Source organism: Pseudomonas sp. T1.Ur (genome assembly GCF_023516725.1).
GTDB classification, from domain to species: domain Bacteria; phylum Pseudomonadota; class Gammaproteobacteria; order Pseudomonadales; family Pseudomonadaceae; genus Aquipseudomonas; species Aquipseudomonas alvandae.
This window is the reverse complement of record NZ_JAMGSN010000001.1, coordinates 5,936,526-5,991,942: the sequence shown is the minus strand read 5'-3', so window position 1 is coordinate 5,991,942 and position 55,417 is coordinate 5,936,526. Positions and strand designations below refer to the sequence as shown.

Here is a 55,417-nt window from a genome sequence, read left to right as displayed (position 1 = left end):
GCGCAAATGCACGAGAAGCCCCCAGTCCCTGACAGCGAAAACAATGTCGCGGCGAGGATCATCGATTCGCTGTCCAGCCGCTCCGGCGAGTTGCAGCGCCTGGATGATCGCGCCAACCGCGACATGCTCAAGGCCATCCGCACCGCCGATCCGCAGGACATGTTGCAGTCGAACCGGTCGCTGTCGTCCTTCCACCTGGAGAGCCTGATGACCGCGAAGATCGTCAGCAAGGGCTCCCAGGCCATCGAGAAGCTCACCAATCTCCAGTAAAGGGAAGCCGGTCATGTTCATGCGCGCATTCTCATCTTTAGTGCTGTGCCTGTTGCTCGCCGGTTGCGACGAAAGGACCGCGCTGCACAGTCATCTCTCCGAGCAGGATGCCAATGAAGTGATCGCCGAACTGGCGAACAAGAATGTCGAGGCCAGCAAGCAGGTCGACAAGGACGGGCTGACCGTACTGGTCGAGCCGGCCGACATGAACAGCGCCGTGCAGGTGCTGGAAGCGGCCGGCCTGCCACGCCGGTCGCGCTCCAGCCTGGGGGAGATCTTCCGCAAGGAAGGGGTGATTTCAACGCCGATGGAAGAGCGCGCCCGCTACATCTACGCACTGTCCCAGGAGCTCGAATCAACGCTGTCGCAAATCGATGGCGTGGTGCTCGCCCGGGTCCACGTGGTCCTGCCGGAACGGGTCGCGCCTGGCGAGCCGGTCCAACCGGCATCGGCCTCGGTGTTCATCAAGCACACCAGCGCCCTGGACCCCGACAGCATCACGCCGCGCGTGCGCAACCTGGTCGCCAGCGGGATCCCCGGCATGGCCGACGCGGCCCAGAACCCGGCCAAGCTGTCGGTGGTCTTCGTCCCCGCCGCGGCTTATCAGGAACGGCGCAAGATGGCTTATTTCGGACCGTTCCTGATGCAGGCCGAAGACGTCGGTTATTGGCGAGCGGTGACCGTTGCGGCCAGCGTTACGTTGCTCGCGCTCCTGGCCGGCGTCTTGTACGGCGTCTATCGGTTGTGGCGCAACGGCGTGCTGGTGTTGCCGCGTTTTCTCGATCGCAAGGCGGGAGCGCAAGCGCCGCAACCGAGCGGCGCGACACCGCCCCTGTTTGCAGTGAAGACCCCGGGGGCCAAGCCTGACAGCAACGGGACGGCGGCATGAACGCGACGCTCGACTGGGTTCGCTGGTGGAGTCTTGCGTGGCGCGAGGCCGATCGGGACTGGTATCCGCCGGCGCTTCGCCTGTTGTCCGCAGCCCACATGGACGCCTTGGCGCGAGGGCATCATGCCGCACTGGCGCGCCGCTTCGGCATCACGCCTTGCACACCGCCATCGCCCAATCCTTCGGTGCTTTCGCTGTGTTGCGGCACGCCCCGGACCCTGCACCTTGCTTGCCAATTGGTGGCCAACACTTGTTCGCCGTTAACGGTGTCCGATGAGCTTTCCCCACAGGATCAGGCCTGGTGCGAGCGCACCGCCAAGGCATTGCGTCCCGGCCATTGGCTCGAACAGGGCCAGGATTCCCTCGCACTGCTGCGCGCCTGGCTGGGAGAGCGGACCTGGGAACGGGTGCGCCTGGCCTTCCCGCGCAACAGGATTATCGCCCTCGAATCGCAGCCCTTCCCACAGCCGCCCGCCGCCAAGCTCAACACGCTCTGGCAGTCCGCCTGCTGGAAAGCCGAGCAAAGCCTGGCGCCAGCGACCACCCAAACGGAGATGCACGATGCTCGCCCGGCGCTCGCTTGAACTACGCCCCGAAGGTCAAGGCTTGCAACAGCCTTACATCCCTTACGAAACCCTGGTCGATTGTGGCCGTGCCCAGGCGGTACTCGAAAAAGCCCAGGCACAGGCCGCGCAGTTGATCGCACACGCCGCCGAACAGGCCGACGCGGCAGTGATGGAGGCTCAAGCCCGATTCTGGGAGAACGCCGAAACCGTGCTCGCCGCCTGGGAAAGCCAGCGCCAGGCCATGTGGGAACGGATCGAGACCAGCGCCGCACAATTAGTCAATGAGGCCTTGGGGACGCTGCTGGACGATGTCCCAGGGCAGGCACGGATCGATGCGCTCGTGCGTCAGTTGGCGGCCCGCCAGGACGATCCCATCGAGGCCACCCTTCGCTGTCATCCCGATGACCTGGCGTGCCTGGCGCAAAGCCTGGGCGCGGCCGGCGAACGTCCTTGGACACCCGTCGCGGACGCCAACTTGGAGGTTCATCAGCTGAAGCTGGAAACACCGGGAGGGACGTTCCTGCTCGATTGGGAAACGGCCGTCGAAGCGTTGCGCCTGCCTGAACCGCAGCGGTAGCACCACGATCCCGTGGCGAGGGAGCTTGCTCCCGCTCGGCTTTGTAGGAGCTGGCGAAGCCTGCGATCTTTTGATCTTTTGATCTTTTGATCTTTTGATCTTTTGATCTTTTGATCTTTTGATCTTTTGATCTTTTGATCTTTTGATCTTTTGATCTTTTGATCTTTTGATCTTTTGATCTTTTGATCTTTTGCTCAAGCTTCAATGAGCCGTGAAAAGATCGCAGCCTCGCTTCGCTCGGCAGCTCCTACAAAACCAGCGGGAGCATGATCATTCTCGCCAGCCGATCTTTTTCCTCACTTTTCGCGGAACCGCCACTGGCGTAACCACCACTCATCCGGTGAACACGCCTATCTCGGAGGAACCGTCCATGTCTTCTATCGATGCCTTGCAGCGCCGCCTCGACACCTACTTCCAGCGCGCGACCGATAACGTCAACAACGCGGCGATCAATGCCGCTGAGAGCCAATCACTGGACGACATGCATTCGTTCTTCACCAGCATGAACGGCATGTCGGTCGCGGTGAACGCCGCCACCCAACAAACCACCGCCCACCACAACCTCGCCAAGGCGATCATCGATGCAATGCCATGAGCTGCGCACACAGCTCGCCCGCTGGCGCGCCAGCGTCGATGGCCCCGAGCATTTCGCCCTGGTCGTCGACGATGGCGAAGCGGTTTTCAACACGCTCGAAGCCGGCTTGCTGGTGTCGGTCGAGTTGAATGTCGCGCTGGGCAACGAAGCATCCCTGGAAGACGTCCTGCGGCTGGCGCACCCAAGCCTCTCGCGATTCCCCGGTGCGCTGGCCCGTTCGCCGCGGGACGATCGGTTATGGCTACTGGCGCACCTGGCCCAGGACGCACACCTCGACGATTTGCTCGAAACCCTCGAAGCCTTGCTCAACCAGCGGGACACCTGGCTGTCGGCCCTTCATAAAAGCCCACGTGCCGTCGCGCAACGTCCCTCGCATTTTCACTTGCTCGGAACAGGAATCCGCCATGCCTAACAGGTGGCTAGCACCGTACCCTTCGTTGTCCGCCGGCAAGGCAGTTCTTCGCCGGTCGATCGCGCGTCGTTGGACGAAAGCCTCGTTGCTCGCCCTGGCCTTGGCCGGCGCGCTAGGCGCGGGCATGCCGACAGAGGCGGCAGTACCGACCGACTGGAAGAACACGCCGTACGCCTACGATGCCCAGAACACGCCACTGCCCAAGGTACTCGGCGACTTTGCCAACACCTTTGGCGTGCAACTGGTGCTCGACGGCACCGTGAAAGGCACCGTCGACGGTCGAATGCGCGCTGAAAGTCCCCAGGCGTTCCTCGATCGGCTCGGCCTGGAAAATCGCTTCCAGTGGTTCATGTACGGCAACACCCTGTACGTCAGCCCGTTGCAGAACCAGGACTCCAAGCGCCTGGAAGTGTCCGCCGACGCGGCACCGGACATGAAGCAAGCCTTGATCGACATCGGCCTGCTGGACCCGCGCTTCGGTTGGGGCGAGTTGCCCGACGAAGGCGTGGTCCTGGTCTCCGGCCCGGAACGCTACGTGCGCCTGGTGGCGCAGTTTGCCGAAGCACGCAAGACACCTGAAGAGAAACAGGAAGTGATCAGCTTCCCGCTGCGCTACGCCACCGCCGCCGACCGCAGCGTCAAATACCGGGGCGATACGCTGGTGATTCCCGGGGTCGCGACCATCCTCAAAGGCCTGCTGGAAAGCCGCAGCGCCGTTTCGGGCGGGATGCAGGCGGCCTCGCCCCAAGCGGCGTTCCAGAACATGCAGGCCCAGCAGTCCATGAGCATGGGCAACATCGAGCAGTTGGCGTTGAACGGGATGGGGCGGCCGAACACCCATCGCGTGCAACCCGGCGGCAACACAAGTTCCGGCGGCCGGGGCCGGATCCGCGTCGAAGCCGACGTGCGCAACAACGCGGTGCTCATCTACGACTCACCCAAACGGCGGGAGATCTACACACCGCTGATCCGAGATGTAGACGTGCCGCGCAAGCTCGTGGAGATTGACGCGATCATCCTCGACATCGACCGCACCCAACTGGCCGAGCTGGCGTCGAACTGGAACGTTGAAAGTGGCGACCTGATTGGCGGTGCCTCGATGATTCGTCCCGGCGCCAGCTCGACGGTGTTCATCCAGGACTACGGCGATTTCTCTGCGCAACTGCGCGCCCTGGAAGGTCGCGGCCTGGCCTCGGTGGTGGCCAATCCGTCGGTGTTGACCCTGGAAAACCAACCGGCGGTCATCGACTTCAGCAAGACCGAATACATCTCCGCCATCGGCGAACGCGTGGCCACCGTCGAGCCCATCACGGCCGGCACCAGCCTGCAAGTGGTGCCCCACGCCATCGAGACCGGTGGCCGCAACCAGATCCAGATGTCCCTGGACATCGAGGACGGTCGCATCGAACCCTCGGAAGTCGGCCAACAGACCCCCAGCGTGCGCCGGGGCGTGGTCAGCACCCAGGCAGTGATGGGGGAAAGCCGCTCGTTGGTGGTGGGCGGCTTTCATACCGAAGAAACCGGGGACAACCTTGAGCGGGTGCCGTGGCTGGGGCGTATCCCCCTGATCGGACCGCTGCTGTTCTCCTCGACCACGCGCGAGACCAGTCGCCGCGAACGGGTGTTCATCCTCACGCCCCGCCTGATCGGTGACCAGGTCGACCCGGCTCGCTACATCTCCGCACTCGACCGTGAACAAGTGGACAGCGCCATGGCGCGCCTGGAAGAGCGACGCAACGGCACCCGCCCCGTCGGTCGCGTCGAGGTCAGCGATGTCCTCGCGCAACTGGCCGATGGCAATATCCCGGCGACGTTCAAGCAGGCCGCCTCGATCCCCTACTCGCCCGAGACGCTGTGTGCCTTGCAACCCGGCTTGTCCCTGGATGCCACAAGAGCCCAATGGTTCGCCGGCCCGGACTACGGCATCGCCGTGGGCGTGGTGCGCAACGAGGGCAGTCATCGGCTGCGCTTCGACGAGGCAAGCTGCAGCACCCGTTGGACCCTGGCGGCTTCCGCCTGGCCGAAGGTGTGGCTGGAGCCGGGCGAAGAAACGGAAGTGTTCGTCGTCATGAAACAACCCAAGCGCACGCCAGGCGGCGGACGCGCTTCTCTCCTGCAAACCAGTGCGAGGACCACGCCATGAGTCGCACGCTGAAGCTACTCGTCTTATTGCTGAGCCTGCCGGTGTTCGCCGGCTGTGCAAGCCGCTGGGGCTGCCAGGGCGATGCCTGCGACCGAGCCGAACCCGACACCGGCCGGCTGGTGATCTGGTGGTCGCCCGGCATGCGCGGCGGCCTGGGTTCACCCGAACACCCGCTCGACCACACGGTCGTTCCACTGGAGAACTGAAACGGTATGTCTTTTTCGGTACACAGCGTAAGCACGCGCCAGGCTTTTCAGAAAAACATCATCGCCGGCATCGCGACGTATTGGGAAATTGCCCCGGGCATCGAATTCTGCCTGCGACGTGAACCCCACAGCGTGGGGCTCGCCTTGCAGGTGCACAGCCAGGCGCTGCGGGCGAACCAGATGCAGCACGCACTCGAACGACGTTTCGCCCACCCGGGAGACTACGCGCAGCTGTTCCTGTTTCTTGATCCGCAGCGCGCATTGGTGGTTTGGCAAGCCCTGCCGCAATCACCGATATCGTCGCAAATGCTCGACGAGATCCAGTCCCGGCAGTTGGCGCTGCTGGGCCTGGAAGACCTCGATGACTATTCGGTGGCTTATTAAGTATTCGCCGTGAGCCGTGGCGAGGGAGCTCGCTCCCGTGTAGGAGCTGCCGAGCGAAGCGAGGCTGCGATCTTTTCCAAGACACTTGAATCCCGAACGAAGGATCAGGATCAGGATCAGGATCAGGATCAGGATCAGAAGATCGCAGGCTTCGCCAGCTCCTACAGGGCCTGGCGGGAGCAGGCTCCCTCGCTACATTCGATCATCATTTGCATAGGAAGATTTTCCATGACCGCTCCACCCATCGCCCAGCGCCTGATCGCGGCCCTCGCGGAACATCTGCATGCGGATCTTCAGCTGGAGGGCGGCGTCTGTGCGTTGTATGACGCGAGCAATCGCGAAGCCGTGGTCATCGAGCTGCCCGAACACGGCGATCTCGCCATCCTCCACTGCGCGGTCGACGTGCCAGCCCATATGCCCGGCCTGCACAAGCGCTTGCTGGAGCTCAACTTTCGATTGGACTTGCTCGCCGGCAGTTGGCTGGCCCTGGACGACAAGGGCAGCGTTCGCTTGTGTGCCCACTGCCCGTTGTCGATGCTCGATGAAGCGCAGTTCTGCCATTGGGTCGTAGGTTTCATCGGCCAGGTCGGCGAGGTGCGTACACGCTGGATGCCGGCCGCAGCACCCACGGCTTCACGTCCAGCCTCGCTCAACGCGAGCCGTGCCCGGCTGGTCTAGACAACGAACGTGGCGAGGGGATTTATCCCCTCGCCACGGTTTCTCCTGAGTGATTGCGGTCCTTACCGAAGCTTCATCGCCTCGCCACCCTCCTGCATGACTTTCCTGGCGCTGTCCATGAAGCCCTTGGTCACCTCCGTCACCGTATCGCTCATCAGCTTGGCCATGTCGGCGGAGCTTTTGACCAGCACCATGGCGCTCTGGCGCTCCTCCATCCCCATCTGCAGCTGGAACTGCTTTTCCATCAACTGCTTCTGGCGGGTCTCCATCTCGCTCATGAACGAGTCGGGCGTGCGGGGTGCTGTCGTGGAACTGGAACTTTGCGGGTCATCCAGCGGCCGATCGTCCGGCGCCGCCGTACGGTTCGCGCCCCGTGTGCGGGTCCGGCCACGTTGGTGCACCGTTGGCGGCGTCGAAGACGAACGCCCACGCGCGTGCAGGCTTTGAGTGCCGGTGCGCTGCTGGGCGTCGCGAGGTTGCTGGCTCAACGAGGGTGAGCGCGACGAGTGCAAACCTTCGGCGCCATGCAGGGCACCGGTGCCCCTTATGGCATTGGACAGCGAATTGGGTTCAGGCATGGAAAACCTCCACGAGTCGATGGGCGTGCAATGCGCACGTTTGGCAAGCCGGCATCGCCCGGGCGAGTCCGACTCACTCCCTGAGTGGCGCCCGCGTATGCATCGGTTCCATCGGCCTCAGCGCAGGTTCAATTCCGGTATTTCGATCACGTCGCCCTTGGCTTCGTCGTCCAGCTCGCGCAGCACCCGATAGATGTGCGCGACGGCCTGGAGCGTTTCCCTCGGGATATAACCGCCAACGTCTTCGCGGTAGATCGTTCGCGCCAGCCAGATGCACTGGATCACCGGGACGCGCGCAGCCTTGGCCCGCTCGATCAGCGCGCGGGCATCGGCATCGACACCTTTGGTGATCAACTGCGGCAACGGCGTCTGCTCGGGACGATAGAACAACGCGACGGCATAGTGAGTCGGGTTGACCACCAGCATGTCGGCCTCCTCCACCGGCTTGGTTTCCTGGCTGGCGGGCTGGTCGATCAACTGCCGCGCGAGGCTGCGGCGGTGCATCTTGACGTGGGGGTCGCCTTCCATTTCCTTGAACTCTTTGCGCACCTCTTCTTCGCTCATGCGCAGGCGCTTGGCGAAGAAGTATTTCTGCAGGCCGAAATCAAGGATCGCCAGCACCAGCAGCACGCCCAGGCAGATGTGCATGATGTGCCGGAACAGGCCGGCCAGCCCGCGCCAATACCCGTCCAGGTCGCCATTGACCAGGCTGATCAACGCGCCGAGGGCCGGCATCGTCACCAGGTAAAGCACGCTGGCGATGAACACGGCCTTGACCAGGCCCATGAACAATTGAATCAGCGCCTGGCCGGAAAACATCTGCTGGGCCTGGTTCAGCGGGTTCAGACGATTCGGATCAGGTTGAAGGGCCTCGGGCGCGAACAGGAAGCCGAACTGCACCCAGCCAGCGACCAGGCGGGTGGCAATGGCCAACCCCACGGTCATCAAGGTGAAGTTGAGCAACACGCCGCCGGCGTGGGCCAGGGTTTCCTCGAAGGCGCGCACAAAGTCGACGTCCAACCGGTGCAGCGGGAACGCGACCATGTCGCCCAGCGCCTGCATGCTGCTGTCGGCCTGGGTCAAGGCCACCTCGGTGATTGCCGTGAGCACCAGCAGGCTGCTCAAATCCTGGCTCTGGCCGACCTGGCCTCTCTTGCGCGCGTCGCGGATTTTCTTCGGTGTCGCCTGCTTGGTCTTTTCGCCGCTGTCTTCGCTCATGAACGAAACCCTCCTTCAGGGCGCCGGCACCAACAGATGCAGCAGATGACGGATTTCCCCGTACCGGCTGAGACGGCCGGTCATCGCGTCCCACAACGTGGGCAGGTAGAACAGCAGGAAGCCCAGGCCGACCAGGCTCTTGGCCGGCATGGCGAGGACGAATACCTGCAACTGCGGGCTGTACAGGCTGAGCAAGGCCAAGGCGAACTCCACCAGCAACAGCAGGCCGATGAAGGGCGCCGCGTAGAGCATCATGTGCATGAACATCTCGCCGAGCAGCCCGAGAAAGACCCCAAAGCCATCCGCGCCGGGCAACGGGAACCAGACCGTGGGCGACCACACCAGGTAGCTGTCCCAGATCACCTGGGTCAGCGTGCCGATGCCCAAGGTGGCGACCAGCAACAGGATGGTCATTTCCTTGAACAGATGGCCCAAGGGCGTCGTATCCGTGCCGAGGGCCGGGTTCAATTGCCCGCCGATGAGCGCGCCGCGCTGGTTGTCGAGCAAGGCCCCCACCGACTCGTAGAGCCAGAACGGCATCGCCAGCAGCACACCGAGCAGCAGGCCCAGCAGCACCTCCTTGAACATCAGCCCGCCGAGGGTCAGCCAGTCGGCCTGTGCGTCAATCAACGCCTGGCGAATTCCCGGCGCGGGCAACATGCCCAGGGCGAACACCACGGCATGGCGCGGCAAGCCTCGCAGATGCTGGAAGCAGAACACCGGGACCAGGTACGCCACCGGATAAATGCGCGCCATGCCGAGGGCGATCGACAGCAGCAAGTCGAAATACGGAACGAACGCCTGGGCCGTCATCAGGTGCTCGCCATCATTTCAAATGCCCGGCGCAACAGCCCCAGCAGCTCGCCGCCAATCCAGCGCCCGGTGACCAGCAAGGTCAGCCCCACCGCCACCAGCTTGATGCCGAAGGGCAAGGTCTGGTCCTGGATCTGCATCAACGCCTGCACCAGGGAGGTCAGCACGCCAACGATCACCGCGACGATCAAGGGCGGCGCGGACAACAGCACCACCAGCAGCATGCCTTCCTTGAACAACGTCAGCGCGTCCATCGCAGGCCCTCAAAGATAGGAATAGAAAAGGCTGTCGAGCAATTGCGTCCAACCTTGCACGAGCACGAAGATCAGCAGCTTGAGCGGCAACGAAATGGTCATCGGCGCGACCATCTGCATGCCGAGCGCCAGCAGCAGGTTGGACACGATCAGGTCAATGACGATGAACGGGATGTAGATCAGGAACCCCATCTGGAAACCGGCTTCGAGCTCAGACAGCATGAAGGCCGGGATAAGCAGCATCAGGTCGTCGCGACTGGCTTGCTCGGCGCGCTCCTTGGGCCACATCCGCTGGGTGTTTTCCAGCAGGTGGGTGAGGATGTCCGGGTTGGTATTGCGCGACATGAACGCTTGCAGCGGCTTGACCGCGTTCAAGGCAGAGCCCTGCAGCGCCTCGGTGCTGCTGAAATCCAGCGGTTGTTCCTTCAGTTGTTCGCCGATGTTGTGACCGACCGGCGCCATGATGAACAGCGTCGCGGCCAGGGCAATGGCGTAGAGCGCCATGTTGGGTGGCACCTGCTGTACGCCGATGGCGTTGCGGGTGATGGTCAGCACGATGGCGATCTTGAGGAAGGCGCTGCAAATGATCAGCAGCAGCGGGACCAACGAGATCCCGCCGATGAACAGCGCCAGCAGAAAGGGGTCGACCCCCTGGAAGCTCATCCAGCCACATCCACGCGAGTGACTTGCAGGCCGAGCCGACCCTCGACGTCCACCAGTTCACCCTGGGCCAAGGCCCGTTCACCATGGAACAACGCCGCCGCACCCGGCGCCACGCCTTGGACCTGGAGCACCGCGCCGGGCGCCAGGTTGCGCAGTTCGCCCAGGGTCAGGCTCAAGTGACCGCAGCGTATCGTCAGCGCCAGGGGCAAGTCGTCGAAGCGCTCGTCGCCGGCCACTGGCGCCTGCACCGGCGTCTCTGCGGCTACAGCCTCGGCATCGCCAGGCGCCGCGAAATCCATCGCCTCGGGCGCCTCGGCGTCGGGTTCGTAGCGGGCGGTATCGTCCCAATCGGGGGTCAGGATGTCGGTGTCAGCGGTGGTGCTCATATCGGTTTCCTCCAGAGCGAGCAAAGTCAGGCGCAACGGCGCGGAGCGGCTCTGCACCCCGACCCGCAGGCAGTGCCGGCCGAGGCGAACCAGCCCTTGGCCGGATGGGTCGAACAAGGCGGTTTCCGGCACCAACACATCACCGGGGCGCAACGCCGATACCTGCCCGGCCGCCAGCACCAGGTGCCCCAGCAGCAATGGAACGTGCAGCGCAAAATGATCGTCCGCAGGTGTTGCTCGTCGCTGCCAAGGCGCCGTGCGAAGCAACCCCAGCAAGGTCGGCCCGGCCAGTTCCAGATGACTCGTCGCATGGGCCGCGCCCAGCCGTGCTTCGAGCCGGCAGGGAATGCCCCGGACCGCGGGCCCGGTGGTTGGCTTGAGAAAACCGAATGCCTGGCGCAGCGGCTCGCTCAGGGTTTGCTGGAACAGCGCCCAGAACCAGGCATCGTCCGGCCCAGGCTCGCCCGGCAGGACCACCGGGCATTCGCCGAACAAGCTGAGCAGCGGCCCCGGCTCGTCAAGCGCCAGGACGCCATGGGCGCACTCGAGCAAAGACGACTCGCCTCCCACGGCGCCGCTGCCCAGGGTCAGTTCCAGCAAGCCCGTTTCGCCCGCCACCTCGAAAGACAAGCTGACGCCCGTTCCCAATCGCTGCCGGGCGACGGCGTCATCGCCGCTCATCGGTGGCAGCGCCAATGCCTGTACGCTCATGTCACGCTCGCCTCGTCTTCGTGGGTCACGCGCACCACCACCGGTTGGCCCAGGCTCTGGGCCAGTGCCTCTTCGAGGCGCCCGGTTCGACTCGACAGCCGCGCGCGCGTCTCTTCGCTTTCGCCGCTCAGGCCGATGTCCCAGCCGGACGTCCCGCCCAACCGCTGGGCAGTCACCCTGATCCGGCCCAGATGAGGAAGGTGCAGCAGCAGGTCCAGTTGCTGGTCGAGGGTGGCCTGCAGGCGTGGCGAGAGCTGATCGACAAATGCCTCCACTTCACCGCCTTCCAGGTTCACCAAGCCCGATAGGGAGCCGGTGCCCGCCATGTCGTCTTCGGAGCCGCCCCGTGGCGCATCGACCCACTGGCGAAACCAGTAGCCGTCGCTGCGTTCTGCCGTCACCTCGGGGTCGCGCCCGGTGGCAGGCAAAGGCTCGCGCGCCACTGGACGACTGGCCCGGCTCACCTGGGCAAGCGGTTGCTCGTATGCATTGGGTGCGTGACGAACGGGGGCCGCCGCAGGGGCCCCGTGGGGCGGCGGTCCACCGCGCAAAGAGCGTTCATTCATCACTGGGAGCCTCCACCAGGTAATCCATCATTGCGCCGAGCTTTTCCAGGTCACGCCTGCGCCCCTGCAAACGCTGCTGGGCGGCTTCGGTGGCGCGTGCCTGTTGCGCCTGTTCGTCGTCGAGCGCCTGCAAGGCTTGCGCTTGCTCGGCCAGCTCGCCGATCAAGCGTTGCTCCTCGGTGCTCCAGGCATTGAGTTCGCAGACGCTTAGCGCGCGGCCACGGTGCTCGCCATACAACGCCTCGCGCTGTGCCGCCTGCTGCTCGCTCGCGGCTTGCCAGCGCACCCGCGCCGCGGCGACCGCTGCCTCGCGCTCGCGCAACAGGTCGCGCTGTTGGCGCCAGGCCCGTTCGGCTTGCGCTTCGCGGTGCCGACGCACCGGCGCAAGGGCGTCCAGATCAGCCCGGGACATAGGCGGTCAACTGCTGGAGGTGGGCGAACGTCGACGCAAACGGCTCCGGCTCACGCAGGTCCTGGCGCAGGAATGCATCCAGGGCACCGCGTGATTCCACCGCCAGGTCGGTCAAGGGGTCCGCGCCGGCCTGGTATTCGCCCAGGCGCAGCATCAGCTCGATCTGATCGTAGGCCGACAGCAAGCGGCGCAGATTGATGCCCGCGCGCAGGTGCTCGGCCTCGGCCACATTGGCCAAGGTTCGCGAGAGGCTGGCAAGCACGTCGATGGCCGGGTAGTGACCGCGCTCGGCAAGTTTGCGCGACAGGACGATGTGGCCATCGAGCAGCGAACGGACTTCGTCCGCCACCGGATCGTTCATGGAGTCCTGCTCGATGAGCACGGTGTAGAGCGCGGTGATCGCGCCGTCATTGCTCAGCCCCGCCCGCTCCACCAGGCGCGGCAACAAGCTATAGACCGAAGGGGGCAGGCCGCCGCGCCCCAATGGCTCGCCCGCCGCCAGGCCGATTTCCCGTTGGGCGCGGGCGAACCGGGTCAGCGAATCGATGAGCAGCAGGACCCGCTGGCCCCGGGCACGAAAGCCCTCGGCCAGGGCCGTGGCGGTGAATGCAGCGCGGGCGCGCTCCATGCTGGAACGGTCGGACGTGGCGCACACCAGGACCGCACGGGCCCGCAGCTCATCATCCAGTTCATGGTCGAGGAATTCCCGCAGTTCGCGCCCGCGTTCGCCGATCAGGCCGAAAACGATCACATCACATTCCACGTTGCGGGCGATCTCCGCCAACAAGGTGGTCTTGCCGCAACCGGCGCCGGCGAACAACCCGACCCGCTGGCCTTCGCCAAGCGTCAGCGCGCCGTCGATGGCGCGTACGCCAGTCATCAGCGGCCGCTGGATACGCGGCCGTGCCGTCGGCGGCGGGGCTTCGCCGATCACTTGCGAGGCCTCCAGCACGTGGGGCCCGGCGAACGCCCCCACGCCACCTTCCAGCAGAGGGCGGCCAAAGCCATCCAGCACCTGCCCCAGCAACTGCGGCCCGACGGTCACCCGATGCGGCATGCCCAGCGGTTCCACCGCCGCACCGACCCGAACACCTTCCAGGCCACCCAGGGCGCTGAGCAAGGCGTCGTGCTGGTCGAAGCCGACGATCTCGGCGAGCAATGGTTCGCGCCCGTCACGCTCGACCTGGCAGAGGTCACCGATCTGCGCCCCCGGCAGTCGGCATTGCAACAAGATCCCGCTGACCCGCTGCACCCGTCCGCGCACCATGACCGGCGCGAATCGGCGCAGGCGTGCCCGCTGCCCGGCTTCCCAGGTCTCCAATCGGGCGATGGCGGCGTGCATCACCACGTCACCTCGTAGCGCTGCTCGCCTTCGAAAGTGACTTTGCCGCTGTCGATGGCGGTCAGGCGCAGGCCGTCGATCTGATCGCCGAGGAACAGCCGGCGTCCGTCGGAAGTGACGACGTGACCACGCTTGCCGCCGACAATCTGGGCGATCTGAAACGGCAGTTGCGTCAGCCGTTCCTTGACGTTGGCCGTGATCTCGGTCGACGTGTCATAGCGTGCGTGGAAACGCTCCATCAGCCGCTCGACCACCGCCAGGCGCTGACGCGGCAGCTCGCCCACCAGCACCAGCCGACCGTCCTGGACCTCGACCCGGACATTGGCATCCAGGTCGCGTTCCTGGAGCATGCGATCCAGCTCCAGGCGAACCGCTTCCAGCGTATTCAATTCAGCCTTGGCCGGCTTGTGCTGCTGCGCCGCACTGGGCGCTACCGTCGGTGCCGGCTGGCTGGTAAAGGCCCACGCGCTGGAGGCGACGGTGATCACCGCCGCAGCGATTCCCAGGCGCTTGGGCCACGACGGCCGTGCCGCGGGCTTTTGGGTTTCGCGGTCCGCCGTCAAGTGCGCAGCGTCATCCAGTGCCGCTTCTTCAGGCCAAGGCTGATCGGCCGGGGCCAGGCACAACCAGACGCCGGCGATGGAAAAAGGTGTATTGCCTGGCAAAGGCTCGGTCGCGGCCCAAGGCTGGCCTTGTCCGTTGCAAACCACGCCCTCCAGCGACGCCAGCAGCCACTGGCCCTGGACTAGGCTGACGGCGGCGTGACGCCCACAGATGCCTGGGTCGTAGAGCGCCAGGTCAGCGTCTTCCGCCGCCCCGACGACCCATTGCTCACCCACCAGCGGCAATGCCGCCCCCCGGTGCAGACCACTCAATACGCGAAGCTCGAACATGGCCAATTTCCTCAAGGCGCGACCGAAGTGCGCCGGCAATCCGCTTGAACGACGGGGCACGGACGGCCCTCGTCCACTGTCACAGCCAGGCCATCGGACGCGCCTGGTTTCACATCGCTACGCCTGGCATCGCGACTGGCGCGCCAAGCACAAGAACCCGTCATGCGGCGTCCTCGATCCGGAGGGTTTCCTGCTCCAGATCAAAGCGCCCCAGCACGGTGACCTGGGCATTGCTGTGCAACTCGCTGAAGGCCAGCACCGGCACGTGGTTGAACTCGTCGCGCAGCAGATCCCGCAGCGGCGCGCGCAAGTCCTGGGCCACCAACAGCACCGCCGTCCGCTTGGCCCGCAGCGGGAAACCTTCGCGCAGTTGCAGGACCAGGGCGCGGGTATGCACGCTCTCCAGGGCAAAGAAGGTTTCGGTCTGGGTCTGGCGCAACGCGTCGCGCAGCAATCCTTCGGTCTCCGGCGTCAGCAGCCAGACGTGCAGCCCGTTTTCATCGCGGTACTGGTGATAGATCTGCGATTTCAAGGCGATGCGCGCGTAGTCGGTCAGCGCGCCGACGTCACGCTCGTGCTGGCCGTGCTCGATCAACGATTCGGCGATCAGCCGCACCGCCCGCAGCGGCACGCCCTCGCCCGCCAGGCGTTGCAGCACGGCAGCGAAACGGGCCAGGGGCATGGTCCTTTGCAGTTCTTGCACCAGCTCTGGTTGGCCGGCTTCGAGCCAGCTGAGAATCGACTTGCTCTCCTGCAAGCCGAGGAACTGCGGCCCGGTGGCAAACATGGCGCGGCTCATGCGTTCCACCAACAACTCGGCCGCCGGCACTGCCTCCACGCGCTCGTCCGCCAGCAGCGGGTCGCCGGGCGCCAGCCATAGCCATTGATGCTCGTCGCGTACTTCGCTGCCGACCCGGGCGTCCTGCGGTTCGAACGGCAACGGCCCGCGGGCGACGGCCACGCGCTCTCCAAACGTGGCGCGCAGCATCGGCACTTCGTGCACGCAGAAGCGGAATTCGTCGTCCTCCAGGGTCGCGCTGTATTCGATCTCGAATGGCGGCAAGGTCAGGCCAAAACCGGCGACCAGCGCGTTGCGTTTCTTGCGGATCGCCTGGACGACCTCGTCGGCGGCGGGATTGCCTTCCATCGACTTGGAGAACTGCAAGAGATAGGCACGGGTCGGGTCGAAGCTGCGCAAATCCTCGGCGCCATTCTGCTCCGGTGTGACGCTGACGTGAGGCTGCTCGCCCTCGCGCGCCTGTCGCGCACGGCCATACAGCTGGACGATGCCCGCGGTGCCGGTGATCACGGCAATGACGATGAACACCAGCGTCGGCATGCCGGGCAACGCGGCGAAGCCGAGCATGCCCACCGAAGCGATGACCCAGGCCTTGGGTTCGGCAGTCAACTGCTTGGCGATTTCCTTGCCGACACTGCTGCCCGCCGGCTGCCCTTCCGGCGATACGCGGGTGATGATCATGCCGGCGGTGAGGGAAATCAGCAGTGCCGGAATTTGCGCAATGAGGCCGTCGCCGATGGTCAGCACGGCATACAAGTGCATCGACTCGGACGCGCTCATATCGTGCTGGACCATGCCGACCGAAAAGCCGCCGATGAGGTTGATCACCACGATCACCAGGCCGGCGATGGCGTCGCCCTTGACGAACTTCATCGCCCCGTCCATCGCCCCGAACAGTTGGCTTTCCTTGTTCAATTCCTCGCGACGACGGCGCGCTTCGCTGACGTCGATCAGGTTGGCCCGCAGGTCGCTGTCGATGGACATCTGCTTGCCCGGCAAGGCGTCCAGGGTGAACCGCGCCGCCACTTCGGCGACCCGCTCCGAGCCCTTGGTAATGACCAGGAAGTTGACCACCGTGAGGATAAGGAAGATCACCAGCCCGACGGCCAGGTTGCCCCCGACCACGAAATTGCCGAACGCCTGGACGATATGGCCGGCGTCGCCCTGGAGCAGGATCAACCGCGTGGTCGCCACCGACAACGCCAAGCGGAACAACGTGGTCAGCAGCAGCACCGCCGGAAACGAGGAGAACGCCAACGGCCGTGGCAGGTACAACGAGAGCACGATCAACAGGCAGGAAATACAGATATTGATGGCGATCAACGCATCGACCACCGAGGTCGGCAGCGGCAGGATCAGCATGAACACGATGCCGAGCACCACGAACGCCCCGGCCACCTCGATACGCCGCACCGCCGCGTTGGCGACCTTGTTCAACAGGGCAATCATGACCGCGCTCCAATGACCGGTTCGGCGGTCTGTCCACGGGTCTCGCCCCGGGAGCGCTCATCGAGCAGCACCAGCAGATTCTTCAACGCGTTCTGGCGGCTTTTCGCATCACGCCAGAGCGCCAGCGGCAAGCGCTTGAGCAAGGGATACAAGCCGTTCAGGGAGACCAGTTGATCGCGCTCCTGGTCCCCACCCAATTCCCGGCCGATACGCCGTACTTCCGCCGAAGACAAGCCGCTGCTGACAAACCCCAGCATGCGTTGCAACAACAACACGGCGGTGAGCTGGCTGGCCGGGCAGCTGTAGGCCAGTTGCTCCAACAGACGGCGACAGCTTTGCAGCACGCTGCCCAGTTGCGTCGAGGCGGCCAGGCCGATCAGCAGGGTGCGCAGCAAGGGCGTAGGCCGCGAAGGCGCGTGGGCGGCAATGTCGTCGGCCAGCGCGCGGCGCATCATGTCCAGCCCGGACACAAATGCCGTTTCGCCGAACAGGCCAAGCAACGCTTGCATCATGGTCGGCAACGATTGCTTGAGCACCACGGTGTCGTAATAGAGGCGACGTACCGCCTGGCGCAATTCAGGATCGCCACCGGCGGCTCGCAGGGCCTCGGCGATGTTCATGCCGGCCTGGATCTGCGCACCGTAACGCTCGCGCAAGCGTTGCAGGTAGTCGCGGGCGCGCTTGGCCTCGACAAGGCGACCTTGCGCCTCGGCGTCCAGCAACGTTTGCTGCAGGATCAGGTCAGTCCGGGCCGGATCGCCGCCGGTAGATTGCACCACCTCTTCCAACACCGGCTCGCCCATGAGCAGCACACCGGCCTGGGCCGCCATGGCACTCAGGCTCTGCTTGCCTGGATGACCGAGCTGGTCGTACCACTCCTCCAACTGCTCGCGGGTTTCGACCCGTGTCCGACCCACCTCACTGCGAGCGTTGCGGATGCGCCGCTGGCTCAACGCCTTGGTGTTGCGTTCCACGTGATGACTGAAGGTCATGCCGACCTCCTCCATCGAATTGGACTGCGCGACCTGCGTCGATTCCACAGGCCTGCCAATGCCCGCCACCGCCGAAACAGCCTGGGCGAGATTGACGGCAATGTGCGCATTGGTCGGGGCTTCTACTTTCATGACAAACCGGGAGCGTGGTTTCGGACGCTCAGTGGGTGGCGCCGATCCCGCATTCGGTTCCATGGCCGATCAGGCCTTTTTCGATCTCATCGGCGACACCTTCCGCATGCCGATTTTCGACGGTCCGCGCGGTGCAATTTCATGCAGTGATTTCTTTGGAAGTCGTGCACGAGCTTGCACAAATAGAGCTTTAGCACTAACAAAATTATTTTGAATATCAGTTAGATAGGCTATGAAAGCGGCTTGGCACAGGTCCTGCTGAAGGGGGTACGCCGACATACGGATCGGCGTATGGAACCTACCCAGAGGGATTTATCAATGAACAGCCTGAACCTCATGCTGCCCCCGCCAACCTCCTCGAAACGCCCAGCCACGCCGGGCGTCAGCTTCGGCGAGGAACGTAAGCTGCGCCTGTTTGTGCAAAAGCGTGTGCTCAACCAGGACGACGCCGACGACATCATCCAACTCACTTACCTGGAAGCCTGGCGCAACCAGGAGAAGTTCAAGGGACTGGCCAAGCCGGACACCTGGCTGTGCGGCATCGCCCTCAACCTGATCCGCAATCACTTCCGCCGTTTCTACGCGCAACCGCCACTGAGCACGTTCGACGAAAGCGATTTCAACGAATCCAACGAAGACATCGACCTGAGTGAACTGTGCGACAACCGCCGGCTGCTGGACCGCACGCTGTCTGCCATGGACGCGCTACCCAAGGACATGCGCGAAACCCTGTGGACCGCCGTGGACACCGAGAGCAGCTACCGCGATGCCGCTGAACGGCTGGGCGTGCCCATCGGCACCGTACGCTCGCGGCTGTTTCGCGCCCGTGAACAACTCAAGCGCAGCGTCTACGGAGAAGCCCGGCCATGACCCACAATCGCCTGAACAGCCGACCCGACCTGCCACGCGGCGTGCGCCGCTATACCCCCGACGACCTGCCGGTGATGACGGATATCTTCAACGAAAGCGCTCTGGGCGGCACCAGTTCCCCCGTGCTCAGAGCGTTTTCCCTGAAGGAAATGACCTTCTTCGTCGATTGCTTCGTCAAGGAAGGTGATCCGATCTACGTGCTCGAACGTGGCGGTGAAGTGGTCGCCTGGTTGATCGTCAACCGCTTCTGCTGGGGGGCCCAGGCCTGTCGGTTGACCGGCGAAGTGTCGATCTACGTGCGCAACGATCACATCGGCAGCGGCGTCGGCATTCGCCTGGGCCAGGCAGCGGTGGTGTTGGCCAAGCAGTACGGCTTCGAAACACTGGTGGCCTGGATCATCGAGCACAACGAGGCGAGCAAACGTGGCGTGCAAGGATTGGGCGCGACGCAATGGGGACGATTCCCGGGAATCGCCCGGTTCGCCGACAAGCGCGCGGATGTGGTGCTTTATGGGTTGGACCTGATGCCCATCGACACGGCACCTACCATCTCATCAACGCCAACGCAAAGCCTGGAGACCAGCCCCGCGTGAGGTCACGGCTCGTCCGGCGACCGTGTCGGGCGAGCCGTCTCTTTCTCAAGCCTGCGCCCATTCGTACGAATGCCATTTCTTGCACAGCCCGAGGCTCTGCTCCAGGAGCTGCGTAGGAGCTGCGTAGGAGCTGCCGAGTGCAACGAGGCTGCGATCTTTCCCCAAAACACCCAAATCTCAAGCGAAAGATCAAAAGATCAAAAGATCAAAAGATCAAAAGATCGCAGGCTTCGCCAGCGCCTACGGAACCCAGCGAGCTCAATCCACCGACCAGCGCACCGGCAGCGCATCCGGCCCCCGGAAGTTGGGCACATAGCGCCAGCGCACTGCACCTGGATCAACCGCCAATTGCAGGCCCGGGCAACGCCGCAGCAAGGTGTTCAAGGCGATTTCCAACTCCTGCCGGGCCAACGATGCGCCCAGGCAATAGTGCGTGCCCTTGCCGAACGACATGTGCGGACAGGCCGGGCGGGTGATATCCAGCCGTTCAGGATCGGCGCACATCGCCTCGTCACGATTGGCCGAGCCCACCACCGCCACCACAAATTCTCCACGTCGCAGAGGGTGCCCGGCCAATTCCGTGTCTTGGGTGACGAAGCGGACCATTGCCCGCTCCACCGACGAGTCATAGCGCAAGAACTCCTCGACGGCCGTGGGCATCAAAGCCGGCTCATCACGCAACCGGGCCAGCGCTTCGGGGTGCTGAACGAGCGTGTGCACGGCATTGCCAATCATCGACGCCGACGTTTCGTGGCCGGCGATGATCAGCAGCGCAATCATGCTGCACAACTCGCTTCGGCTGAGCATGCGGCCCTCTTCCTCGACCTGGGCCAGGGCCGAGACCAGGTCATCGGCCGGGTAGGCCCGGCGCCGATCGATCAAGGCAAGCATATAGCCGGCGAACTCGTTGTAGCAGCGTTGCAGTTCACTCAGGTCGTGCCCCACCTGCCGGACGATCACGTGGGACCAGCGGCGGAAATCGTCTCGGTCCTGGGCGGGCACGCCGAGCAGTTCGGCGATGACGGTGATCGACAGCGGGAAGGCATATTGGCTCACCACGTCCATTTGCCCGCTTGGCCCAACGGCGTTCAGCAGCGACTCGGCGATCTGCTCGATACGCGGCCGCATGGCGTTCACCGCCTTCAGGGTGAACGCCTTGTTGACCAGCCGACGCAGCCGGCGATGACGCTCTCCGTCGCGGTTAAGCATGTGGTCATTGAGAAAAGCGATGGATTGCTCGCCCCCCAGCATCGCCGCGAACTGCGGATCGATTCGTGACGGATCGCGGGCGAAGCGCTCGCTGTCCAACAGCACCTCCTCGACCTCCCGGGCACCGGTGACGTACCACATCGGCAACTGCCCGTCGGGCTGGCTGAGGAACACCGGAGACGCTTGGCGCAACGCCGCATAATGCCGATAAGCCTCGCCGCGAAAGGCGTCGCTGTTCAGGTCAAGGGTTCGCTCGTAGGGCATGGACATTCTCCGGAGGCAGGCATCGTTGCTCCTGAGTGGCGGGGGGCACCCAAAAAGATCCCTATGAAAAAACGCTGCTCGCGACGGCGGTGGATCAGTGGCTATCGATGCAAGCTGAACGGCCGCCTTCGCGAGCAGGCTCGCTCCCACAAGGGAAATGCGGTGTGCCACCAGAGCCAGGTCGGCTATACGGCCGCCTCGCCTCGCCTCGCCTTGCTTTTGCTTTTGCTTTTGATCTGCCAGGCCCCGTTAACCACGATGGCCGAACGCAGGTCTTGCGCAGTGGGCATCCCGGCATGGATGCCGGGATAGCCGCGCAGGGCCATGGATGGCCCATCGCGGCGGGCCCACGGAGCAAGGCCGGAGTGAGGGCATGCCGAGCCTAGGCGAGGCACCGAGTGGTGGGGCAAAGCCTTTTTGGTTACTTTTTTGGCGTCTGAAAAAAGTGACCCGCCGTAAGGGCGGAACCATAAGCCGCCGTTACCAAAGAAACGGATATATACCCCGGTCAACCAAATCCAGGCCACGGTCAGTGAACCGTTCCCCCAGCCCTCGTCACTCAAGGAAAACCCCCAACGCTGCGTGGAACTGACATGACACACTCACCCACCCTCCACGGCCACTGCGACCCTCGCTTCGAACCGGTCAAAGCGGCCTTTACCGGACTGATGCAAAGCCCTTTCGAACGCGGCGCCGCCCTGTGCGTCCAGATCGACGGCGAAACAGTGATCGACCTGTGGGCCGGGATCGCCGGGCCGGAACCGGACAGAAACTGGCGGCACGACACCCTGCTCAACCTGTTCTCCTGCACCAAGCCCTTCACGGCCGTGGCAATCATGCAACTGGTCGGCGAAGGACGCCTGGACCTGGACGCGCCGGTCTGCCGCTACTGGCCCGAGTTCGCCAAGGCCGGTAAAGCAACGACGACCGTGCGCCAAGTGCTCTGCCATCGCGCCGGACTACCGGCGCTGCGCACGCCCCTCGCCCCGGAAACCCTTTACGACTGGGACACCATGATCGACCTGATCGCCGAGGAACAGCCGTGGGCCAATGCCGGGGAACAACAGACCTATTCGCCCCTGCTGTTCGGCTGGATTCTCGGTGAATTGCTGCGCCGGGTGGATGGCCTGAGCCCGGCGCAAAGCATCCACCAGCGGGTGGCGGTGCCGCTCGGACTGGATTTTCATATCGGCCTGGACGACGCGACCATCGCTCGCTGCGCCTACATGGCGCGCACCAAGGACGAGGTCGACGATGAAGCCTTTGGCCGAGTCCTGCAGTATGTGCTCACCGAGCCGACAGCCATGAGCTCGCTGGCCTTCGCCAACCCGCCGATGGTGCTGGGGCGCAGTAACGAGCCAGGCTGGAAGCGCATGACCCAGCCAGCGGCCAACGGCCACGGCAACGCCCGCAGCCTGGCGGAGTTCTATGCCGGCCTGCTGGACGGGCGGTTGCTGGAGTCGCCGCTGCTCAACGAAATGCTGCGCGAGCACAGCGCCGAATATGACCCGACTATCCAGACACCGACGCGGTTCGGCCTGGGCATCATGCTCAACCAGGCGGACGTGGCGAACGGCAGCTACGGCATGGGGCCCGACGCCTTCGGCCACATGGGCGCCGGTGGCACCATCGGTTTTGCCGACCCCGAGCGCGGCGTGGCGTTCGGCTTTGCCTGCAACACCATTGGCTCCTACGTCTTGATGGACCCTCGCGCACGCGGCCTGGCGAATGTGGCGATGGGGTGTCTGTAGCACTCGGCAGATCAGCTAAGGCAAGGACACCGGTTCTTCTTGTGGCGAGGGGATTTATCCCCGCTGGGTTGCGAAGCAGCCCCAAAAGGTTGAATGCGACCGCCAGACATACCGCGGTGCAGGCCTCGGGGGTCGCTTCGCAACCCAGCGGGGATAAATCCCCTCGCCACAAGTTCATCTTCTTCTTGAGCTTGAATCCCATCGCCCCCAACCCGCTCACACCCCAGGCGGCACCGCCACCTCTGCCACCTGCGGCTCGGCTGTTCCGGTATCAGGCGAATCTTCACTACCGCCCACCCGGGGCAGCGCCGCCTTGGCAATCATGTCCGGCTGTGCCAGCAACCTGCGCGACGCTTCCACTGGCATCAGCAGGCGCCCCCTGACCCGGCCGCGCCCGGCCGGATTGAGCATGCGCAACTCGCGCTCATGGACGCCCGACAACTGCGCCAGTTGCGCCAGGTCCACCGGCTGCGCCAACGCGACCATCTGGAAGTACGGCTGGTCGGCAATCGGCGCCAGGCTCACGCCGTAGCTCGCTGGCGCGTTGACCAATTGCGACAACGCCAGCAACCGTGGCACGTAGTTCTGGGTTTCTCCGGGCAACGACAGGTTCCAGTAATGGGTCGCCAGGCCACGGGCGCGGTTCCGGGTGATGGCGTCGCGCACCCGCCCTTCCCCGGCGTTGTAGGCGGCCAGCGCCAGCAGCCAGTCGCCGTCGAAGTAGTCGTGCAGGTAGGACAGATAATCCAGGGCCGCCCGGGTGGACGACGGAATGTCCCGGCGCTCGTCGTAGTCGCCCCGTTGCTGCAATTGATAACGACGCCCGGTGGCGGGAATGAATTGCCAGAGCCCCAAGGCCTGGGCAGGCGATTGCGCATTGGGGTTGAACCCGCTCTCGATCGCCGGCAGCAACGCCAACTCCAGCGGCATGTTGCGCTTGTTCAGCTCACCGACGATGAAGTGCAAGTAACGACTGCCGGCGCGTCCGGTCTGGGTCAGGAACGCCGGGCGCTCCATCAGCCAGCGGCGTTGCTCGTCGATGCGCGCCACTCCTTGGGTCTTGGCCTGCAGGGAAAACCCCTGGCGCATCCGTGCCCACAGGCTGCCACCGCTTTGCGGAGATGATTCGCCAATCTCGATGATCGTGTCGGTGGGCGCCGGTTCCAGCCAGCGCAACTGGGCACGGTACGGCTCGTTGGCGAAACGATCGCCGATGGTCAGCTGCGGTTCGAGGTGCTGACACCCGTACAGCAAGGTCCCCATGGCGAGCAGAGACAACCCTTTGGGGACGAATCGAAGGGCCGGCGTGAGTGCAAGTGATCGGGACATGGCGGTCAACCTTGAATGAGGTGGCGCCATTGGGTGGCGGATCAGCTGCCAGCGGTTCCACGCGGTGCAGTGGAACCGAAATGCCGCAGGTGTCACTCACGATGGGCAGCAGGCGCTCGTCGGCGCCTGGATGACAATGCGAGGTCAATCATGGCGTCACCCACCTATTGCAAGCTGATCGATCAGCTCTGCGAATTCACGATGATCCCTACCCCGTCAGCGTTCTACGAACAGGCAAACCTGTCGGTCAAGGAAGTCGACTTTTCCCTCAAGCACACACCCGGCGTGGGCGAGGGAGACGTGTTCATCTACTGCGGCTTCGGGCCGTTGCCCGTGGCGAATCGCGAAGCAGTCATGCAGCGGCTGCTGGAAACCAACCTGTACCTGCTGAGCGGCGCGTTCTGCCCGTCGCTGTCGTACAACCGCGACAGCGAACAGGTGATCCTGATCGGCCACGTGCCCCTGGATAACCTCAGCGCCGAGCGCCTGCTCGGACTGATGGGCGGCGCCGCCGACATGGCGCTGATCTGGCGGGACGGCTACTTCTTCGACGGCACCAGCCCGGGCCAAGCCGCCAAGACCACCCAGCAAAAACCCACCCCGCGTAGCGCAGGGCTGAACAACGCCCTGTCGATCTAGGAAAGGAGAACATCACATGCCAGCAGTATCAGTAGGCGGAACCTCAAGTTCGGCGCCATTGCCCCAGCAGCAGGATGATCGGATCACGCCGGTGGGCACTAGCCTGGCCGCACAGGTGCGTCCTTCCACGACTCCCCTGGTGCCTTATCACTTCGAAGGGAAAGCGAGCGACAAGACCCAGGAAACGCTCAAGACCAGGCAGCATCGCCTGACAGTGATGATCAACAAACTCGGCAAGGAAAACGCTGATAGCAACCCTATCGGCTATGCACGCCAACAGATGGTTCTGGAAGGTACCGCGTTGGACTACGCGCCCAATGCAGGCTATCAGGACATACAAAAGCACCTTGCCGAACTCGGCGGCACGCCTCATCCAATGCTGTCCGGCCGCGAAGAAACCGAAGCATTCGTCAAGGATTTCAACGAGTACCTTGGAAAGAACGAGGCCGATCGGGAAGAAAGCGGCGGTTTCAAAGCAGTCTGGGACAAGCATTGCGAGCGCGTCGGTAACACCCTCGGCGCCTATCACTCGCTGTGCCAGGAAGTGATCGACCAAACCCCGGGAGAAGACGATCGCAAGCTGCTGGAGAGCAGCCATAAAGCCTTCCGGGGTTATGCAAAAGGCGTCACGCAAGCCATGACGCAAGACATGCCCCAGCGGCTGAACACGTTCATGGACACCCGCATCGAGCACGCGCAACAAGCGGCGAGCAACGAGAGCCTGCCCCAGGCCGACCGAGACAAGGCGAACGACGAGTTGAGCCAGTTGCGTGAGGTCCGGGATGAGCTTGGCGAGTTCCTCAAGAAAGAGGACGACAAACCTGGCACCACAAGCGAACTGGCAAAAGCCACGAAGAAGAACGAAGTACTGGACACCGCGCTGAAGAATGTCGGACGCCAGGACTACGTGGCCGAACTCAAGACCCACAGCGGCTTCGTGACGGGCCTGGCCGTATTCGCCGACGCGGGGATCCCCCAGGGCTTCGCGTCTGCCGGGCACTTCGGCGCCAGCACCGCGGCAATCGACGAGGCGATGGCGGATCAGTCCTTCGGAAAACATGTGGCGGCGACATCAACCGTCCTGGGTACCGCCCACAAGGTAATCAGCGACGGTCTGCGCCCGTTTATCCAAGTCGTCGTCGACAAGACCATCGGCCGGGGGCTGGAAAAGGTCGACCCGCTGGCGGTATACCCAAAGGCCTTGCAAGACATCACCGTGAATGGGCGGCGGGTTGCCAACGCCCAACGTGACACCCTCGACGCGACACAGAGCGAAAAACGCGCCGATTTCAAACTGAAACAGAACGCCAACAACTTCGGCACCATGAGCGGCGACTTCACCGGTTACCTCGCCTTCGGCGCGGCCCATGCGGTACGGGACACGATAGACCAGTTCACGTCCGTCAACGCCTCCGGCATCGCGGCACGCAGCCTCGCCTCGGCAGTGGGCGGCACCTTCATGGCCGGGGGCCAGGCGGTGGCCAAATATGCCCAGACCCACGGCGACGAGCAGATCCCCACCTATCGCGTCACGAAGGAAAACCGCGAGTGGAAAGAGCTCCTGCCCAAGGCGTTTGCCGAAGCGACTGGCAAGCTCAACCCGATCAGCATGGCCAATGTCAGCGACTTGACCAACCGAATCGTCGGTGTCGGTCCGGGGATCGCCATGCGCACCGGGGTCGGAGACGCCGCCGCGGTGGGTGAAAATCCTGAAGTCAAAGAAAAAATGGAGCAGATCGTCACGACCTTCTTCTCCTCCGGCCTGACACTGCTCCCATTCTTCGCCAACAGCGTGGCGGCACCGCTGGAAAATAAAGCATTGGGCGATGGCACGGACGACCTGACCAAGCGAGCGCAGGTACCGTGGCAGAACGTTACCAGTCCCAACCGCGACACCCTGCCCCACACCCAGCCGGAAGGCTTGACCCGCAACCTGGAGAACGTCTATCACGTCACCCGAGGCCTGACCCAGGTGGTTCCGCAAAGCACCCTTTCCGCGCTGAACATCACCGCTGACTTTGCCAAGGGCGTGGTAACGAGGCCGAAAAAGGCCGGCGACGGCCTGGAACTGGCAGAGCGCGGCGAAGCGCGACCCCAGGGCGGACCGTCCACCGACGCCACGCCCACCACCCGACCAAGCTGAAAAACCGCCGGGCCATCGCCAGACGGTCCGGCATCCTTCCTGCCACGCTGGCCACAGGCATTCGCCTGTGGCCAGCCCTCGCGACTCACTTCTCTCCACATCAGGAAACCTTGCTGCACATCCGTGGCAAGGAAGCTTGCTCCCACTGGGCCTGTAGGAGCTGCCGAGCGAAGCGAGGCTGCGATCTTTTCACTACCCATTGAATCTGGAGCGAAAGATCAAGATCGCAGGCTTCGCCAGCTCCTACAGGCCAAGCGCCCTCGCCGTGGGCGATTCGGTTGATGGAAAGGAAAATCCCTCCGAGGAACGATGCACCAGGACGCGGTTGCATGTTAAACAGGGAATCAGCAGCAAGATCATGGGACCGCTGCCACTCGAATAAGGATCAACCATGAAACGCACCCTCGTCGCCTTCCTGTCGCTGATCGTCACCGCCGTCATCGTCGCGGGCGGCTACCTCTACAGCAAGCAGCCGACCCGCCAGGGCACAGTGCAGTTGCAGGGCCTGCAAGGCTCGGTGACGGTGCGCTATGACGAGCGTGGCGTGCCGCACATCCGCGCCGAGAACGAAACCGACCTTTACCGCGCCCTGGGTTATGTCCATGCCCAGGACCGGCTGTTCCAGATGGAGATCATGCGTCGCCTCGCCCGGGGCGAACTGGCGGAAATCCTCGGGCCAAAGCTGCTCGACACCGACAAGCTGATGCGCAGCCTGCGCATTCGCGAGCGCGCCGCCCGCTACGTCGCCGAGCAGGATCGACAATCGCCGGCCTGGATCGCGACGCAGGCGTACCTGGACGGCATCAACGCCTATCAGCAAACCCACACGCGGCCGCTGGAGTTCGATGTGCTGGGCATTCCCAAGCGTCCGTTCACCGCCGAAGACACCGCCAGCATCGTCGGCTACATGGCCTACAGCTTTGCCGCCGCCTTTCGCACCGAACCCTTGCTGACCTACGTGCGCGACCAGCTCGGTACCGACTACCTGAACATCTTCGACCTCGACTGGCAGCCCCAGGGCGTGCTGCAGCCGGGTCCGGCAAGCGGCCCGAGCCTGACCGCCCTCGATTGGAAAGACCTCAACGCCCTGGCACGCCTCAGCGAGCAGGCCTTGGCCGACAACGGCCTACCGCAATTCGAAGGCAGCAACGCCTGGGCGGTCTCCGGCAGTCGCACCCACAGCGGCAAGCCCTTGCTGGCCGGCGATCCGCATATCCGCTTTTCCGCGCCGTCGGTGTGGTACGAGGCGCACCTCTCGGCGCCGGGGTTCGAACTCTACGGCCAGTACCAGGCATTGATGCCATTTGCCTCGCTGGGCATGAACAAGGATTTCGGCTGGAGCATCACCATGTTCCAGAACGACGACCTGGACCTGGTCGCCGAGAAGGTCAACCCGGACAACCCCGAGCAGGTCTGGTACCGCGACCAGTGGGTGGACATGACCCGCAGCGAACAGCAGATCGCGGTCAAGGGCCAGGCGCCCGTGACGCTGGTGCTGCGCCAATCGCCCCATGGACCGATCGTCAACGATGCCCTCGGCGCCAACGCCGGCAAGACGCCAATCGCCATGTGGTGGGGGTTCCTGGAAACTCGCAACCCGATCCTCGAAGCGTTCTACCAGCTCAACCGCGCCGACACCTTGGCCAAGGCGCGCGGCGCGGCGGCCAAGATCCACGCGCCCGGCCTGAATGTGGTCTGGGCCAATGCCAAGGGTGATATTGGCTGGTGGGCCGCCGCGCAGTTGCCCAAGCGGCCGGCGGGCGTGAAGCTCGGCTTCATTCTCGATGGCAGTGGCGCCGAGGCGGACAAAGACGGTTTCTACCCGTTCAGCAGCAATCCCCAGGAAGAGAACCCGGCCCGGGGCTACGTCCTCTCGGCAAATTTCCAGCCGGTGGCGCCCAACGGGATCGAGATTCCCGGCTACTACAACCTCGCCGACCGCGGCCAGCAACTCGACCGACAGTTGAGCGAGAAGCAGGCCAAATGGGACCTCCCGACCACCCAGAAACTGCAACTGGGCACCACCACCGCCTACGGTCCGCGCCTGCTTGCGCCCTTGTTGCCGATCCTGCGCGAAGCGGTCAGCGACCCGCAGGAACGCAAGTGGGTGGAGCAACTGGCTGACTGGAAGGGCGACTACCCGCTGGATTCCGTCAGCGCCACGCTGTTCAACCAGTTCCTGTTCGACCTGGCCGACGTTGCCCTGCGCGATGAACTGGGGGACAGCTTCTTCGAAACCGCATTGTCGACCCGCGTGATTGACGCCGCACTCCCCCGCCTGGCCGCCGCCAAGGATTCGCCATGGTGGGACGATCGCTCGACGCTGGGCACCGAAACCCGTGCCGACGTGGTCTTCAAGGCCTGGCACCGAGCCCTGGTACACCTGAGGGCCACCTTGGGAGAGGACGCCACCCAATGGCAGTGGGGCCAGGCTCACACCCTGACCCACGGCCATCCGCTGGGCCAGCAGAAACCGCTGGACCGAATCTTCAACGTCGGCCCATTCGCCGCCCCCGGCACCCATGAAGTGCCGAACAACCTCTCGGCCAGGATCGGTCCGGCGCCCTGGCCAGTGACCTATGGTCCCTCCACCCGGCGCGTCATCGACTTCGCCGACCCGACCCACAGCGTCACCATCAATCCCGTGGGCCAGAGCGGCGTGCCGTTCGACAAGCACTACGAGGACCAGGCCGAGGCCTACATCGAGGGGCTGTATCACCAGGCGCACCTGGCCGAAGAAGAGGTCACGGCCAACACCCGCGGTACCTTGAAGCTGCTACCCGCCAGGGCGGAATAAATCTTTTCGACCACCAGCAGGCCCGATCGCCATGGATGGTCAAGACTACAAGGGCCCAAACCCGTTTATCTCGAAGGAGTCCACGCAATGTTCAATAACTGGTCCGAGCTGCTGCCTACCATCAAGAGCGCCTTTGGCGCCTTGGGCAAAAGCAATCCGAAAATGGTCAAGGCCTACATGGCCCTGGATGAAGCCGCCGCCGAGAACGACGTGCTCGATGCCAAGACCCGCGAGCTGATCTCCATCGCCGTGGCGATCACCACCCGTTGTGACGGCTGCATCGGCGTACACACCGACGCCGCGATCAAGGCCGGCGCAACCCGCGAAGAAATCGCCGCCACCCTGGCGACGGCGGTCTCGCTGAATGCCGGCGCGGCTTATATCTATTCCCTGCGGGCGCTGGAGGCCCATGACGCCTTGAAGAAGTGAGAAGAAAATAACCTGACCAGCGCCTTCGTCGGATCACCGCCCGGAGCAGGCTCGCTCCCGCGGAGGATCCGAACCAGGCCACGAACTTATGGACACCACAAAAACCTGTGGGAGCGAGCCTGCTCCGGGCGGCGATCCGACGAACGCGGACTGACCGTCAACACCTGCGTCGACTGCCACACCGCTATCGCGAGCAAGCTCGCTCCCACACTCCTGGCTCTGTGCCGATCTCAGGCCGAAGCGGTCTCCGCCCGGCGGACTTCCGGTTGTTTCCAGGAATCAGCGGCGCTTTCCTCGATGGCTTGCTGGATCGCCCGCTTGCGGTTTTCCTCGGCGCGGCGGCTGAAGTACCAGACCAGGAACGTCACCAGGGACACCGCCAGCAGGATCAGGCTCGCCACCGCATTGATTTCCGGTTTCACACCCAGGCGTACCGCCGAGAAGACTTCCATCGGCAACGTGGTGGAACCAGGGCCGGAGACGAAGCTGGCCAATACCAGGTCGTCGAGGGACAGCGCGAACGACATCATGCCGCCCGCCGCCAGCGACGGTGCGATCATCGGGATGGTGATCAGGAAGAACACCTTCCACGGCCGCGCCCCGAGGTCCATGGCCGCCTCTTCGATGGACAGGTCCAACTCACGCAAGCGTGCCGACACCACCACCGCCACATAGGCCGCGCAGAACGTCGTGTGGGCGATCCAGATCGTGACGATGCCACGCTCCTGGGGCCAACCGATCATCTGCGCCATGGCCACGAACAGCAGCAGCAACGACAGGCCGGTGATCACTTCCGGCATCACCAATGGCGCGGTGACCAGGCCCCCGAACAGCGTGCGGCCCTTGAAGTGGGTGATACGGGTCAGCACGAAGGCCGCCAGCGTCCCCAGGGCTACCGCAGCAATCGCGGTGTAGCAGGCGATCTCCAGCGAGCGCACCACCGAGCCCATCAGTTGGGTGTTGTCCAGCAGACCGACGTACCACTTGACCGACCAGCCGCCCCACACCGTCACCAGTTTCGAGGCGTTGAACGAGAAGATCACCAGGATCACCATCGGTGCGTAGATGAACAACAGCCCCAGCACCAGCATCAGGCTTGAAAAACTGAAGCGCTTCATTCCTTGCCCTCCATTTCCTTGGCCTGACTGCGGTTGAACAGGATGATGGGCACGATCAGGATCGCCAGCATCACTACCGCCAGGGCGGATGCCACCGGCCAGTCACGGTTGTTGAAGAATTCCTGCCACAGCACTTTACCGATCATCAGCGTTTCCGGGCCGCCCAGCAGCTCCGGAATCACGAACTCGCCCACCACCGGGATGAACACCAGCATGCAGCCGGCCACGATGCCGTTCTTGGACAGCGGCACGGTGATTTTCCAGAAGCTGTTAAAGGTGCTCGAGCCCAGGTCGGACGCGGCTTCCAGCAGGCTTGGGTCGTGTTTGACCAGGTTGGCGTACAACGGCAGGATCATGAACGGCAGGTAGGAATAGACCACACCGATGTAGACCGCCAGGTTGGTGTTGAGAATCTGCAGCGGCTCGCTGATCCAGCCCATGCTCATCAGGAAACCGTTGAGCAAGCCGTTGTTGCTGAGAATGCCCATCCACGCGTAGACGCGGATCAGGATCGCGGTCCAGGTCGGCATCATGATCAGCAGCACCAGCACCGTCTGCATCTCCTTGCGGGCGTTGGCGATGCCGTAGGCCATCGGATAGCCGATCAGCAGGCACAAGGTGGTGCTGATCAGGGCCATTTTCAGCGACCCAAGGTAGGCGGCGATGTACAGCTCGTCCTCGCTCAACATCACGTAGTTGGCGAGATTGAGCAGCACCTGCAGTTTCTGGTCGACGTAGCTGTAGATCTCGGTGTACGGCGGAATCGCCACGTCGGCTTCGGCGAAGCTGATCTTCAAGACGATGAAGAACGGCAGCATGAAGAACAGGAACAACCAGATGAAGGGCACCCCGATGACCATCTGGCGGCCACCGGGCGTTATTCGGGCGAGTCGGCGTTTGAATTTGCGCATGTTCATGAGCGAAGCACCACGCCGCTGTCGTCTTCCCACCAGACGAACACCTGGTCGCCCCAGGTCGGACGTTGGCCACGGCGTTCGGCGTTGGCCACGAAGGACTGCACCAGCTTGCCGCTCGGCAATTCGACGTAGAACACCGAATGACCGCCCAGGTAGGCGATGTCATGGACCTTGCCGCTGGACCAGTTGTGCTCGCAGGTTGGCTGCTCGGAGGTGACCAGCAGTTTTTCCGGGCGAATGGCGTAGGTCACCGACTTGTCCTGCACCGAGGTGCTGATGCCGTGGCCGACGTAGATGCTGCGGTCCAGGTCCTTGCAGGTGAGCACCGCGTGGCCTTCGGCGTCGTCCACCACTTCGGTCTCGAAGATGTTGACGTTACCGATGAATTCGCAGACCAGGCGACTGGTCGGGGTCTCGTAGATGTCGATCGGGCTGCCGATCTGGGCGATCCAGCCCAGGTGCATGATCGCGATGCGCTCGGCCATGGTCATGGCTTCTTCCTGGTCGTGGGTCACCATCACGCAGGTCACGCCGACCCGCTCGATGATTTCCACCAGCTCGAGTTGCATCTGCGAGCGCAGCTTCTTGTCAAGGGCGCCCATCGGCTCATCGAGCAGCAGCAGCTTCGGCCGCTTCGCCAGGGAACGGGCCAGGGCCACGCGCTGACGCTGGCCGCCGGAGAGCTGGTGCGGCTTGCGCTTGGCGTACTGGCTCATCTGCACCAGCTTGAGCATCTCGGCCACGCGGGCATCGATCTCGGCTTTCGGGATCTTGTCCTGTTGCAGGCCGAAGGCGATGTTCTGTGCCACGGTCATGTGCGGGAACAAGGCGTAGGACTGGAACATCATGTTGATCGGCCGCTCATAGGGCGGCATGTCGGTGATGTCCACCCCATCGAGGAAAATCCGTCCCTCGGTGGGCCGCTCGAAACCGGCCAGCATCCGCAGCAAGGTGGACTTGCCCGATCCCGAACCGCCGAGCAAGGCAAAGATCTCGCCTTTCTTGATTTCCAGGGACACGTCGTCCACGGCAATCGTCTCGTCGAACTTCTTCGTGACCCGGTCGATTTTGACCAGCACCTGCTTGGGTGTCTGGTCGCCCTCGAGGGCTTTCTTATAGGCGCCGGAGGCAACTGCCATTTACGAAACTCCCACAAAATTTGCAGCTCGCCCAAGACGGGCGAACCTTCTGAAAGTTAGAGCGTTGAACGCTATTTACCCGACTTGACCTTGGTCCAGCTGCGGGTCATGAGTCGTTGGATCTTGGGCGGCAACTCGGCGTTGACGTAGAGCTTGTCGACGACCGCTTGCGGTGGATAAACCGCTTCGTCAGTGCGTACTTTCTGGTCCATCAGTTCGCCAGCCTTGGGGTTCGGGTTGGCATAACCGACCACGTCGCTGACCTGGGCGATCACCTCAGGCTTGAGCAGGTAGTTGATGAACGCATGAGCCTCCTTGACGTTGGTGGCGTCGCGCGGGATCGCCAGCATGTCGAACCAGAGGTTGCCGCCTTCCTTGGGAATCACATAGGCAATTTCGATGCCCTTGCCGGCTTCGCTGGCACGGGAGCGGGCCTGGAAGATGTCGCCGGAGAACCCGGCGGCCACACAGATCTCGCCATTGGCCAGATCGGAGATGTACTTGGAGGAATTGAAGTAGGTCACGTAAGGCCGGATCTTGAGGAGCTGGGCCTCGGCCTTCTTGTAGTCTTCCGGGTCCTGGCTGTTGGGGTCCAGGCCCAGGTAGTTGAGCATCGCCGGGATCATCTCGTCGCCCGAATCGAGGAACGAAACGCCGCAGCTGGAGAGCTTCTTGATGTTTTCCGGCTCGAACAGCATGGCCCACGAGTCAATCTTGTCGACGCCCAGGACGGCCTTGATTTTCTCGACGTTGTAGCCGATGCCGTTGGTGCCCCACAGGTAAGGCACGGCGTACTGGTTGCCCGGGTCGTTCTTTTCCAGGCGCTTGAGCAGCAGCGGATCGAGGTTGGCGTAGTGGGTCAGCTGGGACTTGTCGAGCTTCTGGAACGCCCCGGCCTTGATCTGCTTGCCCAGGAAATGGTTGGACGGCACGACCACGTCGTAACCGGTACGACCGGCCAGCAACTTGCCTTCCAGGGTTTCGTTGGAATCGAATACGTCATAGACCGGCTTGATCCCGGAGGCTTTCTCGAAGTCCGCCAGCGTGGATTCGCCGATGTAGTCCGACCAGTTATAAATATGCACGGTGGAGGCCGCCTGGACACTGACAGCGAGTGTCAGGCCGGCACCGACCAGCAAGGCGTTGCGCAACAAAGAAAAGACAGGCACGTGGAGGTCCTCTTAAATAGTTGGGCCCAAGTTGCCCCCGTCACCGGGCCAATGAAGTGCCCTGCAACAAAACCGGCGCGCAACTTACCCTCGATAAACCGATCCAGCAAAACTTTTAATTATTTAATCGCTCCCGTTGTCGCCGTCGCGATGACCGTGACAACGGGAGACGGCTTCAAGCCGGCTTATTTACCGGATTTGATCTTGGTCCAGCTGCGGGTCAGCAGCCGCTGGGTCGCAGGCGGCAGGTCGCTGATGGCGTACAGCTTGGCCTTCACTTCGTCCGATGGGTAAATGCTCGGGTCACCGGAGATTTCCTTGTCCACCAGCGGGGTGGCAGCCTTGTTGCCGTTAGGGAAGCGCACGTTGTCGGTGATCTCCGCCATGATTTCCGGCTGCATGATGAAGTTCATCCACTTGTAGGCGGCCTCGACGTTTTCGGCATCCTTGGGAATGGCGACCATGTCATAGAACGAACCGGCACCTTCCTTCGGAATGGTGTAGGCCACTTTCACCTTGCCGCCAGCTTCGGCAGCGCGGCTCTTCGATTGCTCGATATCACCCGAGTAGCCCACGGCCACGCAGATGTTGCCGTTGGCCAGGTCCGAGATGTATTTGGAAGAGTGGAAGTAACCGATCGATGGGCGCAGCTTGAGGAACAGTGCTTCGGCTTCGGCCAGTTGTTTCTTGTCCTGGCTGTCGGTCGGGTAACCGAGGTAATGCAGGGCCACCGGGATCATTTCCGTTGGCGAATCGAGGAAGCTCACGCCGCAGCCCTTGAGCTTGGCGATGTTCTCGGGCTTGAGCAGGGTGTCCCAGGAATCGATCTTGTCGACGCCCAGTGCGGCCTTGACCTTCTCGGGGTTGTAGCCAATGCCGATGGTGCCCCACATGTAAGGGAAGGCGTGCTTGTTGCCCTGGTCGCTGGCATCGCCGACGGCCTTGAGCAGGTCGGTGTCCAGGTTCTTCCAGTTAGGCAGCTTGGACTTGTCCAGTTCCTGGTAGACGCCGGCCTTGATCTGCTTGGCGAGGAAGTTGTTCGACGGCACTACGACGTCATAGCCGGACTTGCCGGCCAGCAACTTGGCTTCCAGCGTCTCGTTGCTGTCGAACACGTCGTAGACGACCTTGATCCCCGTCTCTTTCTCGAACTTGGCGACCGTGTCCGGCGCGATGTAGTCGGACCAGTTATAGACGTGCAGCACTTTATCGTCCGCCTGGACGGCGCCCGCCATCAGGCCCGCCAGGGACATGGCGAGGAGGGTCTTGCCAGCTATCTTCATACCTAATGCCTTCATGGATGATGCTCCGGTTATTCTTTTTAGCCACGTTCAGCGCAACTTGAACAGCAGCGGTAGTCTGGCAAGTTACAGGGCAGGCTTTCAACACAAGCCCAGCCTTTTGTTCATGCTGGGCGAGGGCCGTTCCGGCACCTCGCTCAGAGCCTAGCACTTAGCCCTGCAACGCACTGAGCGTCAGGTCCAGGCATTGCCGCGCCTTGGCCACCAGTTCGTCGATCTCGGCCTTGCTGATCACCAGCGGCGGCGCAATGATCATGGTGTCGCCCACCGCGCGCATGATCAGCCCGTTATCGAAGCAGAACTGCCGGCAGATCATGCCCACGCCCTTGCCTTCGTAGCGTTTGCGCGTGGCCTTGTCCTGGACCAGTTCGATCGCCCCCAACAAACCGACACCGCGCACTTCACCCACCAGCGGATGATCGTTCAGTTCCCGCAGGCGTTGTTGCAAATAGGGTGCCGTTTCGCCGTGGACGCGCTCGATGATCTTTTCTTCACGCAGGATGCGGATGTTTTCCAGGGCCACCGCAGCGGCCACGGGATGACCGGAGTAGGTGAAGCCGTGGTTGAAATCGCCGCCTTCGTTGAGCACCGCGACCACGTCATCGCGCACGATCAGGCCACCCATGGGGATGTAGCCGGAGGTCAGGCCCTTGGCGATGGTCATCATGTGCGGTTTCAACCCGTAGAAGTCGGTACCGAACCACTCACCGGTGCGCCCGAAACCGCAGATCACTTCATCGGCCACGAACAGGATGTCGTACTTGGCGAGGATTTCCTTCATGCGCGGCCAGTAGCTGTCCGGCGGCACGATCACCCCACCCGCGCCCTGGATCGGCTCGGCAATGAACGCACCGACGTTGTCGACGCCGATTTCGAGGATCTTTTCTTCCAATTGGTTGGCGGCCCAGATGCCGAACTCTTCAGGGCTCATGTCGCCGCCTTCGCCGAACCAGTACGGCTGGGCGATGTGGACGATGCCCGGGATCGGCAGGTCGCCCTGCTCGTGCATGTAGGTCATGCCGCCCAGGCTGGCGCCGGCCACGGTCGAGCCGTGATAGCCGTTCTTGCGGCTGATGATGACTTTCTTGTTCGGCTGGCCCTTGATCGCCCAGTAGTGGCGGACCATGCGCAACATGGTGTCGTTGCCTTCCGAGCCGGAGCCGGTGAAGAACACGTGGTTCATGCCTTCCGGGGCGATGTCGGCGATGGCCTTGGACAATTCCAGCACGGGCGGGTGGGCGGTCTGGAAGAACAGGTTGTAGTACGGCAGCTCGCGCATCTGCTGGCTGGCGGCATCCGCCAGCTCATCGCGACCATAGCCGACGGCCACGCACCAGAGGCCGGCCATGCCGTCGAGGATCTTGTTGCCTTCACTGTCCCAGAGGTACACGCCCTTGGCGTGGGTGATGATGCGCGGGCCTTTCTCTTTGAGCTGTTTGAAATCGCTGAAGGGTGCGAGGTGATGGTCGTTGCTCAGGGCCTGCCATTCACGGGTTTGCGGGTTGTTGCGGGTCATGCGAATTCTCCTTTATTCCATTGGGGGCGGGGCCTATGGCAGCCCCGCCCGGCGCATCAGACGGCAAAGAGCAGGAATTCCCGCTCCCACGAGCTGATGACGCGCTTGAAGTTTTCATGCTCGGCCCGCTTGACCGCGACGTAGCCCGTGATGAATTTCTTGCCCAGGTACTTCTCGATGGTGGTGCTGTTTTCCATGCGCTCCAGGGCATCTTCGATGGTCAGCGGCAGGCGCAAGTTGCGGCGCTCGTACCCTCGACCCACCACGGGGGCGCTCGGGTTGATGCCTTCGACCATGCCGATGTAGCCGCACAACAGGCTGGCGGCAATCGCCAGGTACGGGTTGGCGTCGGCGCCTGGCAAGCGGTTTTCCACACGACGATTCTGCGGCCCGGCATCCGGCACTCGCAGGCCCACGGTACGGTTCTCTTCGCCCCATTCCACGTTCACCGGCGCCGAGGTGTCGGGCAGGAAGCGGCGGAACGAATTGACGTTGGGTGCGAACAGCGGCAGCAGCTCGGGGATGAATTTCTGCAGGCCACCGATGTGGTGCAGGAACAGATCGCTCATGGTCCCGTCTTCGTTGGAGAAGACGTTCTTGCCGGTTTCCTTGTCGATGATGCTCTGGTGCAGGTGCATCGCACTGCCCGGCTCGCCGGTCATGGGCTTGGCCATGAACGTGGCGGCCACGTCGTGCTTGAGCGCCGCCTCGCGCATGGTGCGCTTGAACACCAGGATCTGGTCGGCCAGGGACAGCGCATCGCCGTGACGGAAGTTGATTTCCATCTGCGCGGTGCCGTCCTCGTGAATCAGCGTGTCGAGGTCCAGTTCCTGCAATTCGCACCAGTCGTAGACGTCTTCGAACAGCGGGTCGAATTCGTTGGCCGCTTCGATCGAAAACGATTGGCGACCGGTTTCCGGGCGGCCGGAGCGGCCGATCGGCGGTTGCAGCGGAAAGTCCGGGTCGTCGCTGCGCTTGGTCAGGTAGAACTCCATTTCCGGCGCGACAATCGGCTGCCAGCCCTTGTCGGCGTAGAGCTTGAGCACCTTCTTCAATACGTTGCGCGGCGACAGTTCGATGGGGTTGCCTTGCTTGTCGTAGGAATCATGGATCACCTGGGCGGTGGGCTCGATGGCCCAGGGCACCAGGAAGACTGCGTTTTCGTCCGGGCGGCACATCATGTCGATGTCGGCCGGGTCGAGCAGTTCGTAATAGATGTCGTCTTCGACATAGTCGCCCGTTACGGTCTGGAGCAGGACGCTCTCGGGCAGGCGCATGCCTTTTTCGGCAATGAACTTGTTGGTCGGCGAGATCTTGCCCCGGGTGATGCCGGTCAGGTCGCCAATCATGCATTCGACTTCTGTGATCTTGTGGTCTTTCAACCAATCGGTGAGCTGGTCGAGGTTGTTACTCATAAATGCCTCTAGGCGTGAGTTTCCTGGCTGCTATTAGAAGTCAGGCGTTGTTTGACGCATCGGCGTCGCGTTGTGTTGCCCTTGCTCGGCAGGCATCGCCAAATGCCTGGAAAATCGCAAGATAGTACGGATTAGAGCCTACCGCCCATTCCGGGTGCCATTGCACACCTAAAGCAAAAGCCTTGCCTTGTACAACCGAGACGGCCTCGATCAGGCCATCCGGTGCCAGCGCTTCGGCCCGCAGTCCCGGTGCCAGGCGCTCGATGCCCTGGCTGTGAATCGAATTGACGTCGATCTCCGGCGGCAGGCCCAGGCCCGCGAGGACGCCCCCAGGCTGGATATGCACGACGTGGGCGGGGCCGTATTGGATCTCGACCGGTTGGGTGTCGTCTTCACGATGATCGATAAAGGTTCCGACTTCATGAACTTTCTGATGCAGGCTGCCGCCAAAGGCTACGTTCATTTCCTGGAAGCCCCGGCAGATGCCCAGCACCGGGACGCCTGCGTCGACAGCGGCGCGGATCAGCGCAAGGGTGATGGCGTCACGTGCAGGATCATGAGCAGTGCCTGGCGCGCTGGCCGGGCCTTGGTAGTGAAAAGGTTCTACATTGGAAGGAGAGCCGGTAAAGAGAATACCGTCCAGGGCGTCCAGAATATCGGACGGTGCGAACAGATCCGCCAGTGAGGGGATCAGCACTGGCAAGCCCTTGGCGGCTGTTGCGACAGCCCGGGCATATTTGTCGCCAGTGGTGTGATACGCATGCAAACCGATCTGCCTGGAGCAGGTGGTGACGCCGATTAACGGCAGGCGAGACATGAAGCACCCCGGTATTATTGCTGTTATGGGTTTGAATCGAGCTTAGCCTTGTTCATTTTTTTACACAACACCCCCGTAAAAAATACAACACGGCCCGCTCAAGCCTGCGGGCGCCAAGCCCCTCAAAGGGAAAAAAACGCCCCAAATTGCCTCAAAAAAGCCCCACAGGTGCTTTTTTAGGGCAAAAAAGGCCCTGCTTGACTTCGGCATGCCGTTCGGGTTGACTGGCTTTCGAAGAGATCAATGATTGATATTTTTAACAACAAAGGTGTTGCATCATGTCGGTACCCCCGCGTGCCGTTCAGCTTAACGAAGCGAACGCGTTCCTTAAGGAACATCCTGAGGTTCTGTACGTTGACCTTCTGATTGCGGATATGAATGGTGTGGTGCGCGGCAAGCGCATCGAACGCACCAGCCTCCACAAGGTTTACGAGAAAGGCATCAACCTGCCGGCCTCTCTATTTGCCCTGGATATCAATGGCTCGACAGTGGAAAGCACTGGCCTGGGCCTGGACATCGGCGATGCCGACCGCATCTGCTATCCCATCCCCGGCACTCTGAGCAACGAACCCTGGCAGAAGCGCCCGACCGCGCAACTGCTGATGACCATGCATGAACTGGAAGGCGAACCCTTCTTTGCCGACCCGCGTGAAGTCCTGCGCCAGGTCGTGACCAAGTTCGATGAACTGGGCCTGACCATCTGCGCGGCTTTCGAGCTGGAGTTCTACCTGATCGACCAGGAGAACGTGAATGGCCGCCCGCAACCGCCCCGCTCGCCCATCTCCGGCAAACGCCCGCATTCGACACAGGTCTACCTGATCGATGACCTCGACGAATACGTCGATTGCCTCCAGGACATCCTGGAAGGTGCCAAGGAGCAAGGCATTCCCGCCGACGCCATCGTCAAGGAAAGTGCCCCGGCGCAGTTCGAAGTGAACCTGCACCACGTCGCCGACCCGATCAAGGCTTGCGACTACGCGGTCCTGCTCAAGCGGTTGATCAAGAACATCGCCTACGACCATGAAATGGACACCACATTCATGGCCAAGCCGTACCCGGGCCAGGCAGGCAATGGTTTGCACGTCCACATTTCGATCCTGGACAAAGACGGCAAGAATATCTTTGCCAGCGAGGATCCCGAGCAGAACGCCGCACTGCGTCACGCGATCGGCGGTGTGCTCGAGACCCTGCCCGCGCAGATGGCTTTTCTCTGCCCGAACGTCAACTCCTACCGTCGTTTCGGCGCACAGTTCTATGTGCCGAACTCGCCGACCTGGGGCCTGGACAACCGCACCGTCGCCTTGCGCGTGCCGACCGGCTCGGCCGATGCGGTGCGCCTGGAGCACCGCGTTGCCGGCGCCGACGCCAACCCGTACCTGCTGATGGCAGCCGTACTGGCGGGCGTGCACCACGGCCTGGTCAACAAGATCGAGCCCGGCGCGCCGGTCGAAGGCAACAGCTACGAGCAGAACGAGCAAAGCCTGCCGAACAACCTGCGCGATGCCCTGCGCGAGCTGGACGACAGCGAAGTCATGGCCAAGTACATCGATCCGAAATACATCGATATCTTCGTGGCCTGCAAGGAAAGTGAACTGGAAGAGTTCGAACATTCCATCTCCGACCTTGAGTACAACTGGTACCTGCATACCGTGTAAGCGGTTGCTGTAGAGCAAAAACGCCGCAAGCCTCAGGGCCTGCGGCGTTTTTTTTATGCCCTTATCCCCCGTGGCGAGGGCGCTTGCTCCCGCAGGATCTGTAGGAGCTGACGAGCGAAGCGAGGCCGCGATCTTTTCGCCGCCATTGAGTCTGGAAAAAGATCGTCCGAACGCGGCCCGAGGCTTCGCCAGCTCCTACAGACCCCAGCGGGGATAAATCCCCTCGCCACAGGAAATCCTCTCCTCTCACCCCTGAGGTATGGACCATCCGCCCGCTCTGCGTACAATGCCCGCCAGTCCCGCAGGAGACGTCCATGACGCGCATCGCCCCCCCTCGCAAACCCCGCGCACGCAGCCAGGCCCGGATCGACTCGATCCTCGATGCCGCCCGTACGTTGCTTGCCGCCGAAGGCGTGGCCAGCCTGTCGATCTACAGCGTCGCCGAACGCGCCGGGATCCCGCCCTCCTCCGTCTATCATTTTTTTGCCAGCGTCCCGGCCCTGCTCGAAGCCTTGACCGCCGATGTCCACGCGGCCTTTCGCGCCTGCCTGCAAGCACCGATCGACCATGGCGCGCTGAGCCACTGGCACGACCTGTCGCGACTCGTGGAGCAACGCATGCTGGTGATCTACAGCGAGGACGCCGCCGCCCGGCAATTGATCCTGGCCCAGCACGGCCTGACCGAAGTCACCCAGGCCGACCGCCAGCACGACCTGGAATTGGGCGAGCTGATGCACACGGTCTTCGCCCGTCATTTCCAGCTGCCGGCGCTGCCCACTGACGTCGACGTGTTCGCCCTGGCCATGGAACTGGGCGACCGTGTCTACGCCCGCTCGGTCCAACAACACGGCGAGATCACCCCGCGCATGGCCGAGGAAGGCATGCGGGTGTTCGATGCATACCTGGGGTTGTATCTGCCACCGTATTTGCCCAAGCGCGAAGCCGCCTGACGCGCCGCTCAGCTTTTCATGCGGTGGGCACCGATAGCGGCAACGGCCAACTCCAACTCGACGCTGTCCAACAGGCGTGCGTAATGCTCCTTGAGCTCAGCTTCCCAACTGATCACCTCGTCGAGGACTAGGGCCGCCTGCGCAGGCGTCAGGGCGAAATGCACACTGTGACTGAGGAGGTTTTCTCGCGTGATGATTCGCCCGTGGCGACCGACCGCCATCGAGAGATAAGGCGGCGATGACCCGTCCAGCCCGGGCACCACGTCATACATCGGTGCCAGTCGCCAGCAGCTCTTGAGCCAGAGGACGGCGTGGTTTTTCGGATGGTCATCGTCATTGCCCACCAAAGCGTTGAAGCACATGCGCTTGAACAGCTCGTGCAGATCCTCGTCCGGAACCCCACGGCGCTTCATTTCGTTGGCGAGCCCGGCATAGACCCAGGCGCTTCGATCATTGGAGCGCCAATCGGCATCCAGCAACGTCAACGCGCTCAGCATCGGTATCCGGCGACCCGCCTCGGCCAGCGAAAACCGGTCGAATCGTTTTATCAGCAGCGTTGACGGGGTACCGGCATAAAGCGCTGTCTGCGCAACGCGAAACCCTTTGAGCGCGGCGAACGTCATGCAGGCATGTTCCAACGCAGGAATATCGCAGGTGTCATAACGGTCACGAGGCTTGGCAAGAACCAACACGCCCCCATCCCGCAATGTGCGCTTGGGCCTGGCACCGCCCAGAGAGGAACGTTGCTTGCGCAGTTGCAGAGTCCTGATGGCCTCCTCATCCAGTTGGTTATCGAAGATGGCTTCGGTAGCGTCGATAAAAGCCGCCAGACCTTTCAGGGTTGGCAACGCTTCCTGGCCGATGCCCGGGGATGGATGCCGAGTCGCTCCGGCCATCAAGTTACCCGCGCGATCATTGTTCGGCGATCTGAGTAGATAATCGACGGGCCCCAGGTCCTTTCGGTGAAGGTCGCGCAAGACCCGCTCACCCCACCCATCGGGCATCGCATCGTTGATAAAACCTGGTACACCTCGATGGGTGGTAATGCCCGTAAAGGGTTGCGGGCGCAGCGGGTAGCGAATGGGATCAGGTACCCATTTATGACCCGCCACGTACTCGGGATCGTAGACAAATTCACCCCGTTCGCCCTCGATGCTCAATCGCCCTAATGTGAAGACCTCGCCCGTCTCGGGATCTTCCACATAAATATAGGCGCGGGCCATCAGAAGTCCCCCTTGGCGCTGGCCAGTCGCACGCGAGCGTTGCGTGATGCCTGAGCCGAAGTAACCGACAACGCCTCGATGTGTTGACGGCTCTGGAAGACTTCCTGGGTCAATCCTAACTGCCATAAAACCAGCATGAAGGACCGCAGCTCCACGGAAGGATCGCCCGCTTCGATCTTGCGCACCGTTCGCTCGGAAATAGCCAATGATGCGGCGAGATCTTTTTGTCGCTGCCGATTTCCCAAGCGCCTGCTTTTGACCAACGAGCCAATCGCCTGAAGGTTATCGGCGCAATCGATAGGAAAAAAATTATTCATAAGAGGCGCCCTGAGGCCGTTAAAAACCAATAAGAGGCACTATAGCACCCCTTAATACGCCAAGCGCCCGATAGATTCGCAATTAACAATCCTTATAAAGCGCTTTATAACAAATAAAGCGCATTTAAAATCCCTTTAAAGCCTCCTAAAAGCACAAAAAAAGCCCCGAAGGGCTCACGCCATCCGGGGCTGCGGGTGAAACACCGCTCACAACTTGGCGATAGACACCTCCGTTGATTTGACGAAGGCAATCACTTCGCTGCCGATCGCCAGTTCCAGCTCCTTGACCGAGCGGGTGGTAATGACCGAGGTGACGATGCCAGAAGCCGTCTGCACGTCGATTTCCGACAGCACGTCGCCTTCGACGATTTCCTTGATGGTGCCTTTGAACTGGTTGCGTACGTTGATGGCTTTGATAGTCATACGATTTCTCCTGGGGTCGAAATGAGCTGCAAGCTTCGAGCTACAAGCTGCAAGTAAAAGCACCGCGCTTCTTCTTGCGGCTGGTAGCTTGCCGCTTGAAGCTGCTTCATTGCGCCCAACGCAACTGCGTGGGCAAGGGTGAAACGGGTTCGGGTTCCGGCGGTTGGCCGGGCAAGGACAGCACGCGGTTGAGGACTTCGGTTTCCAGGCTCGCCAGGCGATGCGAGCCACGAGCACGGGGACGTGGCAGGTCGATGGCGAGGTCAAGGCCGACCTGGCCGTCTTCGATCAGGATCACCCGGTCGGCAATCGCCACCGCTTCGCTGACGTCGTGGGTCACCAGCAGCACGGTGAAGCCGTGCTGCTGCCACAGGCGCTCGATCAGTTGCTGCATCTCGATCCGGGTCAGGGCGTCCAGCGCTCCCAAGGGTTCGTCGAGCAGCAGCAGGCGTGGCTGGTGGATCAGCGCCCGAGCCAGGGCCACCCGCTGCTTCTGGCCGCCGGACAACGCCGCCGGCCATTCATGGGCGCGATCCGCCAGGCCCACCGCATCGAGCGCCTGCAAGGCTTGCGGCCGCCAGTTGCCCTTGAGACCAAGGCCGACGTTGTCGATGATCTTCTTCCAAGGCAATAAACGCGCGTCCTGGAACATCAACCGCGTGTCCTGTTGCGCCGCACTCAACGGTGCCGAACCCGCCAGCAGTTGGCCGTCCGTGGGTTGGTCGAGGCCGGCCAACAAGCGCAGCAAGGTGCTTTTACCGCAGCCACTGCGTCCCACTACCGCGACGAACTGCCCAGCCGGGATATGCAGGTCGATGTCACGTAATACCTGCCGTGAGCCAAACGTTTTTTGCAGGTTGCGCACCGCCAGCGGAATGCCCCGCAGCAGGCGTGGAGGTTGTTGGGCGGTCATGCGGCACCTCCCTTATTTACTTGGTAGGCCGGATGCCAGCGCAGCCAGACCCGTTCGAGGCCGCGGGCGGCGAGGTCGGCCAATTTGCCGAGCACGGCGTACAGAAGAATCGCCAGCACCACCACGTCGGTTTGCAGGAACTCCCGGGCATTCATCGCCAGATAACCGATGCCGGAACTGGCCGAGATGGTTTCCGCCACGATCAGCGTCAGCCACATGAAACCCAGGGCAAAGCGCACGCCCACCAGGATCGAAGGCAAGGCACCCGGCAGGATCACCTGGCGAAACAGGCTGAAACCGGACAAGCCGTAGCTGCGAGACATTTCCACCAGCGCCGGGTCGACGTTGCGAATGCCGTGATAGGTATTGAGGTAGATGGGGAACAGCGTGCCCAGCGCCACCAGGAAAATCTTTGCCGACTCGTCGATGCCGAACCACAGGATCACCAACGGAATCAGCGCCAGGTGCGGCACGTTCCGCACCATCTGCACCGAGCTGTCCAACAACCGCTCGCCCCACTTCGACAAGCCCGTGATAAAGCCCAGCACCAGCCCGATACCACCACCAATGAGGAAGCCCACCGCCGCGCGCCAACCGCTGATTGCCAGATGCGTCCAGATTTCACCGCTGCGCACCAGGCTCACGCCAGCCTCGATCACCGCGACCGGTGCCGGCAGGATCCGCGTGGACAGCCAGCCGGCCGATACCGACAATTGCCACACCGCCAGCAACAGCAGCGGCACCGCCCACGGCGCCAGGTTGTGGATAACTTTTTTCATGGCCGCCTCAGCTCTGGGACGCGGCTTTGGGCAGGATGTCGTTGGCGACCATCTCACCGAACGGACTCACGTAACCCTGGCTTTTCGGCAGTTCCGGGCGTTCCACATCCAGGTGCGGGAACAACAGCTCCGCCACCCGATAGGACTCTTCCAGGTGTGGATAACCCGAGAAGATGAACGTGTCGATGCCCAGGTCGGCGTACTCCTTGACCCGCGCGGCCACGGTCGGGCCATCGCCCACCAGCGCCGTACCGGCACCGCCACGCACCAGGCCGACCCCGGCCCACAGGTTGGGGCTGACTTCCAACTTGTCGCGGCGACCGCCGTGCAACGCGGCCATGCGTTGCTGGCCCACCGAATCGAAACGTGCCAGGGACGCCTGGGCGCGGGCGATGGTTTCGTCGTCCAGGTGGGAGATCAAGCGGTCGGCCGCTTGCCAGGCTTCGGCGTTGGTTTCCCGCACGATCACATGCAGGCGAATGCCGAAGCGCACGGTTCGCCCAAGCTTCGCAGCCTTGATTCGGACCTGCTCGATTTTCTGCGCGACGGCTGCGGGCGGCTCGCCCCAGGTCAGCACCATTTCCACCTGCTCGGCGGCCAGGTCCTGTGCCGCTTCCGACGAGCCACCAAAATACAGCGGCGGGCGCGGTTGCTGGATCGGTGGATAGAGCAGCTTGGCGCCCTTCACACTGATGTGCTCGCCGTCGTAATCCACGGTTTCACCCTCCAGCACCCGTCGCCAGATGCGGGTGAACTCCACCGAGGCCTGGTAGCGCTGTTCGTGATCGAGGAACAGTCCATCGCCGGCCAGTTCGTCCGGGTCGCCGCCGGTCACCAGGTTGAACAGCGCGCGCCCGCCGGACAACCGATCCAGCGTCGCCGCCTGACGCGCCGCCACCGTCGGGGAAATGATCCCGGGGCGCAGGGCAACCAGGAATTTCAGGCGTTGGGTCACCGGTATCAGCGAAGCGGCCACCAGCCACGAGTCTTCGCAGGAGCGCCCGGTGGGAATCAATACGCCGCCGAAACCCAGCCGATCCGCCGCTTGGGCGATTTGCTGCAGGTAACCATGATCGACGGCGCGGGCGCCTTCGGCGGTGCCAAGGTAATGGCCGTCGCCGTGGGTAGGCAGGAACCAGAAAATGTTGAGGCTCATGGAGTGGTCTCCTAAGGGATCGAATTACTGCGCGTTCGCAACGGCCGCCGGCGGCGTCCAGATCACGTCCTTGATGCTCAAGGGCTTTGGAATCAACTTGAGTTGGTAGAAGCTGTCGGCGATTTTCTGCTGGGCCGCGACGACCTCCGGCGTGAGGAACAACGCGCCGTAGCCTTGGCGCTTCACCGACGTCAGGGTGATATCCGCCGGCAGCCCGAGCAGCGGCGAGACCTGCTGGGTCACGTCTTCAGGATTGGCCTTGGACCACTCCCCCACCGCCCGCACTTCCTCCACCAGGGCCGTGATCACCTGGGGATTTTTCTGCGCATAGGGTTGGGTCGCGAGGTAGAACTGATGGTTATCGACGATGCCTTTGCCGTCACGCAGGGTGCGTGCCTGCAATTGCTGTTCAGCCGCGGCCTGGTACGGATCCCAGATGACCCAGGCATCCACGCTGCCCCGTTCGAACGCCGCACGGGCATCGGCCGGTGGCAGGAAAACCGTCTGGATGTCTGAATATTTGAGGCCGGCGTCTTCCAGCGCCCGCACCAGCAGATAGTGGACGTTGGAGCCTTTGTTCAGCGCGACTTTCTTGCCCTTGAGGTCCTGCACCGACTGGATGGCCGAGCCTTTCGGCACGAGGATCGCCTCGCTGGTGGGCGCCGGGGGTTCGTAGGCGACATAGAGCAGGTCGGCGCCTGCGGCCTGGGCAAACACCGGAGGGGTTTCGCCGGTCACGCCAAAATCGATGGAGCCGACGTTCAAGCCTTCAAGCAATTGCGGGCCGCCGGGGAACTCCGTCCATTGCACGTCCACGCCTTGGGCCGCGAGGCGTTTTTCCAACGAACCCTTGGCCTTGAGCAGCACCAGGGTGCCGTACTTCTGGTAACCGATCCGCAAGGTCTCGGCTTGAGCCTGGGTGATGGCGCCGAAGGACACAGCCGCAGCAAACAGAGCGACCAGCCCGCGACGCAAAATGACAGTGCGCATGGCGCCTCTCCTTTTTGCTGTGGGGTTTTGGCTGCACCTGCTTGGCCGTTGACGGCTGAGTAAGGTGAGTTGAATCAGTGGTGTTCGGGGTCAAATGCTCCAGCGAGCACTCAATAAACGTTCGTTCAATACATGGGGGTCCAGCGGCCTCGGCCGACGGGCCATGGCGCTGTGAAACTGTTCAAGCGCTTCGTCCAGGCGCTGCTGCAAGGCCGGCGTCAATTGCGCTTGGGCGCTGCCTTCGCCGTAAGCGATCTGGCTGTCTTCGGCGAAAATCCCATGGAGCATTTCCTGGGCCTTGAGCGCCGACAGCACCGGCTTCAGGGCGTAGTCCACCGCCAACATGTGGGCGATGCTGCCGCCTGTCGCCATGGGCAACACCACCTTGTGGGCCAGGGCCCGCTCCGGCAGCAGATCAAGCACGGTCTTCAACGCACCGGAAAAAGACGCCTTGTAGACCGGCGTGGCGATCAGCAGCCCGTCCGCGTTTTCGATCTGCGCGAGCAAGTCCACCACCTTGGGACTGTCGAAGCGGGCATGGAGCAGATCCTCGGCGGGGAAATCACGCACCTGATAACTCACCACTTCCACACCGTGTTGCTGCAACCAACGTTGCGAGCGCTCCAACAGCACTCCAGAACGGGAGCGCTGGCTGGGACTGCCGCCGAGCGAGACAACCAACATGCCAACCATTCCTTAAAGTCTCTTGCGATTCGCAGTGGGCGATCTCGCGGTATGGAGCCAACCATAACAGCGCGGTTATATATCTTTAAATCATATTTATTCATTTAGTTATTCGATACAGAGATATGCATCCTGCTTTCCCCTGCGCAATAAAAGGCCGTCGAAACGGCCAAACCCTTTGGTACACAGAAATATCAACCTTGTGGGAGCGAGCTTGCTCGCGATGGCGTCGGACCTGCCAGCGTCAGTGACGATTGACACACCGCTTTCGCGAGCAAGCTCGCTCCCACAGGTTCCGGTCACCTCAGTTTTTGCATCAGCGGTTGGGCTGCGGCGTGAGGCGCAGGTACGGCTTCACTGCGCGGTAGCCCTTGGGAAAGCGCTGCTTGAGTTCTTCTTCATCCTTGAGCGACGGCACGATCACCACTTCATCACCGTCCTGCCAGTTGGCGGGCGTGGCAACTTTATAGTTGTCGGTCAGTTGCAACGAGTCGATCACTCGAAGGATTTCGTTGAAGTTGCGCCCGGTGCTGGCCGGGTAGGTGATGGTCAGGCGAATCTTCTTGTTCGGGTCGATCACGAACAATGAGCGCACGGTCAAGGTGTCGCTGGCGTTGGGATGGATCAGGTCGTACAGGTCGGACACCTTGCGGTCGGCATCGGCCAGGATCGGAAAATTGACCACGGCGTTCTGGGTTTCGTTGATGTCTTCGATCCATTTGTGGTGCGAGTCCACCGGGTCCACCGACAGGGCGATGGCCTTGACGCCGCGCTTGGCGAATTCATCCTTGAGCTTGGCGGTGAGACCCAGCTCGGTGGTGCACACCGGGGTGAAATCCGCCGGATGGGAGAACAGCACGCCCCAGCTGTCGCCGAGCCATTCGTGGAAGCGAATCTTGCCGGCGCTGGAATCCTGTTCGAAATCGGGGGCGATGTCGCCGAGTCTGAGGCTCATGATGGGGCTCCTTGGATGGTTTTTTGAGCCCAAACTGTGCACCGCTTTTCGTTGCTTTAAAAAGAATGAATACCCATTTATCTAGATCATTAGGAAATATAAAAAACTGTTCACTAGCGCCGTAACGCATACCGGCCCAAGATCATTCCCGAGGTTTCGAGAAGGCCTCGAGTTGCTGAAAAGAGGAGAAGGTTCGGGAAAGGCTACAGGGGTGGGCCGGACCCGAAACGCAAAAGCCCCGCCCGGCGTGATGCCGGGCGGGGCTTTTTTTGTTTTGGAGCTACATTACGGAAATTATTGACGCGATTTTGAGACGAGCGGCTAGGATAGGCAGCATGAACGCTCAAGCCTTGTTGACTCATTTGCAAAATCATCTGCCTGACCTATTGGCGGTTTACCTGTTCGGAAGCCACGCCCAGGGGACCGCCGGGCCTGACAGTGATGTCGATTTGGCTGTGCTGTTGTCAGGCACGGTGGACCCGGTGTCGTTGTGGCAACTTTCAGGCGATTTGGCGGACATCGCGGGCAGTCCGGTGGATCTGATTGATCTACGGGCGGCAACCACCGTCATGCAGTACCAGATCGTGACCCGAGGCCGAAGACTCTGGGCCAAAGATGTACAGGCAGGGTTGTTCGAGTGTTTCGTCCTCAGCGAAAAGACCGCTCTAGATGAGGCTCGCGCAGGATTGCTCAACGACATCCAGGAACAAGGCAGCGTGTATGGCCGATGACGTACTGATCAACAAGGCAGCGAGTATCGAGCGTTGCGTCGCCAGGGTGCGAGAAGAATATGAGAAGGACCCCGCTACCTTTGCTACAGATTTCACTCGCCAGGATTCGGCCGTCCTGAACATCCAGCGTGCCTGCGAAGCGGCGCTGGATATGGGGCAGCACCTGATTCGCCGTGAGCGATTGGGTGTCCCGCAAAGTGCCCGCGATACATTCGAGTTGCTTTTTCAAGGCGGCTGGATCGAAGAAGGCCTGGTGAAAAACCTGAAGAACATGGTGGGGTTCAGGAACATCGCGGTGCATGACGACCAGGCCCTTCAACTGCCGATCATGGTCGCGATCATCACTGGGCATCTGGATGATTTTCTGGCGTTCAGTGCGTTTATCCTGCGCAAGGACGCAGCGGAGCCAAAGGGATAAGGGCGAGATCCATCCGACATACCCGAAACGCAAAAGCCCCGCCCGGCGTGATGCCGGGCGGGGCTTTTTTTACTTCGCTACGTCTTACATGAAGTTGTAAGTGTAGTTGAAGATTACGCGAGTCTGATCCTGATCATCGCCAACACCGCTGCTGCGGTAGCTACCGTGACGCACAGTGGTGCCGAAGCCTTTCAACGCGCCCTGCTGGATGACGTAATCCACACGCATGTCGCGTTCCCACTCGGAATAATCGCTTCCAGTTGAGCTGGCGGTTTTGACGTCATCGCCGCGCAGGTAGGAAACCGAGGCCTTCAGGCCTGGAACGCCCAGGGAAGCGAAGTCATAGGAGTATTGACCGAAGGTGGTGTTTTCACCGGCACGGACAAACCCATTGATCATGCTGTCGGTGAACAGGTAGAAGCTTGCGCCACCGGCACCTTCAGGACGATTGTTGTCGTTAACCACGCTGCCCTGGTTCAGGTAGACAAAACCACCGTCATCACCGACTTGTTGGTGACCCAGCAAGAAAGCACTGCCGCCCAGGGTGTACGTGAACATCGCGCTCCAGGTCTTGTTGTCGACCTCGCCCGGGTTCTTGGCATAGCCACCGTTGTTGTTGAAGCGGTAGCCCAAGTCACCGTTACGGCCATCGGAGCTGCTGTCGAAGTAACGCAGGTCGGTCTTGAAGGATTGACCTTCGCTGATCGGGAAAACGTGTACCGCGCCCAGGAAGTGCTGCTTGTAGTAATCCTGCAGGTTGGCGTAGTAGTACTGCAAGGTCAGGTCCTTGGTGACCTTCCAGTCAGCACCGGCGTAACGGAACTGGTTGCTGTCCTGGGTACCGCCCGCCACTGCCAGGCCGGTGCTGTTGCTCGAAGCACGGCCCGTGGCGTGTTCCAACTGACCGGCGTTGAACGTGACGTTGTCGATTTCCTTGGAGGTGATGGTGCCACCTTCAAAGGTCTGCGGCAGCAGACGGCTGTCGTTGGCGACCAGGATCGGCAGGTTAGGCGCCAAGGCACCACCGAGGTGACCTTCGGTCTTGGAGAAGAGCGCCTTTACGTTACCGGACAAACGGCTCCAGTCATGGACAGCCGAACCATCGGTATCGGCTGGCATGTAGGAACCAGCGTTACGCCCTCTCCCACCATCGAGGCGAACACCAACCAGTGCCTGAGCGTCGATACCGAAACCCACGACACCTTGCGTGAAGCCAGACTTGTAGTCGAACTTCAGACCGGTGCCGGTCTCGCGCAGGTCTTCACTGCCCGTTTCATGGTTGTCGTTGTTGAAATACAACGTGCGAGAACTGACAGACGCCTTGCTGTCTTCGATAAAACCGGCGGCGCCTGCCTGCTGCGCCATTACCCCAAGGGCCACTGCCATGGCCAAGGTGGACTTCTTCATGCATCGCTCCTCTCGTTTTCTAATTCTTGTCTATCTTTGGCTCCGGATCGAACGCCCGGAATCCGCGGATGCGCGATTAGCGCCAGACCGTGACTGGCAAGTCAACCGTAACCCTTTCGGACTACGACCATGGTCTAACCCCGCGACACCGGCCCGAAGAATAAAGGATTCTTTATAAATCCAAAAAGAATTGTTTCAACAGTTTTCAGTGCGTTTTGACATATGAGTGCCATCACAGCGTCATCAAGCCGTGACAAGCCTTATCGGCGACGTAGGGGATAACTGAACGGTTATTCGTCGGGGTTTTTACCCAGCCCCGCGAATTCCTGGCGACGAGATATATTCCGCGCCTCCTGCGCCTTCGATCCTGCTCATGACAACTCGCGCATGCCGCGATCTTGACGCGTTCCAGACTAGCTGCTCATTGTCTGAAATCAAGAAGATCGCGGCGATGGGAGATTTCTGATGGCCGTTTACAAGGATTTTTCGAAGATCTTCGAATTGCGCTGGTAGTTGTACAGCGAAGCCCGCGCCGCTGGCAGGCGCTCGACGCTGCTGGGCTCGAAGCCCCTTTCGCGGAACCAGTGGGCGGTCCGGGTCGTCAGCACGAACAGCGTCTTGAGCCCCTGGGCACGGGCACGGGTTTCGATTCGCTCCAGCAGTTCATCACCGCGCCCGCCATGGCGGTACTCCGGATTGACCGCCAGGCAGGCCAGCTCACCCGCGTCCGAATCGGCGATCTGGTACAGCGCCGCGCAGGCAATGATCATGCCCTCGCGCTCGACCACGCTGAACTGTTCGATCTCACGCTCCAGCACTTCACGGGAACGACGCACCAGGATCCCCTGCTCCTCCAGCGGGCTGATGAGGTCCAGCAAGCCACCGACGTCCTCGATGGCTGCTTCGCGCACCACCTCGAACTGCTCCTGGGCCACCAGCGTGCCGCTGCCATCGCGGGTGAACAACTCGGCCAACAGCGCACCGTTCTCGGCATAGCTGACGATGTGGCTGCGCGCGACGCCACCACGGCAAGCCTGGGCCGCGGCGTCGAGCAGTTCGGCCTGGTAGTCGCTGCCCAGTCGCTGCATGTGGGCCGGAACCTGCTGCGGACGCAACTCGCGAACCAGGCGTCCATGCTCATCGATCAGCCCCTGTTCGGCGCCGAAAAGCAGCAACTTGTCAGCCGCCAGGTCAATGGCCGCCCGGGTGGCGACATCCTCGCAGGCCAGGTTGAAGATTTCCCCCGTGGGCGAATAGCCCAGCGGCGACAACAGCACGATGGAGCGCTCGTCCAGCAGGCGGTTGATGCCCTTGCGATCGACCCGGCGTACTTCGCCGGTGTGGTGATAATCAACGCCTTCAAGGACGCCGATCGGCCGTGCGGTGACCAGGTTGCCGCTGGCGACCCGCAGCCGCGAGCCCTGCATGGGCGAAGACGCCATGTCCATGGACAGGCGCGCCTCGATGGCGATGCGCAGTTGGCCGACCGCATCGATCACGCACTCCAGGGTCGCGGCATCGGTGATGCGCATGCCGTGGTGATAATGAGGTGTCAGGCCCTGTGCCGCGAGGCGAGTCTCGATCTGCGGGCGCGAACCATGGACCAGCACCAGGCGCACGCCGAGGCTGTGCAGCAACACCAGGTCATGAACGATGTTGCCGAAGTTGGGGTGTTCAACCCCATCTCCGGGCAGCATGACGACGAAGGTGCAATCACGGTGGGCATTGATATAGGGCGAAGCGTGGCGAAGCCAATTGACGTATTCGGGCATGAACCTGACCTGTAATAAATAACAGCCGAAAAAAGACGAAACAGAACGCACAGCGGGCTGGTGGTTATCGTCGGAACAGGCTTGGCGACACGCGCGCTCTCCTCATGTGATGAATACGGGCCCGCAAGGGGGCAATTTAACCGGCCGTGGCCGGCGTCAGGCAGTAGTGCCCAATCAACTGACGGAGCAATTGCACGGTAGGCTGCAAACGTGACATTTCAAGGTATTCGCCCGGCTGGTGGGCACAGGCGATGTCGCCAGGGCCGAGCACCAGGGTTTCGCAGCCAAGGCGCTGAAGATAAGGCGCTTCGGTGCCGAACGCCACTGCTTCGGCACGATGGCCGGTAAGCCGTTCGGCCACGCGCACCAGTTCGGCATCCTCGACCTGCTCGAATGGCGGCACTTCGGGGAACAGCGGCGCATAGTCGATCTTCACTTGGTGTCGCTCGGCAATCGGGTCGAGCTTCTGCTGGATCGCGGCCCGCAGCACTTGCGGATCCATGCCGGGCAAGGGCCGCAAATCGAATTCCATGGAACACTGGCCGCAGATCCGGTTGGGGTTGTCGCCACCGTGAATGCAGCCGAAATTCAGGGTCGGTTGCGGCACGGTGAATTGCGGATTGCGGAATTCACGCTGCCATTGCAGGCGCAGGCCACGCAGCTCGCCCATGGCGTCATGCATCGCTTCGAGGGCGCTGTGGCCCAGGCTCGGATCGGAGGAATGGCCACTGCGCCCGAGGATGTCGATGCGTTCCATCATCACGCCTTTATGCAGGCGGATCGGCCGCAGGCCGGTGGGTTCGCCAATCACCGCGGCACGCCCCAACGGCCGCCCGGCGTCGGCCAAGGCGCGGGCGCCAGACATGGAGCTTTCTTCGTCGCAGGTGGCGAGGATCAACAGCGGCTGCTTGAACGGTTGGTCCAGCAGCGGCTTGACTGCTTCGATGGCCAAGGCGAAAAATCCCTTCATGTCACAACTGCCCAGGCCCACCCAACGACCGTCGACTTCGGTGAGCTTCAGCGGATCGGTCTGCCACAACGCACCGTCGAACGGCACCGTGTCGCTGTGGCCAGCCAGCACCAGCCCGCCAGGGCCTGTGCCGAAGCTGGCCAACAGATTGAATTTGCCCGGGCTCACCTGCTGGATATCACAGGAGAACCCAAGCTCGGTTAGCCAGCCCGCCAGCAGCTCGATCACCGCACGGTTGGACTGGTCCAGCTTTGGCTGGGTACAACTGACCGAAGGGGCGGCGATCAGGGCAGCGAACTGATCTTTCATGGACGGCAAAGGCATCGCTGGCTCCGGGGCATACAAATTGGAGTCCATCATAGAACCATCGACAGCGAGTGTCCTGTCTTACCCATACGTTCTTTTTTGACGAGTGGCTGTTGTCGTCACGCAAGGCGCCGCGACGAGTCATAGCCCGCTATGGCGAGGAGCGGCAACGCAGCATGACGGCAACAGACACCGTCAAAAAGAACGTATGGGTGAGACAGGACACTCTTATACCGTCGCGACACGTAGGACGGATGAGTCCTGTACACTGCACGACCTTGGCAGCCACACCTCCCCCCGGCTGCGCACCCGATCCCTGGATTTTCCGGCCATGCAGAAAGAAACCGAAATCAAACTCCGCGTCAGCCGCGAGACCCTGGCAGCCTTGCGTGAGCATCCGCTGCTGAAAAAACGCAACAAGAGT

At 62.4% G+C, this 55,417-nt stretch carries 56 protein-coding genes (2 of these 56 only partly in view); 22 read left to right on the top strand and 34 right to left on the bottom strand.

From position 1 onward, the window contains the following. The 10 genes from sctI to M8Q45_RS26485 form a co-directional block, all read left to right on the top strand. A protein-coding gene (gene sctI, locus M8Q45_RS26530) for a type III secretion system inner rod subunit SctI (RefSeq protein WP_249877020.1) crosses the window boundary here: on the top strand, positions 1–270 show its 3' portion. The gene continues 105 nt to the left of window position 1, outside the view; the window shows 270 of its 375 coding nt (coding positions 106–375); its start codon lies beyond the left edge, outside the window; its stop codon occupies positions 268–270. Positions 271–283: 13 nt separating this feature from the next. Beyond that, the gene (gene sctJ / locus M8Q45_RS26525; protein ID WP_249877019.1) at positions 284–1,159 is read left to right on the top strand and encodes a type III secretion system inner membrane ring lipoprotein SctJ; all 876 of its coding nucleotides are present in this window, start codon (positions 284–286) and stop codon (positions 1,157–1,159) included. After that, positions 1,156–1,743, top strand: coding sequence for a hypothetical protein (locus M8Q45_RS26520; protein WP_249877018.1), 588 nt, complete (start codon positions 1,156–1,158; stop codon positions 1,741–1,743). The genes sctJ and M8Q45_RS26520 overlap by 4 nt, the downstream gene beginning before the upstream one ends. Further along, positions 1,721–2,302, top strand: coding sequence for a type III secretion system stator protein SctL (sctL, locus tag M8Q45_RS26515; RefSeq protein WP_249877017.1), 582 nt, complete (start codon positions 1,721–1,723; stop codon positions 2,300–2,302). Before M8Q45_RS26520 ends, sctL begins: the two co-directional genes overlap by 23 nt. Before the next feature lie 370 nt (positions 2,303–2,672). Next, positions 2,673–2,897, top strand: coding sequence for a type III secretion protein (locus M8Q45_RS26510; protein WP_030138396.1), 225 nt, complete (start codon positions 2,673–2,675; stop codon positions 2,895–2,897). Next, positions 2,884–3,309, top strand: coding sequence for a type III secretion system chaperone (locus M8Q45_RS26505; RefSeq protein ID WP_249877016.1), 426 nt, complete (start codon positions 2,884–2,886; stop codon positions 3,307–3,309). Before M8Q45_RS26510 ends, M8Q45_RS26505 begins: the two co-directional genes overlap by 14 nt. After that, positions 3,302–5,452 (top strand): type III secretion system outer membrane ring subunit SctC, encoded by a 2,151-nt coding sequence (sctC, locus tag M8Q45_RS26500; protein ID WP_249877015.1) that lies wholly within the window; start codon positions 3,302–3,304, stop codon positions 5,450–5,452. The genes M8Q45_RS26505 and sctC overlap by 8 nt, the downstream gene beginning before the upstream one ends. Further along, positions 5,449–5,658, top strand: a complete 210-nt coding sequence (gene hrpT / locus M8Q45_RS26495; RefSeq protein WP_249877014.1) for an HrpT family type III secretion system protein — start codon at positions 5,449–5,451, stop codon at positions 5,656–5,658. The genes sctC and hrpT overlap by 4 nt, the downstream gene beginning before the upstream one ends. Positions 5,659–5,664: 6 nt before the next feature. After that, positions 5,665–6,042, top strand: coding sequence for a hypothetical protein (locus M8Q45_RS26490; RefSeq protein ID WP_249877013.1), 378 nt, complete (start codon positions 5,665–5,667; stop codon positions 6,040–6,042). A 228-nt stretch (positions 6,043–6,270) separates the two neighbouring features. After that, positions 6,271–6,720 (top strand): type III secretion system chaperone, encoded by a 450-nt coding sequence (locus M8Q45_RS26485; protein ID WP_249877012.1) that lies wholly within the window; start codon positions 6,271–6,273, stop codon positions 6,718–6,720. Between the two features lie 62 nt (positions 6,721–6,782). Here M8Q45_RS26485 and M8Q45_RS26480 read toward each other — a convergent pair whose 3' ends face one another. The 12 genes from M8Q45_RS26480 to M8Q45_RS26425 form a co-directional block, all read right to left on the bottom strand. Beyond that, the gene (locus M8Q45_RS26480; RefSeq protein WP_249877011.1) at positions 6,783–7,298 is read right to left on the bottom strand and encodes a type III effector; all 516 of its coding nucleotides are present in this window, start codon (positions 7,296–7,298) and stop codon (positions 6,783–6,785) included. A 117-nt stretch (positions 7,299–7,415) separates the two neighbouring features. Continuing rightward, the gene (gene sctU, locus M8Q45_RS26475) at positions 7,416–8,516 is read right to left on the bottom strand and encodes a type III secretion system export apparatus subunit SctU (RefSeq protein ID WP_249877010.1); all 1,101 of its coding nucleotides are present in this window, start codon (positions 8,514–8,516) and stop codon (positions 7,416–7,418) included. A 15-nt stretch (positions 8,517–8,531) separates the two neighbouring features. Next, positions 8,532–9,329, bottom strand: a complete 798-nt coding sequence (gene sctT / locus M8Q45_RS26470) for a type III secretion system export apparatus subunit SctT (RefSeq protein WP_249877009.1) — start codon at positions 9,327–9,329, stop codon at positions 8,532–8,534. Further along, complete coding sequence (gene sctS / locus M8Q45_RS26465) at positions 9,329–9,583, bottom strand: type III secretion system export apparatus subunit SctS (protein WP_030138405.1); 255 nt, start codon at positions 9,581–9,583, stop codon at positions 9,329–9,331. Before sctS ends, sctT begins: the two co-directional genes overlap by 1 nt. 9 nt (positions 9,584–9,592) lie before the next feature. Continuing rightward, positions 9,593–10,246 (bottom strand): type III secretion system export apparatus subunit SctR, encoded by a 654-nt coding sequence (gene sctR, locus M8Q45_RS26460; RefSeq protein ID WP_249877008.1) that lies wholly within the window; start codon positions 10,244–10,246, stop codon positions 9,593–9,595. Next, positions 10,243–11,343 (bottom strand): type III secretion system cytoplasmic ring protein SctQ, encoded by a 1,101-nt coding sequence (sctQ, locus tag M8Q45_RS26455; RefSeq protein WP_249877007.1) that lies wholly within the window; start codon positions 11,341–11,343, stop codon positions 10,243–10,245. Before sctQ ends, sctR begins: the two co-directional genes overlap by 4 nt. Beyond that, positions 11,340–11,909 (bottom strand): type III secretion protein, encoded by a 570-nt coding sequence (locus tag M8Q45_RS26450; protein WP_249877006.1) that lies wholly within the window; start codon positions 11,907–11,909, stop codon positions 11,340–11,342. Before M8Q45_RS26450 ends, sctQ begins: the two co-directional genes overlap by 4 nt. Beyond that, complete coding sequence (locus M8Q45_RS26445) at positions 11,902–12,321, bottom strand: hypothetical protein (RefSeq protein ID WP_249877005.1); 420 nt, start codon at positions 12,319–12,321, stop codon at positions 11,902–11,904. Before M8Q45_RS26445 ends, M8Q45_RS26450 begins: the two co-directional genes overlap by 8 nt. Beyond that, the gene (locus M8Q45_RS26440) at positions 12,308–13,666 is read right to left on the bottom strand and encodes a FliI/YscN family ATPase (protein ID WP_502940586.1); all 1,359 of its coding nucleotides are present in this window, start codon (positions 13,664–13,666) and stop codon (positions 12,308–12,310) included. The genes M8Q45_RS26445 and M8Q45_RS26440 overlap by 14 nt, the downstream gene beginning before the upstream one ends. Next, positions 13,663–14,556: an FHA domain-containing protein gene (locus tag M8Q45_RS26435; protein ID WP_249877003.1), complete on the bottom strand. Its 894-nt coding sequence runs from the start codon at positions 14,554–14,556 to the stop codon at positions 13,663–13,665. Before M8Q45_RS26435 ends, M8Q45_RS26440 begins: the two co-directional genes overlap by 4 nt. A gap of 160 nt (positions 14,557–14,716) precedes the next feature. Continuing rightward, positions 14,717–16,804, bottom strand: a complete 2,088-nt coding sequence (gene sctV / locus M8Q45_RS26430; protein ID WP_249877002.1) for a type III secretion system export apparatus subunit SctV — start codon at positions 16,802–16,804, stop codon at positions 14,717–14,719. Continuing rightward, positions 16,801–17,928, bottom strand: a complete 1,128-nt coding sequence (locus tag M8Q45_RS26425) for a TyeA family type III secretion system gatekeeper subunit (RefSeq protein WP_249877001.1) — start codon at positions 17,926–17,928, stop codon at positions 16,801–16,803. The genes sctV and M8Q45_RS26425 overlap by 4 nt, the downstream gene beginning before the upstream one ends. A 318-nt stretch (positions 17,929–18,246) precedes the next feature. Between M8Q45_RS26425 and M8Q45_RS26420 the strand changes: the two genes are divergently transcribed. Both M8Q45_RS26420 and M8Q45_RS26415 read left to right on the top strand, forming a co-directional pair. After that, positions 18,247–18,798 (top strand): RNA polymerase sigma factor, encoded by a 552-nt coding sequence (locus tag M8Q45_RS26420; protein WP_249877000.1) that lies wholly within the window; start codon positions 18,247–18,249, stop codon positions 18,796–18,798. Next, complete coding sequence (locus tag M8Q45_RS26415; protein WP_249876999.1) at positions 18,795–19,391, top strand: GNAT family N-acetyltransferase; 597 nt, start codon at positions 18,795–18,797, stop codon at positions 19,389–19,391. Before M8Q45_RS26420 ends, M8Q45_RS26415 begins: the two co-directional genes overlap by 4 nt. A 258-nt stretch (positions 19,392–19,649) precedes the next feature. Here the strand turns inward: M8Q45_RS26415 and M8Q45_RS26410 are convergent, their stop codons facing one another. Beyond that, the gene (locus M8Q45_RS26410; protein WP_249876998.1) at positions 19,650–20,864 is read right to left on the bottom strand and encodes a cytochrome P450 family protein; all 1,215 of its coding nucleotides are present in this window, start codon (positions 20,862–20,864) and stop codon (positions 19,650–19,652) included. 593 nt (positions 20,865–21,457) lie between these two features. Here M8Q45_RS26410 and M8Q45_RS26405 point away from each other — a divergent pair. After that, positions 21,458–22,615, top strand: coding sequence for a serine hydrolase domain-containing protein (locus M8Q45_RS26405; protein ID WP_249876997.1), 1,158 nt, complete (start codon positions 21,458–21,460; stop codon positions 22,613–22,615). Between the two features lie 216 nt (positions 22,616–22,831). On the opposite strand, the gene M8Q45_RS26400 is transcribed toward M8Q45_RS26405, so the two are convergent. Next, positions 22,832–23,944 carry a transglycosylase SLT domain-containing protein gene (locus M8Q45_RS26400; protein ID WP_249876996.1) on the bottom strand — a complete coding sequence of 371 codons (1,113 nt, stop codon included), beginning with the start codon at positions 23,942–23,944 and terminating at the stop codon, positions 22,832–22,834. A 150-nt stretch (positions 23,945–24,094) separates the two neighbouring features. Here M8Q45_RS26400 and M8Q45_RS26395 point away from each other — a divergent pair, with 150 nt between their 5' ends. From M8Q45_RS26395 to M8Q45_RS26380, 4 genes are all read left to right on the top strand, one after another. Next, positions 24,095–24,583, top strand: coding sequence for a type III secretion system chaperone family protein (locus tag M8Q45_RS26395; RefSeq protein ID WP_249876995.1), 489 nt, complete (start codon positions 24,095–24,097; stop codon positions 24,581–24,583). Between the two features lie 16 nt (positions 24,584–24,599). Continuing rightward, positions 24,600–26,726, top strand: a complete 2,127-nt coding sequence (locus M8Q45_RS26390) for a type III effector (protein ID WP_249876994.1) — start codon at positions 24,600–24,602, stop codon at positions 26,724–26,726. A gap of 391 nt (positions 26,727–27,117) precedes the next feature. After that, complete coding sequence (locus M8Q45_RS26385; RefSeq protein WP_249876993.1) at positions 27,118–29,523, top strand: penicillin acylase family protein; 2,406 nt, start codon at positions 27,118–27,120, stop codon at positions 29,521–29,523. Between the two features lie 87 nt (positions 29,524–29,610). Then, the gene (locus tag M8Q45_RS26380; RefSeq protein WP_003206631.1) at positions 29,611–29,952 is read left to right on the top strand and encodes a carboxymuconolactone decarboxylase family protein; all 342 of its coding nucleotides are present in this window, start codon (positions 29,611–29,613) and stop codon (positions 29,950–29,952) included. Positions 29,953–30,182: 230 nt separating this feature from the next. On the opposite strand, the gene M8Q45_RS26375 is transcribed toward M8Q45_RS26380, so the two are convergent. From M8Q45_RS26375 to M8Q45_RS26340, 8 genes are all read right to left on the bottom strand, one after another. Continuing rightward, positions 30,183–31,070 carry an ABC transporter permease subunit gene (locus M8Q45_RS26375; RefSeq protein WP_198797491.1) on the bottom strand — a complete coding sequence of 296 codons (888 nt, stop codon included), beginning with the start codon at positions 31,068–31,070 and terminating at the stop codon, positions 30,183–30,185. Further along, positions 31,067–31,987, bottom strand: coding sequence for an ABC transporter permease subunit (locus M8Q45_RS26370; protein WP_030138092.1), 921 nt, complete (start codon positions 31,985–31,987; stop codon positions 31,067–31,069). The genes M8Q45_RS26375 and M8Q45_RS26370 overlap by 4 nt, the downstream gene beginning before the upstream one ends. Then, a complete protein-coding gene (locus tag M8Q45_RS26365) occupies positions 31,984–33,126 on the bottom strand; it encodes an ABC transporter ATP-binding protein (protein ID WP_030138093.1) in 1,143 nt (380 codons plus the stop codon). The genes M8Q45_RS26370 and M8Q45_RS26365 overlap by 4 nt, the downstream gene beginning before the upstream one ends. Positions 33,127–33,197: 71 nt before the next feature. Next, the gene (locus tag M8Q45_RS26360) at positions 33,198–34,295 is read right to left on the bottom strand and encodes a polyamine ABC transporter substrate-binding protein (protein ID WP_249876992.1); all 1,098 of its coding nucleotides are present in this window, start codon (positions 34,293–34,295) and stop codon (positions 33,198–33,200) included. Positions 34,296–34,480: 185 nt separating this feature from the next. Continuing rightward, on the bottom strand, positions 34,481–35,593 hold the full coding sequence (locus tag M8Q45_RS26355; RefSeq protein ID WP_249876991.1) for a polyamine ABC transporter substrate-binding protein: 1,113 nt from the start codon (positions 35,591–35,593) through the stop codon (positions 34,481–34,483). Between the two features lie 154 nt (positions 35,594–35,747). Further along, positions 35,748–37,112, bottom strand: a complete 1,365-nt coding sequence (locus M8Q45_RS26350; RefSeq protein ID WP_198797493.1) for an aspartate aminotransferase family protein — start codon at positions 37,110–37,112, stop codon at positions 35,748–35,750. A 56-nt stretch (positions 37,113–37,168) separates the two neighbouring features. Continuing rightward, the gene (locus M8Q45_RS26345) at positions 37,169–38,527 is read right to left on the bottom strand and encodes a glutamine synthetase family protein (RefSeq protein WP_030138097.1); all 1,359 of its coding nucleotides are present in this window, start codon (positions 38,525–38,527) and stop codon (positions 37,169–37,171) included. Positions 38,528–38,567: 40 nt separating this feature from the next. Continuing rightward, positions 38,568–39,344: a gamma-glutamyl-gamma-aminobutyrate hydrolase family protein gene (locus tag M8Q45_RS26340; protein ID WP_249876990.1), complete on the bottom strand. Its 777-nt coding sequence runs from the start codon at positions 39,342–39,344 to the stop codon at positions 38,568–38,570. 278 nt (positions 39,345–39,622) lie between these two features. Between M8Q45_RS26340 and M8Q45_RS26335 the strand changes: the two genes are divergently transcribed. Continuing rightward, the gene (locus M8Q45_RS26335; RefSeq protein ID WP_024780479.1) at positions 39,623–40,999 is read left to right on the top strand and encodes a glutamine synthetase family protein; all 1,377 of its coding nucleotides are present in this window, start codon (positions 39,623–39,625) and stop codon (positions 40,997–40,999) included. Positions 41,000–41,313: 314 nt separating this feature from the next. Further along, a complete protein-coding gene (locus M8Q45_RS26330) occupies positions 41,314–41,949 on the top strand; it encodes a TetR/AcrR family transcriptional regulator (protein WP_249876989.1) in 636 nt (211 codons plus the stop codon). An 8-nt stretch (positions 41,950–41,957) separates the two neighbouring features. On the opposite strand, the gene M8Q45_RS26325 is transcribed toward M8Q45_RS26330, so the two are convergent. The 9 genes from M8Q45_RS26325 to M8Q45_RS26285 all read right to left on the bottom strand — a co-directional run bounded on the left by M8Q45_RS26325 (position 41,958) and on the right by M8Q45_RS26285 (position 49,389). Continuing rightward, positions 41,958–43,172: a type II toxin-antitoxin system HipA family toxin gene (locus M8Q45_RS26325; RefSeq protein WP_249876988.1), complete on the bottom strand. Its 1,215-nt coding sequence runs from the start codon at positions 43,170–43,172 to the stop codon at positions 41,958–41,960. Then, positions 43,172–43,489: a helix-turn-helix domain-containing protein gene (locus M8Q45_RS26320; RefSeq protein WP_249876987.1), complete on the bottom strand. Its 318-nt coding sequence runs from the start codon at positions 43,487–43,489 to the stop codon at positions 43,172–43,174. Before M8Q45_RS26320 ends, M8Q45_RS26325 begins: the two co-directional genes overlap by 1 nt. A gap of 207 nt (positions 43,490–43,696) precedes the next feature. Beyond that, the gene (locus tag M8Q45_RS26315; protein WP_003177394.1) at positions 43,697–43,912 is read right to left on the bottom strand and encodes a TOBE domain-containing protein; all 216 of its coding nucleotides are present in this window, start codon (positions 43,910–43,912) and stop codon (positions 43,697–43,699) included. Between the two features lie 106 nt (positions 43,913–44,018). Further along, a complete protein-coding gene (gene ssuB / locus M8Q45_RS26310; RefSeq protein WP_030138101.1) occupies positions 44,019–44,825 on the bottom strand; it encodes an aliphatic sulfonates ABC transporter ATP-binding protein in 807 nt (268 codons plus the stop codon). Beyond that, positions 44,822–45,604, bottom strand: coding sequence for an aliphatic sulfonate ABC transporter permease SsuC (gene ssuC / locus M8Q45_RS26305; RefSeq protein WP_249876986.1), 783 nt, complete (start codon positions 45,602–45,604; stop codon positions 44,822–44,824). Before ssuC ends, ssuB begins: the two co-directional genes overlap by 4 nt. Positions 45,605–45,611: 7 nt before the next feature. Then, on the bottom strand, positions 45,612–46,760 hold the full coding sequence (gene ssuD / locus M8Q45_RS26300) for an FMNH2-dependent alkanesulfonate monooxygenase (RefSeq protein ID WP_249876985.1): 1,149 nt from the start codon (positions 46,758–46,760) through the stop codon (positions 45,612–45,614). Positions 46,761–46,784: 24 nt separating this feature from the next. Then, positions 46,785–47,750 carry a sulfonate ABC transporter substrate-binding protein gene (locus tag M8Q45_RS26295; protein WP_249876984.1) on the bottom strand — a complete coding sequence of 322 codons (966 nt, stop codon included), beginning with the start codon at positions 47,748–47,750 and terminating at the stop codon, positions 46,785–46,787. Positions 47,751–47,840: 90 nt separating this feature from the next. Beyond that, positions 47,841–48,434, bottom strand: a complete 594-nt coding sequence (ssuE, locus tag M8Q45_RS26290; protein WP_030138105.1) for an NADPH-dependent FMN reductase — start codon at positions 48,432–48,434, stop codon at positions 47,841–47,843. Positions 48,435–48,750: 316 nt separating this feature from the next. Beyond that, positions 48,751–49,389: a peroxiredoxin gene (locus tag M8Q45_RS26285; protein WP_003206652.1), complete on the bottom strand. Its 639-nt coding sequence runs from the start codon at positions 49,387–49,389 to the stop codon at positions 48,751–48,753. Between the two features lie 335 nt (positions 49,390–49,724). Here M8Q45_RS26285 and mntA point away from each other — a divergent pair, with 335 nt between their 5' ends. Further along, complete coding sequence (gene mntA, locus M8Q45_RS26280) at positions 49,725–50,120, top strand: type VII toxin-antitoxin system MntA family adenylyltransferase antitoxin (protein ID WP_249876983.1); 396 nt, start codon at positions 49,725–49,727, stop codon at positions 50,118–50,120. Then, entirely contained in the window at positions 50,110–50,538 is a 429-nt protein-coding gene (gene hepT, locus M8Q45_RS26275) for a type VII toxin-antitoxin system HepT family RNase toxin (protein WP_249876982.1), read from the top strand. The genes mntA and hepT overlap by 11 nt, the downstream gene beginning before the upstream one ends. Before the next feature lie 84 nt (positions 50,539–50,622). On the opposite strand, the gene M8Q45_RS26270 is transcribed toward hepT, so the two are convergent. From M8Q45_RS26270 to argE, 3 genes are all read right to left on the bottom strand, one after another. After that, the gene (locus tag M8Q45_RS26270) at positions 50,623–51,945 is read right to left on the bottom strand and encodes an OprD family porin (protein WP_249876981.1); all 1,323 of its coding nucleotides are present in this window, start codon (positions 51,943–51,945) and stop codon (positions 50,623–50,625) included. Positions 51,946–52,418: 473 nt separating this feature from the next. Beyond that, positions 52,419–53,717, bottom strand: coding sequence for an amino-acid N-acetyltransferase (argA, locus tag M8Q45_RS26265; protein ID WP_249876980.1), 1,299 nt, complete (start codon positions 53,715–53,717; stop codon positions 52,419–52,421). Between the two features lie 136 nt (positions 53,718–53,853). Further along, positions 53,854–55,011 carry an acetylornithine deacetylase gene (gene argE, locus M8Q45_RS26260; protein ID WP_249876979.1) on the bottom strand — a complete coding sequence of 386 codons (1,158 nt, stop codon included), beginning with the start codon at positions 55,009–55,011 and terminating at the stop codon, positions 53,854–53,856. A gap of 313 nt (positions 55,012–55,324) precedes the next feature. On the opposite strand from argE, the gene M8Q45_RS26255 reads away from it, so the two are divergent. Continuing rightward, positions 55,325–55,417, top strand: partial view of a CYTH domain-containing protein gene (locus M8Q45_RS26255; protein ID WP_249876978.1) — the 5' portion only. Its footprint extends 1,275 nt past the window's final position; only the first 93 of its 1,368 coding nucleotides appear in the window; its start codon is at positions 55,325–55,327; the stop codon falls past the right edge of the window.

Bases quoted from the DNA above. Each gene is read 5' to 3' on its own strand.
- sctJ (WP_249877019.1), top strand. From the start codon at position 284: ATGTTCATGCGCGCATTCTCATCTTTAGTGCTGTGCCTGTTGCTCGCC.
- M8Q45_RS26520 (WP_249877018.1), top strand. From the start codon at position 1,156: ATGAACGCGACGCTCGACTGGGTTCGCTGGTGGAGTCTTGCGTGGCGC.
- sctL (WP_249877017.1), top strand. From the start codon at position 1,721: ATGCTCGCCCGGCGCTCGCTTGAACTACGCCCCGAAGGTCAAGGCTTG.
- M8Q45_RS26510 (WP_030138396.1), top strand. From the start codon at position 2,673: ATGTCTTCTATCGATGCCTTGCAGCGCCGCCTCGACACCTACTTCCAG.
- M8Q45_RS26505 (WP_249877016.1), top strand. From the start codon at position 2,884: ATGCAATGCCATGAGCTGCGCACACAGCTCGCCCGCTGGCGCGCCAGC.
- sctC (WP_249877015.1), top strand. From the start codon at position 3,302: ATGCCTAACAGGTGGCTAGCACCGTACCCTTCGTTGTCCGCCGGCAAG.
- hrpT (WP_249877014.1), top strand. From the start codon at position 5,449: ATGAGTCGCACGCTGAAGCTACTCGTCTTATTGCTGAGCCTGCCGGTG.
- M8Q45_RS26490 (WP_249877013.1), top strand. From the start codon at position 5,665: ATGTCTTTTTCGGTACACAGCGTAAGCACGCGCCAGGCTTTTCAGAAA.
- M8Q45_RS26485 (WP_249877012.1), top strand. From the start codon at position 6,271: ATGACCGCTCCACCCATCGCCCAGCGCCTGATCGCGGCCCTCGCGGAA.
- M8Q45_RS26480 (WP_249877011.1), bottom strand. From the start codon at position 7,298: ATGCCTGAACCCAATTCGCTGTCCAATGCCATAAGGGGCACCGGTGCC.
- sctU (WP_249877010.1), bottom strand. From the start codon at position 8,516: ATGAGCGAAGACAGCGGCGAAAAGACCAAGCAGGCGACACCGAAGAAA.
- sctT (WP_249877009.1), bottom strand. From the start codon at position 9,329: ATGACGGCCCAGGCGTTCGTTCCGTATTTCGACTTGCTGCTGTCGATC.
- sctS (WP_030138405.1), bottom strand. From the start codon at position 9,583: ATGGACGCGCTGACGTTGTTCAAGGAAGGCATGCTGCTGGTGGTGCTG.
- sctR (WP_249877008.1), bottom strand. From the start codon at position 10,246: ATGAGCTTCCAGGGGGTCGACCCCTTTCTGCTGGCGCTGTTCATCGGC.
- sctQ (WP_249877007.1), bottom strand. From the start codon at position 11,343: ATGAGCGTACAGGCATTGGCGCTGCCACCGATGAGCGGCGATGACGCC.
- M8Q45_RS26450 (WP_249877006.1), bottom strand. From the start codon at position 11,909: ATGAATGAACGCTCTTTGCGCGGTGGACCGCCGCCCCACGGGGCCCCT.
- M8Q45_RS26445 (WP_249877005.1), bottom strand. From the start codon at position 12,321: ATGTCCCGGGCTGATCTGGACGCCCTTGCGCCGGTGCGTCGGCACCGC.
- M8Q45_RS26435 (WP_249877003.1), bottom strand. From the start codon at position 14,556: ATGTTCGAGCTTCGCGTATTGAGTGGTCTGCACCGGGGGGCGGCATTG.
- sctV (WP_249877002.1), bottom strand. From the start codon at position 16,804: ATGATTGCCCTGTTGAACAAGGTCGCCAACGCGGCGGTGCGGCGTATC.
- M8Q45_RS26425 (WP_249877001.1), bottom strand. From the start codon at position 17,928: ATGAAAGTAGAAGCCCCGACCAATGCGCACATTGCCGTCAATCTCGCC.
- M8Q45_RS26420 (WP_249877000.1), top strand. From the start codon at position 18,247: ATGAACAGCCTGAACCTCATGCTGCCCCCGCCAACCTCCTCGAAACGC.
- M8Q45_RS26415 (WP_249876999.1), top strand. From the start codon at position 18,795: ATGACCCACAATCGCCTGAACAGCCGACCCGACCTGCCACGCGGCGTG.
- M8Q45_RS26410 (WP_249876998.1), bottom strand. From the start codon at position 20,864: ATGCCCTACGAGCGAACCCTTGACCTGAACAGCGACGCCTTTCGCGGC.
- M8Q45_RS26405 (WP_249876997.1), top strand. From the start codon at position 21,458: ATGACACACTCACCCACCCTCCACGGCCACTGCGACCCTCGCTTCGAA.
- M8Q45_RS26400 (WP_249876996.1), bottom strand. From the start codon at position 23,944: ATGTCCCGATCACTTGCACTCACGCCGGCCCTTCGATTCGTCCCCAAA.
- M8Q45_RS26395 (WP_249876995.1), top strand. From the start codon at position 24,095: ATGGCGTCACCCACCTATTGCAAGCTGATCGATCAGCTCTGCGAATTC.
- M8Q45_RS26390 (WP_249876994.1), top strand. From the start codon at position 24,600: ATGCCAGCAGTATCAGTAGGCGGAACCTCAAGTTCGGCGCCATTGCCC.
- M8Q45_RS26385 (WP_249876993.1), top strand. From the start codon at position 27,118: ATGAAACGCACCCTCGTCGCCTTCCTGTCGCTGATCGTCACCGCCGTC.
- M8Q45_RS26380 (WP_003206631.1), top strand. From the start codon at position 29,611: ATGTTCAATAACTGGTCCGAGCTGCTGCCTACCATCAAGAGCGCCTTT.
- M8Q45_RS26375 (WP_198797491.1), bottom strand. From the start codon at position 31,070: ATGAAGCGCTTCAGTTTTTCAAGCCTGATGCTGGTGCTGGGGCTGTTG.
- M8Q45_RS26370 (WP_030138092.1), bottom strand. From the start codon at position 31,987: ATGAACATGCGCAAATTCAAACGCCGACTCGCCCGAATAACGCCCGGT.
- M8Q45_RS26365 (WP_030138093.1), bottom strand. From the start codon at position 33,126: ATGGCAGTTGCCTCCGGCGCCTATAAGAAAGCCCTCGAGGGCGACCAG.
- M8Q45_RS26355 (WP_249876991.1), bottom strand. From the start codon at position 35,593: ATGAAGGCATTAGGTATGAAGATAGCTGGCAAGACCCTCCTCGCCATG.
- M8Q45_RS26350 (WP_198797493.1), bottom strand. From the start codon at position 37,112: ATGACCCGCAACAACCCGCAAACCCGTGAATGGCAGGCCCTGAGCAAC.
- M8Q45_RS26345 (WP_030138097.1), bottom strand. From the start codon at position 38,527: ATGAGTAACAACCTCGACCAGCTCACCGATTGGTTGAAAGACCACAAG.
- M8Q45_RS26340 (WP_249876990.1), bottom strand. From the start codon at position 39,344: ATGTCTCGCCTGCCGTTAATCGGCGTCACCACCTGCTCCAGGCAGATC.
- M8Q45_RS26335 (WP_024780479.1), top strand. From the start codon at position 39,623: ATGTCGGTACCCCCGCGTGCCGTTCAGCTTAACGAAGCGAACGCGTTC.
- M8Q45_RS26330 (WP_249876989.1), top strand. From the start codon at position 41,314: ATGACGCGCATCGCCCCCCCTCGCAAACCCCGCGCACGCAGCCAGGCC.
- M8Q45_RS26325 (WP_249876988.1), bottom strand. From the start codon at position 43,172: ATGGCCCGCGCCTATATTTATGTGGAAGATCCCGAGACGGGCGAGGTC.
- M8Q45_RS26320 (WP_249876987.1), bottom strand. From the start codon at position 43,489: ATGAATAATTTTTTTCCTATCGATTGCGCCGATAACCTTCAGGCGATT.
- M8Q45_RS26315 (WP_003177394.1), bottom strand. From the start codon at position 43,912: ATGACTATCAAAGCCATCAACGTACGCAACCAGTTCAAAGGCACCATC.
- ssuB (WP_030138101.1), bottom strand. From the start codon at position 44,825: ATGACCGCCCAACAACCTCCACGCCTGCTGCGGGGCATTCCGCTGGCG.
- ssuC (WP_249876986.1), bottom strand. From the start codon at position 45,604: ATGAAAAAAGTTATCCACAACCTGGCGCCGTGGGCGGTGCCGCTGCTG.
- ssuD (WP_249876985.1), bottom strand. From the start codon at position 46,760: ATGAGCCTCAACATTTTCTGGTTCCTGCCTACCCACGGCGACGGCCAT.
- M8Q45_RS26295 (WP_249876984.1), bottom strand. From the start codon at position 47,750: ATGCGCACTGTCATTTTGCGTCGCGGGCTGGTCGCTCTGTTTGCTGCG.
- ssuE (WP_030138105.1), bottom strand. From the start codon at position 48,434: ATGTTGGTTGTCTCGCTCGGCGGCAGTCCCAGCCAGCGCTCCCGTTCT.
- M8Q45_RS26285 (WP_003206652.1), bottom strand. From the start codon at position 49,389: ATGAGCCTCAGACTCGGCGACATCGCCCCCGATTTCGAACAGGATTCC.
- mntA (WP_249876983.1), top strand. From the start codon at position 49,725: ATGAACGCTCAAGCCTTGTTGACTCATTTGCAAAATCATCTGCCTGAC.
- hepT (WP_249876982.1), top strand. From the start codon at position 50,110: ATGGCCGATGACGTACTGATCAACAAGGCAGCGAGTATCGAGCGTTGC.
- M8Q45_RS26270 (WP_249876981.1), bottom strand. From the start codon at position 51,945: ATGAAGAAGTCCACCTTGGCCATGGCAGTGGCCCTTGGGGTAATGGCG.
- argA (WP_249876980.1), bottom strand. From the start codon at position 53,717: ATGCCCGAATACGTCAATTGGCTTCGCCACGCTTCGCCCTATATCAAT.
- argE (WP_249876979.1), bottom strand. From the start codon at position 55,011: ATGCCTTTGCCGTCCATGAAAGATCAGTTCGCTGCCCTGATCGCCGCC.